The sequence below is a fragment of the Aestuariivita sp. genome, from assembly GCF_021404545.1.
In the GTDB taxonomy this organism is placed as follows: domain Bacteria; phylum Pseudomonadota; class Alphaproteobacteria; order Rhodobacterales; family Rhodobacteraceae; genus Aestuariivita.
Window position 1 is genome coordinate 1 of sequence record NZ_JAAWWD010000061.1, and the last position, 54847, is coordinate 54847.

61 protein-coding genes and 1 pseudogene (1 of these 62 cut by a window edge) are annotated in these 54847 nt (G+C 63.0%); 28 read left to right on the top strand and 34 right to left on the bottom strand.

Going from position 1 to position 54847, the window contains the following annotated elements; translation table 11 throughout:
- Positions 1–937: pseudogene (locus tag HEP69_RS18515) on the top strand (hypothetical protein); the annotation flags it as partial.
- Here HEP69_RS18515 and HEP69_RS18520 read toward each other — a convergent pair.
- From HEP69_RS18520 to HEP69_RS18530, 3 genes are all read right to left on the bottom strand, one after another.
- Positions 934–1083, bottom strand: a complete 150-nt coding sequence (locus HEP69_RS18520; protein ID WP_290559981.1) for a hypothetical protein — start codon at positions 1081–1083, stop codon at positions 934–936. The pseudogene HEP69_RS18515 and the gene HEP69_RS18520 overlap by 4 nt on opposite strands.
- 9 nt (positions 1084–1092) lie before the next feature.
- Positions 1093–2133 carry a flagellar motor protein MotB gene (locus tag HEP69_RS18525; RefSeq protein ID WP_290559982.1) on the bottom strand — a complete coding sequence of 347 codons (1041 nt, stop codon included), beginning with the start codon at positions 2131–2133 and terminating at the stop codon, positions 1093–1095.
- Positions 2134–2267: 134 nt separating this feature from the next.
- Positions 2268–2759, bottom strand: a complete 492-nt coding sequence (locus HEP69_RS18530) for a MucR family transcriptional regulator (protein ID WP_290559983.1) — start codon at positions 2757–2759, stop codon at positions 2268–2270.
- Between the two features lie 705 nt (positions 2760–3464).
- Here HEP69_RS18530 and HEP69_RS18535 point away from each other — a divergent pair.
- From HEP69_RS18535 to HEP69_RS18550, 4 genes are all read left to right on the top strand, one after another.
- Positions 3465–4163: a response regulator transcription factor gene (locus tag HEP69_RS18535; RefSeq protein WP_290559984.1), complete on the top strand. Its 699-nt coding sequence runs from the start codon at positions 3465–3467 to the stop codon at positions 4161–4163.
- A 424-nt stretch (positions 4164–4587) separates the two neighbouring features.
- Positions 4588–5028, top strand: a complete 441-nt coding sequence (locus HEP69_RS18540) for a hypothetical protein (protein WP_290559985.1) — start codon at positions 4588–4590, stop codon at positions 5026–5028.
- A 160-nt stretch (positions 5029–5188) separates the two neighbouring features.
- Entirely contained in the window at positions 5189–6751 is a 1563-nt protein-coding gene (locus HEP69_RS18545; protein ID WP_290559986.1) for a hypothetical protein, read from the top strand.
- Positions 6752–6764: 13 nt separating this feature from the next.
- Positions 6765–7430, top strand: coding sequence for a flagellar hook assembly protein FlgD (locus HEP69_RS18550; protein ID WP_290559987.1), 666 nt, complete (start codon positions 6765–6767; stop codon positions 7428–7430).
- A gap of 3 nt (positions 7431–7433) precedes the next feature.
- On the opposite strand, the gene HEP69_RS18555 is transcribed toward HEP69_RS18550, so the two are convergent.
- From HEP69_RS18555 to HEP69_RS18575, 5 genes are read right to left on the bottom strand one after another with little or no spacing between them, the layout of a single operon-like run.
- Complete coding sequence (locus HEP69_RS18555) at positions 7434–7892, bottom strand: hypothetical protein (protein WP_290559988.1); 459 nt, start codon at positions 7890–7892, stop codon at positions 7434–7436.
- An 11-nt stretch (positions 7893–7903) separates the two neighbouring features.
- Entirely contained in the window at positions 7904–8680 is a 777-nt protein-coding gene (gene flgH / locus HEP69_RS18560; RefSeq protein WP_290559989.1) for a flagellar basal body L-ring protein FlgH, read from the bottom strand.
- Positions 8677–9372 (bottom strand): flagellar basal body P-ring formation chaperone FlgA, encoded by a 696-nt coding sequence (flgA, locus tag HEP69_RS18565; RefSeq protein WP_290559990.1) that lies wholly within the window; start codon positions 9370–9372, stop codon positions 8677–8679. Before flgA ends, flgH begins: the two co-directional genes overlap by 4 nt.
- A 4-nt stretch (positions 9373–9376) precedes the next feature.
- Positions 9377–10162, bottom strand: coding sequence for a flagellar basal-body rod protein FlgG (gene flgG / locus HEP69_RS18570; RefSeq protein WP_290559991.1), 786 nt, complete (start codon positions 10160–10162; stop codon positions 9377–9379).
- Between the two features lie 27 nt (positions 10163–10189).
- Complete coding sequence (locus HEP69_RS18575) at positions 10190–10936, bottom strand: flagellar hook basal-body protein (protein ID WP_290559992.1); 747 nt, start codon at positions 10934–10936, stop codon at positions 10190–10192.
- Positions 10937–11089: 153 nt separating this feature from the next.
- On the opposite strand from HEP69_RS18575, the gene HEP69_RS18580 reads away from it, so the two are divergent.
- From HEP69_RS18580 to HEP69_RS18595, 4 genes are all read left to right on the top strand, one after another.
- Complete coding sequence (locus HEP69_RS18580; RefSeq protein ID WP_290559993.1) at positions 11090–12892, top strand: tetratricopeptide repeat protein; 1803 nt, start codon at positions 11090–11092, stop codon at positions 12890–12892.
- Between the two features lie 172 nt (positions 12893–13064).
- A complete protein-coding gene (flaF, locus tag HEP69_RS18585) occupies positions 13065–13460 on the top strand; it encodes a flagellar biosynthesis regulator FlaF (protein ID WP_290559994.1) in 396 nt (131 codons plus the stop codon).
- 3 nt (positions 13461–13463) lie between these two features.
- Positions 13464–13886: a flagellar biosynthesis repressor FlbT gene (locus HEP69_RS18590; protein ID WP_290559995.1), complete on the top strand. Its 423-nt coding sequence runs from the start codon at positions 13464–13466 to the stop codon at positions 13884–13886.
- A gap of 10 nt (positions 13887–13896) precedes the next feature.
- Positions 13897–14712 carry a DUF1217 domain-containing protein gene (locus tag HEP69_RS18595; protein ID WP_290559996.1) on the top strand — a complete coding sequence of 272 codons (816 nt, stop codon included), beginning with the start codon at positions 13897–13899 and terminating at the stop codon, positions 14710–14712.
- A 17-nt stretch (positions 14713–14729) separates the two neighbouring features.
- Here HEP69_RS18595 and HEP69_RS18600 read toward each other — a convergent pair whose 3' ends face one another.
- The 5 genes from HEP69_RS18600 to fliF form a co-directional block, all read right to left on the bottom strand.
- Complete coding sequence (locus HEP69_RS18600) at positions 14730–15752, bottom strand: flagellar motor switch protein FliG (RefSeq protein ID WP_290559997.1); 1023 nt, start codon at positions 15750–15752, stop codon at positions 14730–14732.
- 98 nt (positions 15753–15850) lie between these two features.
- The gene (fliP, locus tag HEP69_RS18605) at positions 15851–16663 is read right to left on the bottom strand and encodes a flagellar type III secretion system pore protein FliP (protein WP_290559998.1); all 813 of its coding nucleotides are present in this window, start codon (positions 16661–16663) and stop codon (positions 15851–15853) included.
- Positions 16664–16669: 6 nt separating this feature from the next.
- Complete coding sequence (locus HEP69_RS18610) at positions 16670–17047, bottom strand: FliM/FliN family flagellar motor switch protein (RefSeq protein ID WP_290559999.1); 378 nt, start codon at positions 17045–17047, stop codon at positions 16670–16672.
- On the bottom strand, positions 17047–17718 hold the full coding sequence (locus tag HEP69_RS18615; protein ID WP_290560000.1) for a FliH/SctL family protein: 672 nt from the start codon (positions 17716–17718) through the stop codon (positions 17047–17049). The genes HEP69_RS18610 and HEP69_RS18615 overlap by 1 nt, the downstream gene beginning before the upstream one ends.
- Entirely contained in the window at positions 17715–19415 is a 1701-nt protein-coding gene (gene fliF, locus HEP69_RS18620) for a flagellar basal-body MS-ring/collar protein FliF (RefSeq protein WP_290560001.1), read from the bottom strand. Before fliF ends, HEP69_RS18615 begins: the two co-directional genes overlap by 4 nt.
- A 138-nt stretch (positions 19416–19553) precedes the next feature.
- Between fliF and HEP69_RS18625 the strand changes: the two genes are divergently transcribed.
- The 4 genes from HEP69_RS18625 to HEP69_RS18640 are packed head-to-tail and all read left to right on the top strand — an operon-like array spanning position 19554 to position 22130.
- Positions 19554–20153: a flagellar basal body-associated FliL family protein gene (locus tag HEP69_RS18625; RefSeq protein ID WP_290560002.1), complete on the top strand. Its 600-nt coding sequence runs from the start codon at positions 19554–19556 to the stop codon at positions 20151–20153.
- Positions 20154–20161: 8 nt separating this feature from the next.
- On the top strand, positions 20162–21094 hold the full coding sequence (locus tag HEP69_RS18630; RefSeq protein ID WP_290560003.1) for a FliM/FliN family flagellar motor switch protein: 933 nt from the start codon (positions 20162–20164) through the stop codon (positions 21092–21094).
- A gap of 1 nt (position 21095) precedes the next feature.
- Positions 21096–21467: a flagellar motor switch protein gene (locus HEP69_RS18635; protein ID WP_290560004.1), complete on the top strand. Its 372-nt coding sequence runs from the start codon at positions 21096–21098 to the stop codon at positions 21465–21467.
- Between the two features lie 3 nt (positions 21468–21470).
- Positions 21471–22130, top strand: coding sequence for a hypothetical protein (locus HEP69_RS18640; RefSeq protein ID WP_290560005.1), 660 nt, complete (start codon positions 21471–21473; stop codon positions 22128–22130).
- Between the two features lie 6 nt (positions 22131–22136).
- Here HEP69_RS18640 and HEP69_RS18645 read toward each other — a convergent pair whose 3' ends face one another.
- From HEP69_RS18645 to HEP69_RS18680, 8 genes are read right to left on the bottom strand one after another with little or no spacing between them, the layout of a single operon-like run.
- Positions 22137–23270: a flagellar type III secretion system protein FlhB gene (locus HEP69_RS18645; RefSeq protein ID WP_290560006.1), complete on the bottom strand. Its 1134-nt coding sequence runs from the start codon at positions 23268–23270 to the stop codon at positions 22137–22139.
- 6 nt (positions 23271–23276) lie between these two features.
- Positions 23277–24032 carry a flagellar biosynthetic protein FliR gene (locus HEP69_RS18650; RefSeq protein WP_290560007.1) on the bottom strand — a complete coding sequence of 252 codons (756 nt, stop codon included), beginning with the start codon at positions 24030–24032 and terminating at the stop codon, positions 23277–23279.
- A 3-nt stretch (positions 24033–24035) separates the two neighbouring features.
- A complete protein-coding gene (flhA, locus tag HEP69_RS18655; RefSeq protein WP_290560008.1) occupies positions 24036–26129 on the bottom strand; it encodes a flagellar biosynthesis protein FlhA in 2094 nt (697 codons plus the stop codon).
- Positions 26130–26133: 4 nt separating this feature from the next.
- Positions 26134–26895 (bottom strand): lytic transglycosylase domain-containing protein, encoded by a 762-nt coding sequence (locus HEP69_RS18660; RefSeq protein ID WP_290560009.1) that lies wholly within the window; start codon positions 26893–26895, stop codon positions 26134–26136.
- Positions 26895–27164, bottom strand: a complete 270-nt coding sequence (locus tag HEP69_RS18665) for a flagellar biosynthetic protein FliQ (RefSeq protein WP_290560010.1) — start codon at positions 27162–27164, stop codon at positions 26895–26897. The genes HEP69_RS18660 and HEP69_RS18665 overlap by 1 nt, the downstream gene beginning before the upstream one ends.
- 36 nt (positions 27165–27200) lie before the next feature.
- Positions 27201–27518: a flagellar hook-basal body complex protein FliE gene (locus tag HEP69_RS18670; protein WP_290560011.1), complete on the bottom strand. Its 318-nt coding sequence runs from the start codon at positions 27516–27518 to the stop codon at positions 27201–27203.
- 6 nt (positions 27519–27524) lie between these two features.
- Positions 27525–27938: a flagellar basal body rod protein FlgC gene (gene flgC, locus HEP69_RS18675; RefSeq protein ID WP_290560012.1), complete on the bottom strand. Its 414-nt coding sequence runs from the start codon at positions 27936–27938 to the stop codon at positions 27525–27527.
- Between the two features lie 12 nt (positions 27939–27950).
- The gene (locus HEP69_RS18680) at positions 27951–28304 is read right to left on the bottom strand and encodes a flagellar basal body protein (RefSeq protein WP_290560013.1); all 354 of its coding nucleotides are present in this window, start codon (positions 28302–28304) and stop codon (positions 27951–27953) included.
- A 70-nt stretch (positions 28305–28374) separates the two neighbouring features.
- On the opposite strand from HEP69_RS18680, the gene HEP69_RS18685 reads away from it, so the two are divergent.
- On the top strand, positions 28375–29739 hold the full coding sequence (locus HEP69_RS18685) for a FliI/YscN family ATPase (protein WP_290560014.1): 1365 nt from the start codon (positions 28375–28377) through the stop codon (positions 29737–29739).
- Positions 29740–29820: 81 nt separating this feature from the next.
- Here the strand turns inward: HEP69_RS18685 and HEP69_RS18690 are convergent, their stop codons facing one another.
- The 4 genes from HEP69_RS18690 to HEP69_RS18705 all read right to left on the bottom strand — a co-directional run bounded on the left by HEP69_RS18690 (position 29821) and on the right by HEP69_RS18705 (position 32704).
- Complete coding sequence (locus HEP69_RS18690) at positions 29821–30642, bottom strand: flagellin (RefSeq protein ID WP_290560015.1); 822 nt, start codon at positions 30640–30642, stop codon at positions 29821–29823.
- 135 nt (positions 30643–30777) lie between these two features.
- Positions 30778–31266 (bottom strand): flagellar biosynthesis protein FlgI, encoded by a 489-nt coding sequence (locus HEP69_RS18695; protein ID WP_290560016.1) that lies wholly within the window; start codon positions 31264–31266, stop codon positions 30778–30780.
- Positions 31263–31571 carry a rod-binding protein gene (locus HEP69_RS18700; RefSeq protein WP_290560017.1) on the bottom strand — a complete coding sequence of 103 codons (309 nt, stop codon included), beginning with the start codon at positions 31569–31571 and terminating at the stop codon, positions 31263–31265. The genes HEP69_RS18695 and HEP69_RS18700 overlap by 4 nt, the downstream gene beginning before the upstream one ends.
- Positions 31571–32704 (bottom strand): flagellar basal body P-ring protein FlgI, encoded by a 1134-nt coding sequence (locus HEP69_RS18705; RefSeq protein WP_290560018.1) that lies wholly within the window; start codon positions 32702–32704, stop codon positions 31571–31573. The genes HEP69_RS18700 and HEP69_RS18705 overlap by 1 nt, the downstream gene beginning before the upstream one ends.
- 164 nt (positions 32705–32868) lie before the next feature.
- Between HEP69_RS18705 and HEP69_RS18710 the strand changes: the two genes are divergently transcribed.
- Positions 32869–33618 (top strand): response regulator transcription factor, encoded by a 750-nt coding sequence (locus tag HEP69_RS18710; RefSeq protein WP_290560019.1) that lies wholly within the window; start codon positions 32869–32871, stop codon positions 33616–33618.
- 9 nt (positions 33619–33627) lie between these two features.
- Here HEP69_RS18710 and HEP69_RS18715 read toward each other — a convergent pair whose 3' ends face one another.
- From HEP69_RS18715 to HEP69_RS18725, 3 genes are read right to left on the bottom strand one after another with little or no spacing between them, the layout of a single operon-like run.
- Positions 33628–34707, bottom strand: a complete 1080-nt coding sequence (locus tag HEP69_RS18715) for a flagellin (RefSeq protein WP_290560020.1) — start codon at positions 34705–34707, stop codon at positions 33628–33630.
- 10 nt (positions 34708–34717) lie between these two features.
- Complete coding sequence (gene flgK, locus HEP69_RS18720; protein ID WP_290560021.1) at positions 34718–36136, bottom strand: flagellar hook-associated protein FlgK; 1419 nt, start codon at positions 36134–36136, stop codon at positions 34718–34720.
- A gap of 29 nt (positions 36137–36165) precedes the next feature.
- Positions 36166–37464 carry a flagellar hook-basal body complex protein gene (locus tag HEP69_RS18725; protein WP_290560022.1) on the bottom strand — a complete coding sequence of 433 codons (1299 nt, stop codon included), beginning with the start codon at positions 37462–37464 and terminating at the stop codon, positions 36166–36168.
- Between the two features lie 630 nt (positions 37465–38094).
- Between HEP69_RS18725 and HEP69_RS18730 the strand changes: the two genes are divergently transcribed.
- On the top strand, positions 38095–38934 hold the full coding sequence (locus HEP69_RS18730; protein ID WP_290560023.1) for a CAP domain-containing protein: 840 nt from the start codon (positions 38095–38097) through the stop codon (positions 38932–38934).
- A gap of 192 nt (positions 38935–39126) precedes the next feature.
- Here the strand turns inward: HEP69_RS18730 and HEP69_RS18735 are convergent, their stop codons facing one another.
- A complete protein-coding gene (locus HEP69_RS18735; RefSeq protein WP_290560024.1) occupies positions 39127–39747 on the bottom strand; it encodes an XRE family transcriptional regulator in 621 nt (206 codons plus the stop codon).
- A gap of 109 nt (positions 39748–39856) precedes the next feature.
- On the opposite strand from HEP69_RS18735, the gene HEP69_RS18740 reads away from it, so the two are divergent.
- The 6 genes from HEP69_RS18740 to HEP69_RS18765 are packed head-to-tail and all read left to right on the top strand — an operon-like array spanning position 39857 to position 46175.
- On the top strand, positions 39857–41011 hold the full coding sequence (locus HEP69_RS18740; RefSeq protein ID WP_290560025.1) for an FAD-binding oxidoreductase: 1155 nt from the start codon (positions 39857–39859) through the stop codon (positions 41009–41011).
- Positions 41008–42294 carry a TRAP transporter large permease gene (locus HEP69_RS18745; protein ID WP_290560026.1) on the top strand — a complete coding sequence of 429 codons (1287 nt, stop codon included), beginning with the start codon at positions 41008–41010 and terminating at the stop codon, positions 42292–42294. Before HEP69_RS18740 ends, HEP69_RS18745 begins: the two co-directional genes overlap by 4 nt.
- A gap of 44 nt (positions 42295–42338) precedes the next feature.
- Positions 42339–43319 (top strand): TRAP transporter substrate-binding protein, encoded by a 981-nt coding sequence (locus HEP69_RS18750; RefSeq protein ID WP_290560027.1) that lies wholly within the window; start codon positions 42339–42341, stop codon positions 43317–43319.
- Between the two features lie 4 nt (positions 43320–43323).
- Complete coding sequence (locus HEP69_RS18755; protein ID WP_290560028.1) at positions 43324–43869, top strand: TRAP transporter small permease subunit; 546 nt, start codon at positions 43324–43326, stop codon at positions 43867–43869.
- A 3-nt stretch (positions 43870–43872) separates the two neighbouring features.
- On the top strand, positions 43873–45327 hold the full coding sequence (locus HEP69_RS18760) for a M81 family metallopeptidase (RefSeq protein ID WP_290560029.1): 1455 nt from the start codon (positions 43873–43875) through the stop codon (positions 45325–45327).
- The gene (locus HEP69_RS18765) at positions 45324–46175 is read left to right on the top strand and encodes an alpha/beta hydrolase (protein ID WP_290560030.1); all 852 of its coding nucleotides are present in this window, start codon (positions 45324–45326) and stop codon (positions 46173–46175) included. The genes HEP69_RS18760 and HEP69_RS18765 overlap by 4 nt, the downstream gene beginning before the upstream one ends.
- On the opposite strand, the gene HEP69_RS18770 is transcribed toward HEP69_RS18765, so the two are convergent.
- Positions 46176–46637, bottom strand: coding sequence for a catalase (locus HEP69_RS18770; protein ID WP_290560031.1), 462 nt, complete (start codon positions 46635–46637; stop codon positions 46176–46178).
- A 126-nt stretch (positions 46638–46763) separates the two neighbouring features.
- Between HEP69_RS18770 and HEP69_RS18775 the strand changes: the two genes are divergently transcribed.
- From HEP69_RS18775 to HEP69_RS18800, 6 genes are all read left to right on the top strand, one after another.
- Positions 46764–47252, top strand: a complete 489-nt coding sequence (locus tag HEP69_RS18775; RefSeq protein WP_290560032.1) for a MarR family transcriptional regulator — start codon at positions 46764–46766, stop codon at positions 47250–47252.
- A gap of 475 nt (positions 47253–47727) precedes the next feature.
- Positions 47728–47934 (top strand): hypothetical protein, encoded by a 207-nt coding sequence (locus HEP69_RS18780; protein ID WP_290560033.1) that lies wholly within the window; start codon positions 47728–47730, stop codon positions 47932–47934.
- Position 47935: 1 nt separating this feature from the next.
- On the top strand, positions 47936–48580 hold the full coding sequence (locus tag HEP69_RS18785) for a MotA/TolQ/ExbB proton channel family protein (RefSeq protein WP_290560034.1): 645 nt from the start codon (positions 47936–47938) through the stop codon (positions 48578–48580).
- Positions 48580–48957 (top strand): biopolymer transporter ExbD, encoded by a 378-nt coding sequence (locus tag HEP69_RS18790; protein WP_290560035.1) that lies wholly within the window; start codon positions 48580–48582, stop codon positions 48955–48957. The genes HEP69_RS18785 and HEP69_RS18790 overlap by 1 nt, the downstream gene beginning before the upstream one ends.
- Before the next feature lie 4 nt (positions 48958–48961).
- Positions 48962–49342, top strand: a complete 381-nt coding sequence (locus tag HEP69_RS18795) for a biopolymer transporter ExbD (protein ID WP_290560036.1) — start codon at positions 48962–48964, stop codon at positions 49340–49342.
- Positions 49339–50151, top strand: coding sequence for a TonB family protein (locus HEP69_RS18800; RefSeq protein WP_290560037.1), 813 nt, complete (start codon positions 49339–49341; stop codon positions 50149–50151). Before HEP69_RS18795 ends, HEP69_RS18800 begins: the two co-directional genes overlap by 4 nt.
- 860 nt (positions 50152–51011) lie before the next feature.
- Here HEP69_RS18800 and HEP69_RS18805 read toward each other — a convergent pair.
- From HEP69_RS18805 to HEP69_RS18820, 4 genes are all read right to left on the bottom strand, one after another.
- Positions 51012–51614: an SMC-Scp complex subunit ScpB gene (locus tag HEP69_RS18805; protein ID WP_290560038.1), complete on the bottom strand. Its 603-nt coding sequence runs from the start codon at positions 51612–51614 to the stop codon at positions 51012–51014.
- A complete protein-coding gene (locus tag HEP69_RS18810) occupies positions 51611–52573 on the bottom strand; it encodes a DUF1403 family protein (RefSeq protein WP_290560039.1) in 963 nt (320 codons plus the stop codon). Before HEP69_RS18810 ends, HEP69_RS18805 begins: the two co-directional genes overlap by 4 nt.
- A gap of 238 nt (positions 52574–52811) precedes the next feature.
- Entirely contained in the window at positions 52812–54122 is a 1311-nt protein-coding gene (locus HEP69_RS18815; RefSeq protein ID WP_290560040.1) for a cyclopropane-fatty-acyl-phospholipid synthase family protein, read from the bottom strand.
- 56 nt (positions 54123–54178) lie between these two features.
- Positions 54179–54847 carry the 3' end of an FAD-dependent oxidoreductase gene (locus HEP69_RS18820; protein ID WP_290560041.1) on the bottom strand. The gene runs 669 nt beyond the window's last position, so only the last 669 of its 1338 coding nucleotides appear in the window; its start codon lies beyond the right edge, outside the window — the gene reads right to left on this strand; it ends in the stop codon at positions 54179–54181.

The window sequence follows — 54847 nt, forward strand, 5'->3', positions numbered from 1 at the left end:
TGGCGGGCAAGATGCCAACAATGCACAGCGTACTATCCCGCCCCCTCCCGGATCAGACCCCCTTTTGGCGCTGGTGCGCAATTCGCCTGAAATCGTCGAGGAAGCAGCGGATTATTCGGTCAATTATAGCTTTGCGCTGGAAGAAGGGCTGGATCCGGTGCGGTTTTTGCAGAGCCCCGAGGAGCTCATCGACATCCCGGCCAGGCGCAAAAGACCGGTTGAGGTGGCGTCGAAGCCTGCGCCACCTCAACCGGTGGTCACGCCCCGCGAGGCGCCAAAGCGGGATGCGGGCAAGGTTGCGTTGCCCCGGTTCATGCAGGTCGATCTCGCGCCGCGGCCCGGTCCCGGATTCCAGTCGGTTGAGGAAATCCGCGTTTCGGACGCAGCACCGCAGCACTGTGTCATTCATCCGGCGCGCGATGGCTGGGTATCCATCGATCTGCCGGGCTGTATCGGCGGCCAGGTGGTGGTCAGCAATCCGGGGTGTATTTTTGTCCGGGATGACCGTCGGATGATCGCCATTCACAGCGATCTGATCGCGGGCCAGCCCAGGCCGTTGCCGGGGCGGATCGTGGTCGGGCTGAAATACCTGCCCGCGGGGCTGCACGATATCCTGTCGGGCAATGTAGGTGAGGCGCGGCTGAGTTTCGAGCATGGGTTCTTGTTCGTTACGTTGAAATCCGCGCCCCGCGAGGAGGGTGCGCCCAAGCCCGCTGCGAAACCGGTGGCGGGGCGCGGGTTGTTCGGGCGGCTGAGTACGCCCTGGCGGATGTGGGCTGCGGGGATTGCGACGGTTTTTGCCCTTTTCATGGTGGGGATGCAGTTCGGAGCGGCCCCGGTGGGCACGAGTGGTGAGGCCACCGGGGCAATCGACTGGAGCCAGTTTCAGACCGGGTCGCTGGACCCGGCACCGACACGCCCTGCGCAGAGCGGTTAACGCAATACGCTGCGCAGAGTTTCCATTGTGCGGTCATCCAGCACGGTCACGTCGGTGCCCTGATCCAGCCGCTGGTCCTGCATGTCGGGCTGCAGGGCCGGTGGGGTCGCGCTGTCCGGCATGGGGCCCTGGGCGGGGTTCGGCATGTCGGAATACTACAACAGCAGGGTGATGCGGCGGTTCGACGGATCGTCGGGCCGTTCGGCGACAAGCGGATCGGTATAGGCCTTGCCCGTCACGCTGAGAAGGCGGGCCCGCGCGACGCCGGCATTCAGCAAGGTGCGGCGGGTGGCGTTGGCGCGGTCGGTGGAAAGATCCCAGTTGTCGTAATTCGCCCGGCCCGCGAAGGGGACGGAATCGGTGTGGCCGGTGATCACCATGCGGTTGGGCAATTGCGCGAGGGACTGGCCCAGCTTACCCATCAGAGCCTGGGTCGCGTTGAGCATCTCGGCGCTGCCGCTGGCGAACATCGGTTTGCCTTCCTGGTCGATGACCTGGATACGCAGACCCTGCGGCGTGCGTTCAAAGACCACGTTCTGCATCAGCGGGCGCAGGTCGGGATTGCTCTGCATGGCTTGACGCAGCTCGGTCTGGAGCGCTTCAAAACGCGCGTCATCCGCCTTGTGGCTGTCTTCGGCGGTGCCGCCGGTCTGGGCGCCATGGGTCGCGCTTGCGTGTTTGGTGTCGGTGCTGTCGGCCGCGTCCGCAGCGGTTCCGGCCCCGGCGCGCAGGCCTGATTTGTCGCGGTTGACCGCGGCGTCAAAAGCTTCGGCCGCGCCGCCACTGGCGGGGTTCGCGAAGGCGCCCTGGGTCGCGCCGACGGTGTTGTCCTGATTTTCCGACGTGGGGGTGACGTCGCGCACTTCCCATTTGGCGATGACGGTCTGGTCTTCCTTGCCCAACTCGGATCCGCGGGCCAGGATCGCCCCGTTCGAGGCGGTCAGCGTGCCGGGCGGACCCAGCGATGCGCCGTCCAGCACACCCATGCCGCCGGGTTGGGTGGCATCGGTAAAATACTCGGCAATGCCGCGCAATTTCTGCTCGTCTGACGAGGACAGGATCCACAATAGCAGAAAAAACGCCATCATGGCTGTCATGAAGTCGGCATAAGCGACTTTCCATGCACCGCCATGGTGTCCATGATCGTCATCGTCCACGACCCGTTTGATAATGGTCGTCCGCGCTTTTCCAGCCATTCTGCCTGCCTCATCCGTGCCGGTTTTCCGGTCTTGTGTCGGTGAGCATAGCCCTCCCGACGCGGATAAGTAGTGGTCGCCAACCTTGGTTAGGGCGGGACGATATTGGGGCTAAATTGTGGAAATCCAAAGTTTTAGCTGTTTGCGCGGTCGGTCACGTCCCGGCTGTGCTTGCCCAGACCCGAGTTGCGGGCATAATCGGCCTTGCGCGCGGAATAGGCAGGCGCGACCAGCGGCATATCCTGAGGCAGAGAGAACTTGGCGCGATACTCATCCTCGGTCAGTTGATGTTCGGCCTTGAGATGTCGTTTGAGCATGGTAAATCCGCGCCCGCAGCACAGGCAGAACACTTTGTCCTGCTGCACGGCCTTGTCGAGCGGGACCGCAGGGGTCGCCGCGGCGGTGAACGGGCTGACCTCGGAGGCCTGCGCGGGCTGGGTTCGGGCGCCGAGCTGCGCGGTGGAGAACGCCCGGGCCAGCCCATCGACCAGTTCCAGTATCTCGGCGACGGTCGAGGTTTCCTTGGCTGCAAAGGCGCTGGCAACCTGGGCGATGGCCGAGGTTTTGGCGTCTCTGCCGCTGCTGGGCATATGTTTGCCAAAATCAGTCAGGTTGTTTTCAACCATACCATGTCCTGCTCTATTCTTTGCTAAAACACCGGAAGAATAATATTTATCAATCCTTAGGTTTCGCAATGCGGAAGAGTCAAGCGAACTGCCTGTTCTAACCTTGCAATGGTGGTTCTTTGCTTATCAACCGGCAAGAACATCCCGCCTGCCCATGGGTCACGCGGTCAGTTATAGAGACATCGGCGTGACCCGTGCGGGCGCCGGCCTTCGGAAGTGTCATCGGGAGGGGCGGTTGTCGTTTTGGTGTCTCTGATGGTTTTGTCCGCTTCGGCGAGGATGTGGGTCAGGGTATCTTCGTCTTTCAACAAGAGGGTGAGAAGGCGCAAGCGTTCGGCCGCGTCCTTGGCGGCGCGCCGACTGACCTTGGGATCCCTTAGGTTTGCCAAATTCTCAACTCCTGTTCTTGAGAGGCTGGTCGCGCATTCTGCGCTTTGGAAAGAACATAGTGCGGGGGTAGTTAAGGTTTTGCCAAAAACCATCACAAGAATAGGAATTATTTGGTGAATATTTGGTTAACGATTGGGGGCCGTGGCGTCATGCTTTGATTCTGGCCTGTCAAGACTTGCGAGCTTTGGCCGTTTGGTGTGATCATGCTTCGTATTGGAACAGAATCCGGCACTATGACCGGAACTTGAATAACAGGCTGGAGGGTCCGGGGGGGCGACGCCACCGCATCACGACAGCACCGACTGGGACTCGAACATGGCCAACAGCTCGCCGCACCCCGCGTCGGTTGGCGTTTTCCTTGCGGAAAACGATCTGACCGCGCGCCTGTCTTTGACGCATTTCTTTTCCGTCGTCTTTGGATGCGAAACGCGGGCCGTGTCCGATCTGTGTGAGGCGGCCCGTCTCCTGCCGTCGGTGTCGGCCCCGGACATGGTGGTGCTGGGCCTGCGCAAACCGGATGGACCCGCCTTTGAGGTGATCCGCGCCGCGATAGCCCTGGACCCAAAGCCGTTTGTTCTGGCCCTGATGGATGAGGCCGGGTCGGACGCTGCGGTGTCCCTGTTCGAGGCCGGTGCCGACGAGGTGGTGCACCAGCCGTTCTCGCTCAAGGAGTTGGCCTATCGTCTGCGATCCCGGCTTGGAAAACTGTTCACGCTGGATGCGGGCCGGATCGGAACTCTGGAGCTTGCGGCCGATATCGTGGACCGGGCGGAACTGACCGATATCGAAGCACAGGTGGTGCGCGTTCTGATGGGGCATGAAGGCCAGATCGTGTCACGGGACGCGCTGAGCCTGGCGATCGACAGAGCGCCCTGGACCTATGGTGATCGCAAATTCGACGTCCATGTGGCCCGGATCAGAAAGAAACTGGAAACCGCCTATGGCAATGCCCTGACGGTGCAGACCATTCGCGCGGCAGGATATCAACTGACCCTGACGCATCCAACGGCTTGACCGGCGCGCCGGTGAGTCGACGGACCTTGCGTCAATGGCATGGCACCCCTTCGGGCGCCTCACCGGAATAGGCCCTAAACAGGCGAAACAGGGTCTGGTTTTCGAAAGTCCTTCACAGGTCAAGTGCTTAATTGTAAAATCGCGTTTACGATGCCAGCGCGCACTGAATGCTGTGGTTAGAGACTAAATATAGTCTTTTTTCGCTGAACGTCTCCAACATATCGGTTCCGTTCTTGGGAAAATCAAAGGCTTAGCGTGCATCCGGGCGCGGCCGCCGGGAGGCACGGGCGTCGTCGGTTTCGCAGACAGCCTGCCATGCAGGGATCTGTGGGCGGTGCTGGATTTACAATGCCAGTGTTCAACCAATTGGCGAAATCGCCTATCTTCGGGGAACAAGAACCGAAACTGTGTGGGGGCACGGATGATGATGGGAACTGACTTGCTGGCCTGTATTTGGTCAGGCGCTGTCGAGCCGCGCGAAGAGGACGAAAGATCGCCGCTGGCGACATTGCTCGATGGTATTCTGACGGTTCCGACAGTGTCTTTGGTGGCGCATGCCGGTTTGAGCGGGCCGGTGGCCTTTGCCGACAGTGTCGAGCTGTTGCCGGGTATCCAGCTGGGCGATGTTCTGGCAGAGGAACTGGGGTTCGACGTGCCGGTCAATTCGGTGATCCTGCTGGAGCCTGCGGCATTGGCGGATGCCACCGAGGTCAGTGCCACAGAGCTTGGTCGTGACCTGGGCCGGGTGCTGACCTCGGTCGCCGAAGCGGCGGTTGCGCAGGATGAAAGCGTGGCGGAGCCTGTGACGCTGTCGGACCGGTCGCAAGATCTGGCGGTGGCGGACGTGGCGCCATTGGCCTCGTGATCCTTGAAACGCCAAGACCAGAACGACGCTTATCTTTGTTAACCTGCGTTTAATCAAATAGTTCTTCCATGAACGCCCGATTGATGGTCTTTTTCAACCGAACGGGGGCGCGCGCGATCGGGCGCGGCCCAGGGACTCCCGGTTAGGGTGGAGCATCCAGATGAGTGAGGCAGCCAATGTGTCAGACGCCCGGTCGCGTGCGACCGAGCTGCTGTCGGGTCTGCGTACGGCACGGTCGCAGAGCGGATCCGAGAGCCGTGGCTTTTGGCCCAACGCGCCCAGCATGACGGCGCCGGCGCTGGGGGAACCGGCGCGTGTCCCGACCCCGGCGAACGCACGGCAAGCGCAGGCTCTCAACACCTTGCAGATGCGGTTGCAAACGCTGGAAACCGTGCTTTTGAACAGTGCCGAGTTTGCCGATCCGACCGGGACTGTCGAGACGGTTGGCCAGGCGGTGGCCAGCGCTCTGGCCGGGTTCGAGCAGGCGACAGGTGCCGGTTTGGTGAGCGCGCTGGAGGAGCGGTACTCGGTGGATCCATCGGTTTGGGGTCAGGGTGTCGAGGCCCCTCTGGACGGCATCGCGCCGACCGGCGGCGCGGTCGAGGCTCTGCTTGGCCTGATCCATCGGGCGCAAGGTGTGGCGCAGACCCTTCTGACCGCCGCCGTGCCGGACGGGGTGGAGCGGACCTCCCCAGGGCCTGGCCAGATGGCGATGGCGCCCGGGCCGGATCGGCTGAGCGTGCCCACGCCAAACAGCCCGGCGGCCGATCCGGCGATGCCGGGCGCGTTGGCGCAGACCTTGCCCGGGGCCGGGGCGGCCACGCCGGGTGCCGCGATGCAACAACAGATCGCCGTGCCGGGTGTCACCCCGATGGCGGGTGCGCCGGAGGCCGGATTTCACGGGCTGACGCGGGGACGGGACCATGCCCTTGCCCCGTCGGCGGGGGCGCAAGGAACCCAATCACCGGGCGACACAAGAACTGGGCCGCGCGTTTCGGCGGCCGAGATTGGGGTGCGGGCGGTTATCGCGGCTCCCAAGGTGCCCGGGCAGAGGGCGGTCGACGCGCGCCCGGTGCAGCCTGATCTTGAATTTGCCCGCGTCGCAGAGCCGTCTGCGGCAGCGCCGGCAAAGGCCGAGATCCTCTCGCAGGCGCTAACCCTTACGGCGGCGATTGCGTCCTTGGGCCAGCCGACCGTTCGGGAGGCGAGTGCGCGCCGATCGGTCGAGGCGCCCCGGTTTGCCGCGCTTTTGCCTGTTGCGGAGGCTGCGAACGGGGCAAGTGGCGGCGCCCGGACCGCCGAGGCCGTGCCTGGGACGCCAACACAATCGCGGTTCGCCGAGGCAATCGCCGCACAGATCCGCAATGCGCGGGTTGGCGACGGATTGACCCGGGTCGAGCTGAGCCCCCGCGGTCTGGGCGGAATCGACATTGAGGTGAGCAGCGACCGGGACGGCGCGTTGACTGTCGTGATCCGGGCCGAGAACAGCACGGTCCTGAGTGCGCTGCGCGAGATGCGCGAACCGCTGGCCGATATGCTGGCCATGGGCAATGGCGGCGCGCTGAGTTTTGAGGATAAACCGGCCGGGCAGGGTGGGGACCACACTGGCGGATTGACGGATTCGCAAGGCGAAACCTCGGCCGGTGAGACCACGGTCGCCGCGGGTCCAAGCGGGCAGGCCGCCCCGCTTATCGATGGCAGGCAATTGGATATCATGACGTGATCGGAGCGTAGATATGGACATCGCAGCAACAAACCAGACTGCGGCCACGGCTTCGTCCAGTGGCACGGCTGCGCAGAACCAGCTTGAGGAGAACTACACGACGTTTCTGCAATTGCTGACGGCACAGATCAGCAATCAGGATCCGTTGGAGCCGATGGACAGCTCGACATTCGTGACCCAATTGGCCCAGCTGACGCAGGTAGAGCAGACGGCGCAGACCAATGTCAGTCTGGCGAGCCTGTCGGCCAAACTGGATTCGATGGCCCTGATCTCGGGCGCGAACCTGGTCGGGCAGGAGGGGAATTTCCCCTCCGGCAAGATCATTCTGGAGGCGGATGGGGGCACGATGACCTACCGGGTCGGGGCCACGGCCACTGAGGTGAAGGCCGAGATCTATGACCCCACAGGCCAGTTGGTCCGCACCATTGAAAACCTGCCCGGCGAGATCGGAACCGAGCATGATCTGGAATGGGACGGGCTGACCGACACCAAGGATGCGGCGCTGACGGGCGTCTATACGATCAAGCTGACCGCGGCCACGGCGGATGGGGATGCGGTGCAGACCGCCCTCTTCCGAGATGCCGAAATTCAGGAGGTGAACCTGGCCGGGGGTCAGCTGATCTATCTGATGGCGGGAGATGAATACGTGGCGTCCGGTAACATCCGGTCGGTCCGCTGACGCTCAGCGGTCGACGCGTGAGGTGGCCATATCGGTGATCCGCGCGGATCGCACCATCGGGTAACTGTGATAGAGCTTGCGTGCCAGGGTCAGTGCCAGCGCGTCCGGGTCCAGTTCGGCCTGGTCGGTCTCCTCTACCCAGAGGGTCGTTTCAACCATGTTCGACAGATGCCGCATCGCGTCTTCGCGCATCCGGCTGCGGCTGAGCCCGCCATTCATGCGCTCGAAATTCGCCGATCCGGCAATATAGACATCCATGTTGAACCGGATGTTGAAAAACCGCGACGGTTTGATCACCTGCACGGTGAACCGGCCCAATGGCAGCTTGTAGAGCGTTTCGTTGGTTGCGGTCGAAAGGATGGTGTCGTCGTCTGCTGCCGGGGGCGAGAGATATGTGCCGACGGCATAGCCTGTGGCGCCCATCGCGCCTGCAAGTCCCAGCAAAAGAAGGAGGATTTTCACCACGTCGGGTCCTAATAGGGCAGGATCACCTCAAGCGCGTCCTGACCGTAACGCGGCTGCTGCACCGCTGAAATCTGTCCGCGTCCGCCATAGGCCACGCGCGCTTCGGCGATCTGGTCATAGGAGATCGTGTTGCGCAACGAGATATCGACCGGGCGCACGACACCCGCGATGCGCAATTCGCGCAGTTCGGAGTTCACCTTGATCTCCTGCCGCCCGGCGATCACGAGATTGTCGTTGGGCAGGGTTTCGATAATGGTGGCGGCCACGCGCAGGCTGATCTTTTCGTTGCGCCGGATGGAGCCTTCGCCGGATGTGCCCGAGCTGGAGCCCAGATCGACGATGTCGCCCGCGGGCAGGTCGTTTTCGGAAATGCCGGGCAGGATGCGGTCGATCTTGCCGCCATAGCCGAAAAATGTCGGGCTGCCAGCGGTTTGGGTCGCGCTGCGGCTGCGTTCGGATTCGTTGGACAAATCGGCTTCGTCCTCGATCTCGATGATCACGGTGAGGATATCGCCCACACGCTCGGCCCGGCTGTCGCCGAAAAAGCTGCGGGTGCTGGTGCTCCAGAGGCTGGAGGCTTCGGCGCGTTGCGGACGGACATAGGGCTCCGGCTCGGGCATCGGGATCGAGATCCTGGCCACTTCGGGTACCGATTGCCCGTCGATCACGAGCGGGCTGGTCTGGGGATTGCGGATGTCCTGGAGCCGGGAACATCCCGTGGCCAGAACGGCCAGGACGACCAGCGTCGCGGCGCGTGCGCCCTGGGAAAACCTGTTTGGGGTCAATTTCGTGCCTCCACGATGCCGTCGCCACGGGCGATGCCGATGATGGTCTTGTTGCTGGACAGGTTCACCACCCGCACCTCCTGGCCCAGATGGGCGTCGCTGATCGCCTTGCCGGTGGTGATCAGTTGCAATGCGCCGTGCCGAAGCTCGATCTTGACCTCGTCGCCGCGCGCGATCACGATCGGCGGGATCACCGATTGCAGCTGGACCGGGCGCCCCTGGGCGATCAGGCGTTTGACCTGCTTGCCGATCAAATCCCGCGGCTCCAGCACCGCGAACGCGTGCACCCGTTGCCAGGGCAGTTCGGTGATCTCGATGTCTTCGGCGGTGATGATCTCGTCCGGCAACAGCCGCCGTCTGGTCACCGGGACCGGCATTTTCAGGATGGCCAGGCCCGAGATACGGCGCAGCCCGCCCTCCTGAGTGACCAGATTGGCGATGAACTGGCCGGTCTGATGGTCGATCCAAAACTCGCGGATCATCACGCCCTGGGTGGGGGCGTCGCCGGGCATCATCACCTCGAACCGTCCTGTTGCGGGCATTTCGACACCCAGATCCAGAACCGCCCGCTCGGCCACCAGATCGGCCACGGCCGTCGCGCGCGCCGTATCTGCAAACCCGATCATCAAGAGCGCGGCACAGAGCAGGGCGATGCCGTGCGGGACGAAAGACCGGAGGGGCAGCAGGATCATGACATCACCGGATCTGGTTGGCGGTCGACAGCATCTGGTCGGCGGTTTCGATGGCCTTGGAATTCATCTCATAGGCGCGCTGCGCCGATATCAGATCGGTGATCTGCTGGATGATGTTCACGTTGGAGTTCTCAAGATACCCCTGCCGGATCACGGCCACGCCGTCCTCTCCGGGCAGGATGGAGGTGGGATCGCCCGAGGCGCCGGTCTGCTCCAGCAGGTTGCTTCCGATGGGTTTCAGCCCGGCCTGGTTGACAAAGGTCGCAAGGGTGAGCTGGCCCAGTTCGGTCGGATCGGCGTCATTGGCAAGATAGGCCATCACGACCCCTTCCTGATTGATGGCGATCTCGCGGGTGTCGGCGGGCACCACGATGCCGGGGTCGATTTCATAACCGTCCAGCGTCACGATCTGGCCTTCGGCATTCAGCTGGAAGTTGCCGTCGCGGGTATAGGCCTGGCTGCCGTCGGGCCGGTTGACGACAAAGAACCCGTCGCCATCCAGCGCCAGGTTCAGCGGGTTCGAGGTTTCCAGCAGCCCGCCCTGGCTGTTGAGCCGAACCAGCCCGGTGCTGTGGACGCCCAGCCCCACATTCATGCCGACCGGCCGGGTGGTCCCGTCGGTCGAGGTCAGCGCGCCTTCCTGCGCCTTTGACTGATAGATCAGGTCCTGAAATGCCGCGCGCCCGCTTTTGAAACCGGTGGTGTTGGCATTGGCGATGTTGTTGGCGATCACATCGACATTGGTCTGCTGTGCTGCCATGCCGGTGGCCGCTATTCCCAGTGCTTTCATTCCGCCTCTCCCAAATTCGGTTTCTGCCTAGACGCTGCGCGAGATCCTCTGGATCGCGGTCTGCGTCAGTTGATCTGTTTCCTCAAGCACCCGCACGGCGCGCTCATAGGCGCGCTGGATGTCCATCATGCGGGTGACCTCAAGCGTGGATTGCACGTTGCTTTGTTCGACAAAGCCCTGAACGACAGCCGACGCATCGGACCGTTCCGGGCGGCCCCCGGCGCCCGGGGGCAGGATGTAAAGCCCGCCGCCGATCGCGCTGAGCGCGTTCGGGGTCTCAATCGCAAAGGTGCCGATCTGACCCAGCACGCCCCCATCGGTGTCGGTGATCGTTCCATCGCGCGCGATGGTAAAGGTTGCGCCGATATCGGGCGGCAGGGTGATCGCCCTGCCATCGGCATCCAGGATCGCGGCCCCGGTGGTGGTTGTCAGCTCACCCTCGGACGAGATCACCAGGCGCCCGTCGCGGCCAAAGGCTTCGGTGCCATCGGGGGCTTGGTAGGCAAACCAGTCGGGGCCCGAAAGGGCGACATCGAACGGGCTGTCGGTCTTGACCATCGCGCCCTGTGTCAGGTCGAGATAGTTCCCCTTGTCCTGCACGAAACTGATGGAACTGCCCAGCGACGAGTCCGTGGGGAGGGTCAGGGAATCCAGCAAGGGGCGGCTGGCCTTGAACCCCGAGGTCGACATGTTCGCGATATTGTGCGCAGTCGAATTCAGGCTGCGCTCCAGGACGGTGGCCAGCGAAAGCGAGACATGATTTGCACTGCTCATGAAACCGTCCTGTTCTTGCAAGAGATCGGCGGGTACTTGGTTCCTGATCGTATATTGCAAGATTAATGTCGAGTATTATAAGTATAGAGGCAAGTAAAAATAGGTTAAAGCAAAGTAAGCGTGTTGTTGCGTCGGCGGATCATAGAACAGGCGATGGCCATTCTTGTCCTGATCGGGACGAGCCTACCGACCGGCCTGCATGCCCAGGCGGCATCGGTGGAGCCGGTTACGCAGAACCCGGCGTGGCTGGACCTGGATGACGGCGCGGCGGACGGGATCACGCTTTTGCCGGCGATGGATTTGCGGCGCTGGCCCGACAACGCGTTTTTCGAGGCGATGGTCAGCCGCGTGAATGCGCTGAGCGAAGCGCATGCGGAGGAACATGGCGCGGTTCTGCTGGATCTGGCGGAGCTTTATCTGAGCCAGATGCTGACGGTCGAAGCCGAAAGCTTTGTCAGGGCCGCCGGAGAGACCGCCTGGGCAAGCTCACCGCGCCATGCCGCGCTGCGTGATGCGGTGAACCTGCTGCAAGGACAGCCGGTCGCGGCAATCGCGACCTCGCCGCTGACCGACCCGATCCGCCCCGACCGGGGGCTGTGGCTGAGCCTGAATGGAATTGCCATCGGCGACGGTGCGAAACTGGACAACCACCTGCAAGAGGGGCTGGTGGGACTGACGTTTCAGAGCGGCCCGGTGGCGCGTGCCCTTTTGCCGTTGGTCGCCGAGGCCGCGATCAGCCTGCGCAACCTGCCCCTGTCCGAGACGGCGCTGGCCTTGATCGGAACGGTGCCGGATCTGGTGGACACGCCCAGCACGTTTTTCCTGCAAGGGCGTCATGATGAAAACCTCGGCAACGTCAAATCCGCGCTTGAGGCCTATTTCGAGGCATCCCGCGGCTGGGATCGCTATGCCGCGCGCGCGCGGATCGCCTTGGCCGATCTGGCGATGAGAGATGGCAGTTCCGGTGCGCTTTTGGCGGCGCGCGATGTCTTGTCGGCCGGGGCGGGATCGTGGCGCGGCGACGAGATCGAGATCACCGTGCTGGAGCGGCAGGCGCAGGTGAACGGGCTGCTGGGCGAGTCGATCACCGCGCTCAAGGCGTATGGGCGCATTCTGACCCGGTTCCCAAATTCGCCGCAAGCCGCCGCCGCCAAGGATGTGGTCGGCGGCCATCTCGACGTGGTCTATCGCAGGGGGGCGGCGGGTGAGATCGCCCTGGCCAACTGGTTCGAGGTGCATCAGTTCTTGTTGCCGGCCTATCGTTTTCTGCCGCGCTTTGTGGATTACAACGAAATGCTGGCCGATGCGGTGTTCAAGATGGGCGGGACCTATCTTGCCATATCCGAATATCAGCAAACCCTGAGCATCTATGAGGCGCTTGACGATGTGACCGGGGCCAAGATCGAGCCCGCGCGGGTGGATGCGGTTCGCAAGAAGCTTGCCCTGGCCCTGGCTCGGGCGGGCCTGTGGGGGCAGGCGCTGGACAGCCTGGACGAGATTACCTCGACCGGCGATCCGGTGCTCCGTGACGGGATCAACAAATTGCGGGTGCAGGTTCTGTCCGAGCTGGGCGATACTGACGGGTTGTTGCGGACATTCGTGGCCACCCCGGATGCCGAGAGCCTGCGCCGCTGGGGGCAGGCGTTGTTCGTCAGTCAGGATTGGGCGAATGCGATGGTGCAATACCAGCGCCTGTTGTCGGATTATCCCGATCAGTTCCGTCTGGGCGATGCCTCCTATCTGTTGATCGCGGCGCATCGGGTGGGCGATGAAGAGACCGCGCGAGAGGTTGCCCAGTCGTTTCCCCAGCTGACGACGTCTGAAGGGATTGCCGGGTTGGCCAACAGCCTGTTGGAGCCGCCCGAACCGCTGTTGCCGTTACGGCAGGACGCGGCATCGGGCCGGTTGGAGCGGGTCGACGAGACGATTGACCTGATCGAAGACTCAGGCCTGTAACGCCGCGCGTATTCTTGTAGCACTTTCAAATAGATGCATCCGCGCAACAGAGTTTCACAAAGACTCGGGGATCCGGTTTTTGACCCCAAAGGACTGAAAACGTAAATTTTCCCTTAACCGCACTAAGAATAGTCTGCGGACCAGAGCAGGTATAAGAATAAGCGGAACATCCATGGGCATTAATGCGTATCGGCAGACAATTGCCAAAACCGAAGCCCCGCGCCAGATCGAGCGGCGGCTGTTGTCCGAGGCCACCTCACTGCTGTTGCAGCATACCGATTTCGATGCTCTGGAGACCAAGGAAGAAAAGCTGGCCGCGTTGAGCGGGGGTGTGCGCGACGCGATCTGGAAGAACGAGCAGATCTGGCTGGCTTTCAAATTCGACCTGGCCGAACAGGAGAACGGGCTGCCGCCGCAGGTGCGCGCCTCGCTGATTTCCCTGGCGCTGTGGGTCGAGAAACACTCGGTCGGTGTTTTGCGCGGCACCCAAAAGATCAAACCGCTGATCGATATCAACCGCAGCATCATTCGCGGCCTGAGCGGAGATGCGAGCGAGGAGGGGGAGTGAGAAATGGGGCTGAAGCTGACCCTGAAACCGAATGAAAAGCTCATCATCAACGGCTGTGTCATTCAGAATGCGGATCGCCGTCAGACCCTGACGATCGAGAACCGGGCCGATGTGATCCGGGGGATCGATCTGCTGGATGAGAGCGAGGCCGCGACCCCGACCAAAGAGGTCTATTTCTTTGTCCAGTCCGCCATGTTGCGCCCGGAAATCCGTGATGACATCACCCCGGAGATCCAGCAGCGCCTGGGCCGGTTGGTGCCGGTTTTCAATGTCGAGATCGGAGGCCATCTGATTGAGGCGGCAAACCATGTTTCGGCGCGAAACTATTACAATGCGCTGCGCGCGATCAAACCCGTCATTGCCTATGAGGAGGAGCTGTTGAAGCTTTTCGGGGACAAGGACGGGTCTGTCGTGGCCGCGGAATAGAGGGCGCGCGATGTTGTTGAATATCTCGGGTCTGAGCAGTCAGTTGGGGCTGCGCCTGACCGACGACACCCAGGCGAGGCAGCTTGAGCAATTGCGCCAGCAGCCGGAAAACCAGCGGGCCATGGCCGCTTTTCAAGAGGAGATCGGGTCGATCACATCGCCCAAGGAGCTGGTGGATAACTATCAGGTCTACAGTTTCGTGATGCGCGCCTTTGATCTGGAGGATCAGATCTTTGGCCGCGGGATGATGCGCAAGGTTCTGGAGAGCGATCCGTCGGATGAAACCGCGCTGGTCAACCGGTTGACCGATCCCCGCTTTCGGGAGTTGCACGACGCGCTGGGGTTCACCGCGACGGGGGCCTCGAAACCCGATTTCAACGATCCGGCCTGGCAGCAAGGCATTGTCGATCGGTATTACGACCAGGCATTCGTGAACAATACGGATGAACAGAACCCGACCGTCGGGACGGTCTTGAAACTGCGCCGGGACGCGCCGGAGCTGAACAACTGGTTCGAGGTGATGAAGGATCCCGATCTGTCGGAGTTCTTTCGCACGACGCTGGGTCTGCCGACAGAGATGGCGGTGATCGACCTGGACCGGCAAAAGGACATCTTCGAGAGCAAGTTTGATCTGCGCACGATCAACGATCCGGAGGTGCAGGAGGAGATGATCAACCGATATCTTGCCCTGTCGGACATTCAGAACCCCAACACCAGTGTCAGCAATCCGGTGCTGTCGGTTCTTCAAGGATCAAGCGGGCTGGGTGTTATCATCTCGTTGAGTGTGCTGCAGGTGAGTTTTTCGGCCTCATCGCTCTATCGCTGAGATCCGGGCGGTGCTGCCTAGACCATGTCTTCTTCATCTTCGGGGTCATCCAGCGTGATGTCACCGTCGCGCGCCAGTCGCAACGCGGCTTCGACCAGGTCGGATTGCGCCTGCTTGGCGTCGCGGGATTTGACCGGGCCGAGGGCTGTCATTTCTTCCTGAAGCATGTCGCGCGACCGCGATGGCAGGGAGTTGAGGAAATGGTCCCGCACCTCCTTGCGGGCGCCGCGCAGGGCAAAAGGCAGCGTGGTACCGGATACCTCGCGCATCACCTTGGAGAGCTGTGTGGGGTCGAGCCGCACAAGATCGTCGAACACGAACATCTTTTGTTTGATGGCGCGCAACCGGTCGGGCGTTTTCTTCTCCAGCGCGCGGGCGATATCCTCGAACATGTCGCGGTCGAGCTTGTTGAAGACCGAAACCAGTTTCTTTTCCGTGACGGCTTCGGCGTCCTGGCCGACTTTTGACAGGACTTCGCGGCGCAGGCTTTCTTCCAGCGTGCGCACCGATTCCTTGGGCAATTCTTCCATCGTCAGGATCCGCTCGACGATCTGCACGCTGCGTTGGCGCCCCAGAAGCGGCAGAACCTTGGCGGTGGCGTTGGGGTCGAGCCGTGAGAGGATCACGGCGACGGTCTGGTCGCGTTCCTTGCGCAGGAACTGGGTCAGCACCTTTTCATCGAGCTTCGACAGATCGTCCCAAAGATCGCCCGTGGCGCTGTCCTGAATTTCGGCGAGGATCTCCTCGACCCGGTCTTCGGGCAGGAACGATCCCAGAAGCGAGCGTGCGGTGCGCACCGACCCGATGATCCCGCCATAATCGCTGAGTTTGACGCCGAACTCGTCCATCACTTCCTCGACCAGTTCGGACTGCACCTCGCCCATGGTCGAGATGGCGCGGGTGATCTTGCGAATTTCGCTTTCTTCGAGCTGCTGCATCAGGGTGCCGCCGCGCTCTTCTCCCAGGCACAAAAACAGGATCGCCGACTTTTCTGCGCCGGTGAAGCGACGGATGCGCGGGAGCGGGACGAAATGCGTCATCTGTGCCTGTACATTTGCCGACTCGCGGCTTTTTCTTTGTTAAACCATGAATAGCCCGGTTTATTCATGCTGATCAAGATAAACCCGCCACGGGCCGCTCATAACGGGGTAAAGACCGCGTAACTCTCCATGAGAGAGCCTGCCAGCATGTACCAGCCATCGATCAGGACGAAGAAGATGATCTTGAACGGCAAAGAGACGATGACCGGCGGCAGCATGATCATGCCCGCGCTCATCAGAACGGAGGCCACGATCAGGTCGATCGCGATGAATGGCAGGTAGAGCAGAAAGCCGATGGTGAAGGCACGGCGAAGCTCCGAAATCATAAACGCCGGGATCAGCTCGCGCCAGCCGATTTCAGAGGTGTCCTCGGGCAGGACATCCGGGTCGTCGTCGCCGGCCATTTCGCGAAACAGCGCCAGATCCTTTTCGCGCACATTGGCAAGCATGAAGTTGCGGAACGGCTCGCCGATCCGGCTGACGGCCTGTTCCTCGGTTATGGTGTTCTCCAACAGCGGCTGGAGCCCGCCCTCCCACGCGTCGTCAAAGACCGGCTGCATCACGAAAAGCGTCATGAAGAGCGCCATCGCGTTCAGCACGATATTGGGCGGGGTCTGGTTCAGCCCCAGCGCCGAGCGCAGCAGCGAAAAGACAATCACAAAGCGGGTGAAGGATGTGGCCATCACCAGCAGGCCCGGTGCGATGCTGAGCACCGTGATCAGGGCAAAAAGCTGGATCAGACGGCCAGAGAGGCTGGCCCCTTCGTCGCTGCCCGGTTCGGTGTCGCCGAACCGGGAGGCGAGATCGCGCACCAGCCCGCCGATATCGGCCTCCTGCGCCATAACGCCGGAGGTGGCCGAGAGCGCGAGTAGCCCGGCCAGAGGCAGCAGAATGGGGGCGCGGCGGAGCATACGGGATCAGTCGGCGGGGGCGAAGTCTTTGACGATTTCCCGCAGCGCCACGCCGATCATGTCGCCCTCGACCTTGACCAGATCGCCGCGCGCGACCAAACGGTCGTTGATCATGATATCGACCGGGTCGCCGACCTTGCGGTCCAGCTCGATCACCGACCCGCGTGTCAGCTTGAGAAGATCGGCCACCGGCATCTTGTTGTGACCCAGCACCACCCGCACGTTCAGTTTCACATTCAGCAAGGCGTCAACATTGCGGCCTTGGGGTTTGTCCCCTTCCGCGGCCTGCTGGGCCTCGTTCAGCAGCGCCTCTTCGGCGGCTCTGGCCTGCTCGGCGGTGGGGCCTGCGGGCTGTTCGGTGTCCGGTGTGTCGGTCTGGGACATTAGGGCATGTTCTCCAATTGCGATCTCAGCTCAATGATGGCCTCGCGCAGGGTTTCCAGCGCCTCGACCCCGGCCAGGGCCGGATCGTAGGTCATGAACCCGTTGCGCCATTCGATCCGGATGGTGCCGTCATCGACCTGCGGGTCGGCGACAGTCTCGTATTGGGTGGTGGTGGTGTCGAGCTGAGCCACCAGCGCAGCGATGCGGTGGCTGAGCGCATCTTTCAGCTCGGGCGGGACGCGGATCACGACCTGACCGGTGCCCGACACCATGCGCAGCCCGGCGCGGATGCGGGCCAGCAACAGATCGGCCATATGCGCCTCGAAGAGATCGGGCAGGAGACGTTCGCCGATCCCCATGATCAATTCCGCGACCTCCAGCTCAACCTCGGTGCGCAGGTGCCGGTCGCGACGGTCGAGATCGGCCAGACCCGCCGACAGCACGGCCAATGCCTCGTCGCTGCGGGCCTCGCGGCTGGCGCGTTCCTCGGCCAGGGCCTTGTTGGCGCCGGCGATCTGGCCGTCTTCGAACCCTTCGTTGCGGGCCTGGTCTGCCATCAACCGCGCCTCGGCGAGGGTCATGGTCGGCTCGGGCATGCGGTCGGGGTCGGGGCCGTCGAAGGATCCATCTTCGGTGTCATAGTCAAAATTGCGGGCGAAGATGCTGGTCATGCCTCGGCCTCCTGCGCAAGCCATGAGCGCAGAACCCGCAACACCTCGTCGGGCCGGTCATCGGCGGCGTCGCGGATGGCGTCGACCCGGGCCTTGGTCAGGCGGCCCCTGATGCCCATCGTTTCGATATATTCATGCGGTCCCAGATCGGCATCAGGGTCAAAGACGCTGGTCACACCGGGCATGTCGCGCGACACCGGGCGTTGCCGCGCCTGCGGCGGATCGGGCAGCGCGGGAACCTGCTGCGGCTCGGGCTCGGGCGATGCCTCGGTCAGCTCCATCGGCGGCGGGTCGAGAGCGGCGGGCGCGAGCTCCTCCGGCTCCTCTTTAAGCTGCCGCAGGAGCGGGCGCACCCCCAGGATCAGGATCAGCGCCACGACGATCAATCCCAAGAGACCGCGCAGGATCGGCACGATGTTCTGGGTGATCCGGTCGCCAAGCGACAGGGCGATCGGCTCGCCCATTTCCATCGAGTAATCCATAAAGCGAAGGCTGGCGACCGACACGGTATCGCCGCGACCCTGGTTGAACCCCACGGCGGTGCGCACCAGTTCGGTGAGCTGCGCAAGCTCTTCGGGGGTGCGGTCGGAAAAGCTGACGCCGCCGTCCTCTACGCTGTAGATCCCGTTGACCAGCACCGCGACCGAGATACGCTCGATCTCGCCGGCTTCGCGCACGATCTCGCGGCGGGTGCTGCCGATCTCGTATTCGACGGTCTCGCCGGAGTTTTCCTGACTGGAGCGCGCGTTATCCGCAGCCCCGTCCTGCAGCGCGGCGGGGATGTTGTTTTCGACGCCGACATTGCCGCCGGTGTCGGTCTCGTCCCGGCGTTCCGACCGGCTTTCGGTGGAGCGGACGATCTGCTGCTCGGGGTCGAAGATTTCCTCGATCACGACCTCGCGGGCGGTGGTGAGATCGACATTCACCCGGACCCGCGCATTGCCCGCGCCGACCCGGGCCGAGAGGATTTCCTCGACCTGGCGGGCCAGACGATCCTCGATGGCGGTGCGGGCGGCCTGCAGGGGGCGTTCGGTATCCGTGCCGCCGCCGCTGTCGCCCAGGATCGTTTCCCCCTTGGCCGAGAGCACGGTGACATGTTCGGGGCTGAGCTCGGGCACGGACGAGGCGATCAGCGCGCGGATCGCCACGGCCTGGTTGCGTTCGATGGCGCTGCCGATGGCGGCGCGCACGATGACCGAGGCGCGCGGCTCCGGCTTGGTGCGGGCAAAGGGTTCACGTTCGGGCAGGACCAGGTGGACCCGCGCGCTTTGCACACCGTCCAGCGTCTGGATCGAGCGGCCCAGCTCCCCCTCCATCGCGCGCAGTCGGTTGACGCGCTGCATGAACGAATTCATCGCCATCGCGTTGCGGTCGTCAAAAAGCTCCCAGCCCGGCTCGCCTTCGACCGGCATGCCAATCTCGGCGACCACCATGCGCGCCCGGGCCAGATCGGTGCGCGGGACCGAAACCTCGGTACGGTCCGCTGACATCTGTGCATCGAACCCGGCATTGGCCAGGGCCATCTGGATGGCGCTCGCGGAATTGGCCGACAGGTTCATATAGAGCGGCGCACGGTCTGGGCTGGAAATCACGGCGAGGCCCAGCACCAGCGAGCCGATGATACCGAAGGCCACGCCGCCCAGGATCATCAGGCGGCGCTGTCCCAAAGAGAGCAGGTTGTCGATCAGTTGTTGCACGGGGTTTTGGTATCCATGTCTTTGCTATCCAAAGTTTAGTACTTTGGGGTAAAAGAAATCAAGCAAATATCCTTAGCTATACTTGATCACCAAGGAAAAAATCGTAATAGTTCTTCAAGAACAGATCAGGATAGCGGAATGGCGAAAAAGCCTGCCAAAAGGAGGCCGGAGAGCGGCCCGGAGGACACCGATGCGGCGGTGGCGGGCAAGGTCCGCTCGGCGCGCGGACTTCTGATGGCGGCGCTTGTGCTGGCGGCGGGGTCGCTGGGGGGCGGCTTTTTCCTGGCGCGGATGGCTTACGTATCGGACGCGGCGGGGTTCGAGCCGGATTACGTCGAGGCCGGCGGCAGCGGTGAGGCCGGGGCGGAGGCGCCAGACGAAGGGGGCGAAGACGACAGCGCGGATGAGACCGTGGGGCTGGACGGTCTGCTGGAGTTTGAGGACATCATGACCGACATCACCAGCTATGACCAACAAGGCAGCACGGCGCGGTCGTTCCTCAAGCTGAGCCTGATCCTGGTTTATCGCCCGGAGCCAGGCGCGCGGGAGCTGGTAGAGGAACGCCAACCCTTTATGCGGGACCTGTTCACAACATATGCGCGCAGTCTGACAGAGCCCGAAGTGCGCGGCGCGGCGGGGCTGTTGACGGTCAAGGCGGAATTGCTCAAGCGGGCGCGGGCGGCCACGGGCAACAACCTGCCGCAGGATGTGCTAATCAAAGATCTGATTGTGCAATAGGGGATGAGATGAGCGCAGCGACACCACATGATGGCCCCGGCGGCCAGGTCGCGGATCTGATCGACGAGATCATCCGCATGTCGGATTTCAGTTTCGAACGTCTTCCGATGCTGGATATCATTGGCGCGCGGATGGCCGATTTTCTGCCCATCGCCTTGACGGATCTGACACGCAGCGTTTGCGAGGCGTCGCTCAACACCCTCGATTATGTGCCGCTGGGACAGGCGATTGCGGATTTCCCCGACCGGGTGCTGATCGGTGTCGCCTCGTCGCAGGTGCTGGAGGGTAATTTCCTTGTGGTGATGGATGCGCCGCTGGTGTTGTCCACGCTCGAAACCTCGCTGGGGGGCGAGCCGAGCGACGCCAAGGTCGATGGCCAGGCCGAATTCACCGCGATCGAGCGCGGCTTTGGCCTGCAACTGGCGCGGCTAATCCTGGGGGAGCTGCGGCAATCGTTTTCCGTGATCGGGGACATCGTGCCCGAGGTCGACAGTCTGGAAACCGATGGCGAGGCCGCCATCGTCGCCCAGCAGGCCAGCCTGTGTGTGCGGATGGATCTGGCCTTGCAGGTGGGCAATCAGGTCTGCCGCCTTCAGGTGATCTTTCCCTATGACACGCTTGAGCCGATCCGGCCGCGACTGGGCAAGGTCTATTTCGGGGAGCGCGGCGACGAGGTCAGCCCGTGGCGCGACGTGCTGACCCGCCAGATCGAAAGCGCGACCGTCGAGCTGGAAGTCGTGCTGAGCGAGATGGACATGCCGATGCGCCAGATCATGGCCCTCAAACCCGGCGACCGGATCGGGTTTCCGGTGGGCGAGGATCACGAATGCACGGTCATCTGCTCGGGCTCGCCGATTTTTCATTGTGTGACCGGCACGCGCAGTAACGGCGTGGCGGCCATCCGCATCACCGAAACCATCGACCTAGAGGAGGACGCCTGACATGGCTGCTATGATCACGGATGCCGTCATTATCATCATGCTGATTGGTGGGATCACCTTTGCCCAGATCGTCAATCAGCGGGTCAAGCGCCTGATGGCGCTGTTGCACGAGCTGGAACCGGCGGTGCAGCAATTCTCGCAAGCCGTGGACAAGTCCGAAGCCTCGGTCGTGCAGATGCAGCGCAGCCTGTCCCAGGGTCTGGCGGCCGAGCCCCAGGTGCGGACAGGCGCGCATGATCTGCCCGACGAGCAGCCGCTTTTTTCCTCGCGCCGGGTAACGGATGTGCGGGACATGGGCGTTCGGGTGATCCGTGACAAGCAGGATCTGGTGCGCCGGTTCTTCGACGCCACCCGCAGTGAAGGGAAAGCCTGAGCCATGATCCGCAATGTCACCGGAAAGCTTTTGATCAGCGGCTTTGCCGTTGCGCTCTTTGCCAAGGCGGCGACGTCGTTTCCGTCCGGCCCGGTGCCGCGCGACCCGCCCTTGCCGACCGGCAGCGATCTGTTCGTGCTGGTCGCCGACGAGGAGGAGAGCCCCATCGTCGATCCCGGTGAGATCCCGTCCAGCGCCCTGCTGGGTGCGGGCGAGGCGTTCCCCAATTGCGAGGTGCCCGAGCGGGTGCTGCAATCGCTGCATGAGGAGCGCGCGCTGCTGGATGCGCAAAAGAAGGCGCTGGCGGATCGCGAATCCGAAGTGGCGCTGGCGCGTGAAAAGCTCGATATCGAGAAAGCCGCGCTGACCGAGCTGCAAGCCTCGATCCAGGAGCTGTTGGGCAAGATCGAGGCGCAGCAGACCGAAGATCTGGACCGCCTGATCGCGCTTTATCAGAATATGAAACCGGCCGAGGCCGCGATGATCATGAACGATCTGGATATCGAGGTGATGATCATGGTTCTGGGCAAGATGTCGCCGCGGGTGGCGGCGCCGATCCTGGCCCGGATGTCGCCGGTGCGGGCGCGGGCCGTGTCCAAGATCATCCTGGAACGGTCCAAACTGCCGGGCGATCAGCGGCTGGACGGGGTGCGGTTCAACTGATCCGCATCAGCGCGGATCGGTCATCAGCATGGAATTGGCCGGCAGGGTGCCTTTGAGGTTGCTTTCGAGATCCAGGACAAAGCCGATGATCTCGGCCAGCACCGCCCAATGCTCCACGGGCACCGTGCCATCCACTTCGATCACCTCATAGAGCGCGCGGGTCAGCGGCACATTCTCGACCATGGGGACATCGTTCTCAAAGGCGATTTCCCGGATCCGCCGCGCCATGTAATCGGCGCCCTTGGCCACGCAGACCGGCGCCGCGTCACTGCCACGGTCATATTTCAGCGCAATGGCCAGCCGTGTCGGGTTGGTCAGGATGACCGTGGCCATTGGTACGGCGGTGGCCATCGCCGTGGCCGAGCGTTGGCGCCGGAGCTGTGCGCGTTTGGCCCGGATCTCGGGCGAGCCTTCCAACTCCTTGTGCTCGTCCTTGACCTCCTTGTGCGACATACGGTTCTTGCGGATCCAGTCAAAGCGTTTCCAGATGATGTCGAAGATCGTGATTGGCACCAGCAGCGCCGCGACCACCAGCAGCAGTTTCACAGCCGCTTCGGCCAGATAGCCCGGCAGCTTTTCCGGCAGAAAGCCCGGCCCGGTCCACATGTCGCTGACGGCCTCGTAGGTGGCCCATATGGCCAGGGCGCCGACCGCCAGAACCTTGAGCAGGCTCTTGAGGAACTCGACCAGGGAATCCGCTGAAAAGAGCCGTTTGAGACCCGACAGCGGAGAGATATTCGAGGCTTTGGGCTTGATCCGGTCCAGCGCGATGACCGTTTCGCCGCGGATCACGACACCCATGGCGGCCCCGCCCAGCAGCAGCAGGAAGATCGGCGCCAGCGCGACGGCCACGGCGATCATGAAATGGCTGAATACCGCGTCGAGCTGGGCCAGCCCGGCCGCCCCTTCGCCCACCACGATGCGGCCCGACATGTCAAAAAGCTGGGCAAAGGCCTCGACCAGAGGGGCGGTCTGGGCGGGCAGGGCGAAAAGGCCGATCAGGGTCAGCGCCACCACCACCATCAGATTGCCGGTCTCACGCGAGGCGGGCGTGTCGCCCTTGTTGCGCGCATCGTTCAGCTTCTTCTCGGTGGGCTCCAGCGTCTTGTTGGAGCGGTCGGTATCGTCGTTTTGCGCCATCGCCGGTCAGAACTGAAAATCGCCCAGCCAATTGGCCAGGTCATTGAGAAAGAACTCCATCATCGCCGGGGTGGCGACCAGAAGGATGAAAAAGCCCACCGCGATCAGCATTGGCGCGCCGACCAGAAACACCGGCAGTTGCGGCATCATCCGGTTGGCCAGCCCAAGCCCGAGGTTCAAGACCACGCTCATCACGAAAAAGGGTGCGGCGATGGCTGTGCCGATATAGATCGAATGCTGGGCCGCGCGCACCGCCTGGCTGGCCAGATCGTCGAGCATCACCATGCCGAACGGAAACGCGGTATAGCTGTAAAGCAGCGCCTGAAGGATCAGATGATGGGTGTCGGTGACAAAGATCAGGGTGATCGTCGCGATCAGCAGGAGCGAGGCGACAAGCGTCGCCCCTTCGAACGATCCCAGCGACGGACCGAACGCATTGGCCAGGCCCGAAACCTGCCCGATCTGAAATCCCGCGAACTCCATCGCGGCCAGCAGGATGCGGGCGACCAACCCGATCCAGAGCCCGATGGTCACCTCTGCCCCCAGCATCCAGGCCACGTCTGTCGGATTGCCGGGAAAGACGGTCGGCACCGGGGTTGCGGGGTAGAGGGCGGCACAGATGACCAGCGCCAGCATCAGGCGCGGCCGCATCGGCACCTGTGTCTCGCCAAAGCCCGGCATAAAGACAAGGGCCGATCCGATGCGCGCCACGACCAGCAGATAGCCAAAGATCAGACCGGCCGCGGCGGCGTCGAAATCCACCGCTCAGCCCCCCACGGTGGCCACGGTGCGCAGCATGGATTTGCGGTGCACCTGGCTGTGGGACAGGACCGGTGTGGTGGGGCTGACCCGTTCAAGGACCGAGCGCACATAGGGTCGCACCGCGGGCGCCACCAGAAGCGCGGGCCATTCGTCGCTGGCTGAAAAGGTCTGGATCTCGCGTCGCGCGGCCAGCACGAACTCCTGGACCCGCTGCGGCGACATGATGAAGTTATCCTCGCCGTTCTGATGCGACACGGCGGCGTTCATCTCGCGATCCCATTCCTCGCTGAGCGTGATGACCGAGATATAGCCCTTTGGATCGGTGAGCGACCGGCAGATCTGTTGCGACAGGCGCATGCGCACATGTTCGACCACGGCTTGGACGTTCTGCGTGGTGGCCGAGGCCTCTGCCACGGCTTCGATAATCCGGGGCAGGTTGCGGATTGACACCCGTTCGGCCAGCAGCGCCTGCAACACATGCTGCAACAGAACACCGGGGGTCTTGTTGGGGATTTCGCTCAGCAGGTTCTGGTATTCCTTGCCCTGGCTCTGGATCAGCTCCTGCGTGGCGCCATAGGTCAACAGGTCTGGCATATGCTCTTTGATGACTTCGGTGATATGGGTGACGATCACGCTTTCAGGATCGACCACGTTGAGGCCTTGCATCTCGGCCTCCGCCGCGCGGGTCTCGTCGACCCAGACGGCGTCCAGGCCAAAGGTCGGCTCGCGCAGCCGTTCGCCGGGAATGTCGAAATCGGGTGACGGCAGGATGACCATCATCAGGCCCGGGCGGACCTCTCCGCGCGAGGTTTCCACGCCATGGAGCGAGATCGTATAGGTGTGGGCGGGCAGTTCCGCCGCATCCTTGATCCGAACCGGCGGCATGATAAAGCCGTACTCTCCGGTAAAGAGCGTGCGCAGGCTTTTGACCTTGCCGGGCAATGCGGCGTCCATCGACGTGATCAGCGGCACCAGCCCGTTGCCCATGCTCAGCCGGATGTCGTCGAGGCGCATCGCCTCGGCCACCGGATCGACCGGCTCCTCGGCCTTTGGCGCGTTTTCGGCGGCGGTGTCCGCGGCCTCCTGCTTGGCGGCTTCGGACCGCATCTTGAGCCCCAGAGCGGTGAGCCCGGCGGCCAGCACCGCAAACACCATGAAGGGAAAACCGGGCAGAAGGCCGACCAGAAGGCACAGCACCGCTGCCATGAACAGCGCTTTGGGAAAACCGGAGAGCTGGGCCAGGACGGCCTCGTTTGCGGCACCTTTCGAGCTGCCCTTGGTGACCAGCAGCCCGGCGGCCAGCGACACGATCAGGGCGGGGATCTGGGTGACCAGCCCGTCGCCGATGGTCAGCACGGTGTAGTTGTTGGCCGCCTCGCCCAAAGACAGGTCATGCGACGCGATCCCGATCAGGATGCCGCCGGTGATATTGATCAGTGTGATGATCAGCCCGGCAATCGCATCACCGCGCACGAATTTCGACGCCCCGTCCATAGAGCCGTAGAACGCGCTTTCCTCTTCCAGCACCTTGCGGCGGTCGCGCGCCTGTTCGTCATTGATGATCCCGGCATTCAGATCGGCATCGATCGCCATCTGCTTGCCCGGCATCGCATCGAGAGAGAACCGCGCCGCGACCTCGGCGATCCGGGTGGAGCCTTTGGTGATCACGATGAAATTGATGATGACCAGGATCGCGAAGATCACGATTCCGATGATGAAATCGCCCGACACGATGAAATTGGCGAACCCCTGGATCACATTGCCCGCCGCGTCCGGCCCGGTGTGACCTTCGCTGAGGATCAGGCGGGTGGATGACACGTTGAGCGCCAGCCGCAGCATGGTCACGACCAGCAATATCGTCGGGAAGGAGTTGAACTCCAGCGGCGACGGGATCCACAGCGCGACCATCAGGATCAGCACCGCCAGCGACAGCGAGATCGCCAGACCGAAATCCAGCAGGATCGGGGGCAGGGGGATGAACAGCGTCGCGAGGATCACCACGACGCCAAGGGCAAAGGCCACGTCCCGATTGGCCATGCCAAAGCGTGCCAGGCTGAACGAGCCTGTGCCGGAGGGGGTGACGTCGTTGCTGCTCATGATCTCAGAAGGCCTCCTGGAAAGCGGGCAGAACCGGAGAGAGAGGGTGGCGCGAATAGATCGAGAACGCGGATTCCGCATCCGCCGCATCGCCCCACAGGACGGGGGGTGCGGGCAGCGTCTGGGTCTGCGCCTCGGCCAGACGGGGGCCGGAGCCGCGCGCCAGGGCCGAGATGCGCGCGAACTCGGCATTGGCGACGGCGTGATTGCGTTTGAGCGCGGCAAGATAGCGGCGGCGATGGTCGTCGGTGCGGGAATGATAGGCGCCAGCGGCGCGCCACCATGTCCCCTCGCTGTGCTTGAGGTCGGTCAGGAACCGGGCCGCGTAATCGGCATTCGCCACCGGGTCGAAAGCCTGCTCCAGCGAGGCAAACGCGCCCTGATGCCAGCGCAGGTTGATCTGCATGCAGCCCACATCGATGGACCGCATTCCCTGGGCCAACTGGGTCCGGACCCAGCCGATGGCCTGGGCGCGGGACTTAAAGAATATCCCCTTGCCTTCGGCATTCACCGCCCAGGGCCAGACGGTGATATCGCCATCGACCTGCCGCCCGGCCTCCTGAATGCCGATGGCCAGCAGCAGGTTGTCGGGGATATCGTAGCGTGCCTGCGCATCCAGGATCGCGGCAAGGCAGCCGGTGTGTCCGACCGGCGCCGCCGGAACCGTCGGGCGGGACGGCGTATAGAACCCAGACCACAGATCGGCCTGCGCGGGCAGGGTCGCGGTCAAGAGTGCCGCCGTGAGGGCGAAGGGCATCGCGCGCATCAGATCCCCCCGCTGACGATCAGGTCAAAGATCTGCGCCGACAGTTCGCGGAGCACGCCATAGGTGAAGGGCAGCGTCACCCCCAACACCACGAAGATGACCACGATCTTTGGCACGAAGGTCAGCGTCATCTCCTGGATCTGGGTCAATGCCTGAAAGAACGAAATCAGCAGCCCAACCACCAGCGAGCTGATCAGAACCGGGGCCGAGCCCCACAGGATCGCGCCGATCATATCCCTCAGAATGTCCAGAATACTGGTGCTGTCCACGTCGCGCCCTTTGTCATCCCCCCGGTGGGGCCTTGCTCAGATCTGCATCCGGATGATCTCACGGTAGGCCTCGACCATCTTGTCGCGCAGCGCGACCGAGACCCGGACGGTGCTGTCCATGGCCATCGTCGCCTCGACCACGGCCTGCATATTGGCCTGACCCGCCAGCCCGGCAGAGGCGACCTGATCGCCGGTGCGCACGGTCTGCACCGCCTGCTGCGCCGCATCCTCGACCATGGCACCAAAGCTTTGACCCAGGCTTTGCGTGTCGGTGGTGACGGATTGCACCTCGCGCGCCTTGCCATAGGCGGCCTGGATCGTGGCGCTGGAGGGGGTGACGGGGATATCGGTCATCTTAGCCTACTTCAGAAGATCAATCAGCGCCCGGCGCATTTCCCGCGCATTGTTGAGCATGGTGAGGTTCGCCTCATAGCTGCGCGAGGCCTCCCGCAGGTTGCTCATCTCCAAAAGCGGGTTGACGTTGGGATATTTGACAAAACCGTCCTCGTCCGCGGCCGGGTGCGAAGGCTCATAGCGGATGTCGAAATTGGTACTGTCCCGCGACACCTCGCCGATCTGGACGATCGCGGCTTCGGTCTTGGGGTCGATGCCGGTCTCGAACGACAGGGTCTTGCGCTGATAGGGGTCTTCGCCGGGCCGGGTGCCGGTGGAAAAGGCGTTGGCCACGTTTTCGGCCACGGTGCGCATCCGTTCCCCTTGCGCGCGCAACCCGCTGGAGGCGGTGGCGGTGACGGCTCTGAGCGGGTCATCCATCGGCGTTCTCCGTTAACGGCTGGTCACGACGGTGATCATCATCTCATGCGCCTTGCGGTAGAGATTGGTGGCCACGCGGTATTGCCCGCTGGCGGAAGAGGCTTCCAAGAGCTGCTCCTCTACCACGACATTGTTGCCTGACAGCCCGGTGTTCCAGGTGGTCTGAGACTGTTCGACCCGCGCCGACGGCAGGCTGGCGGTCTTCTGGGCCCGTTCGAGATAGCTTTCAAAGCTCTCGACCTCGCGCGCGCGGTATCCCGCAACATCGGCATTGGCGATGTTCTCGGAGATCGTGCGCTGGCGGTCGGACACCCATTGCAGCCGCTTCGAGGCAAGATCGAACAAGTTCACTTTATCAAGGTTCATCATGAACTCCTAAGGTCTTGCTTAAAGTATAGCAAAGAGTAAAAGGATTAATAGGGGGTTTATTCTTTGCATGGAAACATTTTCAACGCTCACCCACAAGATTTCAAAGGTTTCGGCCACCGTCATAGCAGGGCAGGTGCGCGGTATCGTCGGGCTGACCCTGACCGTTGCCGGGCTGGAACGCGCGGCCGTCATCGGCCAGCGATGCAGGGTGATCGGGCGCCATGGCGTGGTCGAAAGCGAGGTGGTGGGCGCCGGGGCGGAGGGTTTGCGCCTGCTGCCATTCGGCAAATGGGAGGGCGTGGCGGTCGGTGATCGGGTGGAACTGGTTTTGAACGACGCAGGTATCCACCCCGATGACAGCTGGATCGGGACGGTTGTCGACGCGCTGGGGCGGCCATTGTCGCGCGCGCCCCGGTTCTCGCGGGGGCGGCGCACGCCAACCTCCTCCAGGCCGCCCCCCGCCTTTGAGCGTCGGCGCGTGGGCGAGAAGCTGGAAACGCAGATCAAATGCGTCGATGTCTTTACGCCGATTTGTCAGGGTCAGCGGATGGGCATCTTTGCCGGGTCGGGGGTGGGCAAATCCACCCTGATGGCGATGCTGGCGCGCAACACCAATGCCGATGTGATCGTGATGGGCCTGATCGGGGAAAGGGGCCGCGAGGTGCGCGAGTTCATCCAGGAAGACCTGGGCGAGACCGGGCTGGCCCGGTCGGTCGTTGTCGTCTCTACCGGGGACGAGCCGCCTCTGCTGCGCCGTCAGGCCGCCTGGACCGCGATGAGCGTGGCCGAGCATTTTCGCGCGACCGGGCGGCAGGTGCTGCTATTGCTCGACAGTGTCACACGCTTTGCCATGGCGCAGCGGGAGATCGGGCTGGCCATCGGTGAGCCGCCGACCACGCGGGGCTATCCGCCGACGGTCTTTTCAGAGCTGCCGCAATTGCTGGAACGCGCCGGGCCCGGGCGGGACGGTGAGGGCGACATCACCGGCATCTTCACCGTGCTGGTGGACGGCGACGACCTGAACGAACCGATTGCGGATGCGGTGCGCGGCATTGTCGATGGACATCTCGTGCTGGACCGGCAGGTGGCCGAGCGCAACCGCTATCCGGCGATCAACGTGCAGCGGTCGATCTCGCGGATGCTGCCTGGCTGCCATGACGCGGATCAGCAGGCGATCCTGGGCGCGGCGCGACGGGCGATGGCGCGGTATAGCGATATGGAGGAGCTGATCCGCGTGGGCGCCTACAAACCCGGATCGGACCCCGAAACCGATCACGCGATCCGCTTTTTCGAGGAGGCCGACCCCTATCTGTCGCAAAATCGGGGCGATCAGATCCCGGCGGCGCAAAGCTTTGCCGAGCTTTATCGGATGTTGCTGAATGCCGGGATCGATGTGCCTTTGCCCGGTGCGCCCGCAAGCGATGCGGCCTAAAAGAAAAGCCGACCGACCCGCGCGGCGGGACGACCGGCCTGACCAAGGGGGACATGGATCATGCCCCCCAACTCGTTATCCTTAGCGGAAGAGGCTCAGGATATTCTGAGGGGACTGGTTGGCAATCGAGAGCGACTGCACGGCCAGCTGTTGCTGAACCTGGAAGGCCTGAAGCCGCGCGGCCTCTTCTTCCATATCCGCATCGACCATCGCGCCAACACCGGAATCGAGCGTGTCGATCAGGCTGTCGAGGAACTGTTGTTGCCCTTCGATGGTCTGCTCGGCCACACCCAGATCGGTTGCCGCGGTCACGGCGGCCGCGTATTGCCCTTCGGCCGTGGCCAGATCTGCGGCGATGTCCGTCGACGTGGTCAGGTCAATCGCGTCCAGTGCGGTGACGATTGCCCCAAGGTCCACCTCGTTGAACGACACCGTGGTTGTCGCAAAGCTGCCCGAGGCGCGGCTGATCCCGGTCACGACCGTTACCGGATCGGTGGAGTCGATCAGGTTCGACCCATTGAAGGTCGATTGCGAGATTGCTGCGTTCATCCGGTCGATGAAACCGTCCAGTTCGTTCTGAACGTCGTTCAGATCCAGGCCTGAGCCTTGGGCAAACGCAACGCGCTCGGAGAACTGATCGGCCAGATCGGCCACGGTTTCCGCGCCAAGACGGCCTGTCGCGATCGAGTTCTTGGTGGTGGTCAGGCCCTCGTTGATGGCCTGAAACATGCCGCTGTCGCCTTTCATCGTCATCGAAATGGCGAAATAGGCGGCATTATCCTTGCCCGAGCTGATTTTCAGACCGCTAGAAACGCGGTTTTGGGTTTCGGTCAGACCACGGTTGACGTCGTTCAGCGTGGCCAGTGCGACCATCGCGGAACTGTTTGTGAGAATGGATGACATTTAATGCGTTCCTCATGCCTCAACTTTTTTGTTTTGCAGTCTTCTGACTGAGGGTGACGATGCACCAAATCGGACAATAGGGTAAGCAAGGTTAAAAGAAGGTAAAAACAATACGGCAAGTTTAAGGCGGATTGTTCAGATTTCCTGGTCCAAACGCACCTGCGCCTTGCCCGATTTCGAGAGCTTTTCACCGCTCTTGCCGTAAAGACCATCGAGACTGGTGCGGTTGATCGCTTTTTCGATCTCGCGCGCGATGGTGGCGGCGACACCGGCCATGCGGCTCAATAGCTCGCTATCCTCTTCCAGCGCGGCTTTGAACGCGGTGAGTTTCTCCGGCAACCCGCAGTCCTTGGCCATGGCATGGGTCAGGAAGGGTTCGACAATCGGAGCGCGCAGTTCCAGCCATTTCAGGGTCTCGGCCTTTTGCGCATAAAACCCGCCGACAGCATCAAGCTGACCGCGCCCGATCGCGGCGATCTCCTCGCGGATGAGGGCGGTCGCCGCGTCGAGTTTTTCGGCATAGGCGTCCAGATGCGCGCGATCTTCATCGGTCAGAACCTGGGTGCCCAGATCCCGGTGCCGCGCCTGCATCCGCGCGCCCAGCCGCAATGCACGCTTGGTCATCCCGCCCCCTTATCTGCCTGGCTCTTGTAGGCATTCATCATCTGGTGAACATTCTCAGCGATGCCCAGACCGCCATTCTCGGCCAGGTTTTCGGCCAGCGACTGCGACAGGACTGACCGCCACATCTCGGCGGCGTGGTTGCCCATGGTCGCGCCCATATCGACGGTCTTCATCATCTCGTCGACCATCTGGCCGAGAAAGACCACCTCAAAGGCCTTGGCGGCATCCCGCTCGGCCCCGGTCTTGGAGGATGCCCCGCCCCCGGCGGGGTCAAGCGGGATGGAGATGGGCGGAAGGGATGTCATCAGATGATCTCCAGATGGGCATGAAGGGCGCCTGCCGCCTTGATCGCCTGGAGGATCGAGATTGTCTGGCGTGCGGTGACACCGATGGCATTGAGCCCGTTGACCAGATCCTGAAGGCTCACATCGCCCTGGAGGATGGTGAACCCGCCCTGACGCTCCTGCACTTCGATCTCGGTTTCAGGCACGACCACCGTGGTGCCGCCGATGCTGAAGGGTTCGGGCTGGCTGACCGAGAAATTCTCCTGCACGATGACCGTCAGACCGCCCTGACTGACCGCGACCTGGCCAATGCGTACATTGGCGCCGATCACGATGGTGCCCGAGCGGTCGTCGACCACCACGCGGGCGATCCCGTCCGGAGTGACCGGCTGGTTTTCGATGGCGGCGACGGTCTTGACCAGATCGCTTTTGTCGCCGACATAAACCTCGACCGTACCGGGGTCTTTGACCTGGGCCGAGCGGGGGCCCAGGACCGCATCGACAGCGGCCCCGATCCGCGAGGCTGTGGTGAAGTCCGGTTCGTGCAGCGCAATGCGAAAACTGTTGAGCTGGGCCAGCTCGAAATCAATCTCCCGCTCGACGATGGCACCGCTGTCGATCCGCGCGGTGGTGGGAACCCCATCGACAATCGATGCGGCGTTGCCCTGGGCCAGAAACCCCGAGGCTACGATCGGCCCCTGGGCGACGGCGTAGATCTCTCCATCCGCGGCGGTCAGCGGTGTGACCAAAAGGGTGCCGCCGCGCAGATTTGTGGCGTCGCCCAAGGACGACACCGTGACGTCGATCCGCGATCCCCGCCGGGCAAAGGGGGGCAGGTTCGCGGTGACCATGACGGCGGCGGTGTTGCTGGTATTAAGCTGGGTGCTTTCCAGGTTGGCCACGCCCAGCCGTTCCAGCATCCCCGCGATCGCCTCGCGGGTGAAGGGGCTGGCATTGAGCCCGTCGCCGGTGCCCTGAAGGCCCACGACCAGCCCATAGCCGATCAGATGATTGTCGCGCACCCCTTCAAAGCTGGCGATATCCTTGATGCGCACCTGTGCGTCCGCAGGCTGTACCAACACCGCGACCGCAAGCAACCCCAGTAGAAGAGCAGATCTGAGCCCGTCAAGCGGCAGGGTATACACCGAATTCATCTCCTCAGAGCGTCTATTGCAGAGGACAATAAGTGGTTAATACTTGCAAAGTCCATAGATTTACAAAGATAGTATCAATTTTTTAACCTTTTTATTGTTGTCTATTAATTTAATGCTTGCTACCCATCAATGGCAGGCAAGAACAAAGAGAGGCGGAGGTGTCGATGCGCGCCTATGTTTACGAACCACGGCAGAAGCGGCGGGCATCTCTGGCATCCGAGCTGGAAGGCGTTGATATCAAGCCGCATTTCGTGGACGAGGATTTCTTTGGCGAAGGCCGGGAGCAATTGGCGCAGCAGGTCGAAAGCTCGGACGCGATCCTTTTGGGAGAGGGCGAAAACACTCAGTCTCTGATCCGAGCGGTGCGGCGCGCGGGGCTTGATAGCCCGCTGATCGTATTGCGCGACTTCCGCAATGCCCGCGACACCTCGGCCGCGCTGGATCAGGGGGCGGACGATGTGATCGTACAGCCCATTCGCGGAGCTGAGCTATTGTCGCGGATCAACTCGATCATCCGGCGGGCGCATGGCCACGCGGCTGAATCCGTCGTGGTCGGTGAGATGGTGGCCTATTTCGATGGGCGCGATCCGATGGTGTCGGGCTCGAACATCAAACTGTCCAAGCGCGAACACACCATTTTTCTGCACCTTGCGCTGAACTCAAACAAGGTGGTGTCAAAGAACGCGATCTATGATGCGGTCTATGGGGCAAGCTTGGACCAGCCGTTCGACAAGGTGATCGACGTCTATATCTGCAAGCTGCGCAAGAAGATCGCCGCCGCCGCCAAAAGCGGGTTTCAATATATCGAGACCGTGCATGGCCGGGGATACCGGCTGGGCGCGCCCGAGGGGTACGACATTGCCCAGGATGGCGAGCAGCCCCCCTATCAGAACGTCTATGCCAAGGCGCAGTAGCGCGTTGCGTCAGAGGTAGTTGAGCAATGACAGCGATGTCAGCTGCGAGGTGATCTCATAGCTGGCGCGCAATTGCGCATCCAGCGTGGCGAACCGTGTCGCGGCCTCGTAGGGGTCGACGCTCTCCAGCTCGGAAATCTGCGTCGTTTGCACCATCGACAAGGACTCAAGGCGTTTTTGGGCGGTTTCGACCGTTTGCTGCCGGAACCCGATCTCGGCTGACATGTTCAGCGCGGCCTGCGATCCGTTGCCCAGTGTCTCAGCGATCTGATCCATCCAGGCGACATAGGTATCGGGGTCTGCGATCTCGCTTGCGTCGACCGCCGCCAGCATCGCAAGCCCTTTCAGGATATCGCGAAACGGTGCGTCATTGGCCTGCACCCCGTATTCCAGCTCAAGCCCGGGCTCGATCCGCCCGCTGATCCGGTGCGAAGGATCGCCATTGGCATCCAGAGCGGGGGTGCCGTTGTAAAAGGTCGCCTCGAAATTGGTGGCCGTATCGGTCGCGGTCGACGCAAAGACCGCGTCCAGTTCGGCGATCATCGCCTCTGCCTCGGCGATACTGCCGGGCGGGGCGGTCAGGATCCCCGAGATGACGCTTTCGGGCGAGAGGCCGGTATCGGGATTGACGTCTGCATATTGCGTCAGCGGCGGGGCGCCCGTCCGTGTGCCGCCAAACAGCGCCTCGCCATTGAAGCTGACATTGAGCTGGGCAATCGTGATTTCCAGCGCATTGCGGGCCTGCATCTGCAAGGTCTCGGCCCCGGCCAGCGGGCTGGAGGCGTTGGCCAGCACGTTCTGGAGCACGCCCGTCACCTGTTCACGCACGGAATCGACCGCATCGAGTTGCGACTGGAGCTTGCCCTCCAACAGCGTGTTGGTGACCATATAGGCCTGGGTGTCGGCCTCGCGCGTGCGCAGCGTAAGGGCCGCCGCCGCGGCAGGACCCAGATCGCCGTAGATGTCGGATTTGCGGCCGGTCGATGCCTCGTTGCCGGCTTTTTGCATCTCGACGGTGGTGCGCGCGATGAAATCGCGGTTGAGCTGCATGAACTGCATGGTCGAAAGGCGGCCGATACTCACGCTCATGGAGGACCCCTCATAAATCCGTAATCAGGATGTCGATCATCCCCAGAACCGTCGTCAGCACCCGCGAATTCGCGGCATAGCTTTGCTGGATCATCTGAAGATCTTGCATTTCCTCGTCGATATTGACGCCCTCATAGCCCAGACGCGACGCTTCGACGACATCCGCCGCGGATTGGGCGGCCAGCAGATCCGCTTCGGCCCGGGCGCGGCTGGTGCTTTGCGCGGTCACGATCTGGGCCCCGAAATCCGCAATCGAGATATCGCGGTTCACGCCGGTCGCGGCATCGGCGTTCAGCGGCGCCTGGAGCGCGTCGATAAAGGCCTGAACCTGGCGGCTGTCACCGGCTTCGCCCTGCGCGGGTGCGCCAAGCCCGTCGCGGATGCGCCAGACCTCGCCGCCGGCGGATTGACGGACAACATCGTTGACGGTGATCCGTGCCGCGAGGTTATCGAGGTTTGCGGGATCGAACGCATTCCCGCCATCGGTAAACAGGCCAGGCTGTCCCGGAGCGAGCGAGGCGTCCGCGCTTTCAAAGGCCTGGATCAGGCCGCGGGCATATTCGTCGAGCTGGAGCTGAAACTGGGGCAGGGTGTCCCGCTTGAGTTGTAAAAGACCCGCGAGGCTGCCCTGTTCGATGCCGCGAATGCCCGGCTCATTGGGCGTGATCGCCTGCTGACCGGCCAGAAGGCTGCCGTCGGCGGCGTTGAAGCTGACATCCTGGACCAATGTACGCTCCAGCAGGGCCGCGCCGCCAGTGGTGTAGATGTTGATTGCCCCGTCGGCATTGGCATAGACCCGGATATCCACGATCCCGGCCACCTTGTCGATCAGTTGATCCATCTGATCGCCGAACTGCGCCGCCTCGACCGTGCCCCGGCCCACCTGGCCCAATCGCTGGTTCAGGGCCGACAGATCGTAGAGCGCCTGGTTCAGCTCGGACACCTCATAACGGATTTCCATATCCACATCGCTGCGAATATCGGCCAACGTCTGGCTGGCGCCTTGCAGCGATCGGGTGAGATCCTCGGCGGCCAGGATCGCGCCGATCTGCGCCTCCGACGAGGATGGCGTATTGACCAGGGTCGTCAGGCTTGTGTTGAAGACCGAGAATTTCTCGGCCGGGGAGACGCCATCGCCGGGCTGTCCCAGATAGGTGGTGTAGTTGTTCAGCGCCTCGTAGATCGCCTGATGCCGGGCCACGCTGCCGACCTCTTGCCGTGACATGCGCGTCAGCGCCGCGTCGACCTCGCGCCGGATCTCACCGATGACCGGGCCCCCTTGGGCGGCATTGCCGGTGACCGTGATCGCCCGGCGCCGCGCATAGCCCTCGGTCGTGGAGTTGGCGACATTCTCGGCCGTCACGCGCGACAGGGTCTGCGTTGTCCGCAAACCCGTGCTTGCCGCATTCAGGGCACTGGTCAAGCTCATGATGTCCTCTCCGTCACATCAAGCCGGGGTTATCGCTTGAGCCGGGTTGTCTCCTCCATGATCTCATCGGCTGTGGTCACGACGGTCGCATTCGTCGAATAAGCCCGCTGAACCTGGATCAGGTCGGTCAGCTCTTCGGCGATATCTACATTCGACGCCTCAAGCGCCCCGCCGACCACTGTCCCGGCAGAGCCGGACCCGGGGGCCTGGGCCTGGAACTCACCGCTTGCGACAGACAGGATATAGGCATTGCCGCTGCTTTCGATCAGGCCGTAGGGGTTCTCGACCACCGACAGGGGGATCTCATAAAGCGGCCTGCGGTTGCCATTGGTGAACACACCATAAAGCACGCCGCTCTCGATCTCGGTGCGGGCCAGGGTGCCGGTGCTGGACCCGTTCTTGTCAAAGGACTGGGAGAAATCGCCGGTAAACTGGCTGATGCCGTCAAAGGTGTTGGGCCCGCCGATCGAGACGTCGATGGTTTGTGTGGTGCCGTCGCTTTCGATAGTCAGCGTCGCCGTCCCGGTTGCGGTGTCAAAGGCAAAGCCCGAGGGAGCCGTGGCCAAGGATGTGACATCGCCATAGCTTGCAGGCGATCCCGCAAGGGCCCCGGTGTCGTTGAAGTTGACGGTGACGGACCCCAGGTCGTTGCTTTGCCCGTCGCGCAGGGTCAGTTGCCAGATGTTCGAGTCGGCGGTGGGCTGCCAGGAGAACTCAACCCGTTGCGACGCCCCCAGTGCGGTGAAGTATTCCGTCGAGGAGACGAACGGCGATCCCGGTGTCGTCCCCCCGGATTCCTGCGCAGGCAGATTGCCGAAAACGGAGATGGCTGTTGTCGGTGTCGCCGAGAGGCTGACATTGGCGATGTTCACGGTCTCCATCTGACCAAACGTGCTGCGGTCCACGCCGGGCAGGCTGCCGTCTGTGCCATAGCGGTACCCCGCCAAGTAATATCCTGCCGCGTTCACGAGGTTGCCGTCGGCATCCGGCAGGAACGATCCCGCGCGGGTCAACAGGTAGTTTGACTCCCGCGTGTCGTTCGGGTTGAGCGATACGTTGAAAAAGCCGTTGCCGCTGATGGCCATGTCGTAAGTGGCCCCGGTCGAGATCAGATCGCCGGTGTTGTTCATGTCGATCAGATCTTCGGCGCGAACCGTCAGAACCCCCGTTTGACCTGCCGCCGATGCGGTGTTTGTCACCATCATCGAGAACCCGCGACGGTACCCCACCGTATTTGCGTTGGCGATGTTCTCGGAAATGGCACCCACCGCTTTCGAGTTTGCCTGAAGCCCGCTGACCCCGGTCTGAAACGCACTGGAAATGCTCATTTAAGTGACCCTCTCTGCCCGATCATGCTCGTTTGCCAGAACTTAAGCGGTGTGGGTTTAAAAGAAGATTAAGCTTTAGGTAATCCTTTCTAAAATCTGCATTTTTCTGCCGCTGAGAAAGATAGAGAATGCTAATCTTGTCTTCCGACTATCCTTGTAAGAATCACAAAACCCACTTTTCCAAAGAATAAATTGATCTTTTATCCTTTATTTGTTCTTTAATCATCGTAATTGCGTCTCTCGGTGAACATCGAAACGTCCTTTAACCTTTGTTTAACGATTCATTCCAGTTTTTGGCGGATCAAGAACATTTCGAAGGCGAAACCGACCCTGTGCCGCGCTGAACATGGCGGGTGATAACCGTCAGCGCGATCCGACATCAGGGTTCGGTCGCGGGGTGTCGTTGCGGTTCGCAAGAAACCGGGCGTCCATCCTGACCGGCTGTCACAGAGATTGACGGCGGTTCACATAATCCAAGCAGAAAAACTCTCAGCGAAGTTTCGCGGTGTGGTCGGTGTTTTTCCGGCAGGTGTCGGCTGGTTTGAAAGCGCCATTTTGCCAGGGATTGCGCGCGTGGCCGTTGGCGCACTGTGTGGGCGGTCCTACACACAGGCAATGAAAGGAAGACCTATGTCACTTGCAAGCGCAGCGGAACGGCAGATGCTTGAACTGATCAATCAGGAAAGGGCGGATGCGGGGCTGAACCCGCTCAGACTGAACACATTGCTCAACGAGGCCAGCGAAGATCACAGCGCCTGGATGGTCGACACCGACACCTTCTCTCATACCGGGCAGGGGGGATCCTCTGCGACCGAGCGTATGCAGGCCGCCGACTATCCGTTCGAAGGGACCTGGGCATCGGGTGAGAATATCGCCTGGCAGTCAGAGCGTGGGGCGGATGGGATCGCCGACGATGTCATAGACCTGCACCAGGGATTGATGGAGAGCCCGGGCCATCGCGCCAACATTCTCAACCCCGATTTTACCGAGATCGGGATCGGGATCGAACAGGGCGACATGGACGGGTTCGACGGGGTTGTCGTGACGCAGAATTTCGCGCGGACCGATGGCGACACCTCGGCGTTTCTGGAGACCGGCTCGGCCCCGGCGCCAGAACCCACGCCGACCCCCACGCCCGAGCCTGACCGGATGCCGGATCCGGTCCCTGAGCCACAGCCGACACCCGCGCCAACGCCTGAGCCGGACATCGTTGGGTGGTCCGACCACGGTGCCGATCTCTTCGATTTCTTCAGGAGCCCGGACGTGATCACCGAATTTGCCGCGTACGAGGACATCGTATTCCTGCACCCGTCCTTGTTCCAAGGCGATCACAGTATCAACGATGCCCCCGCCGATCAGGCCGGCTCCGAGGCAGGCAGAACGGTTGCCGATTTCGGTGATGGCACTGCGCTGACGTGGGATTACGTCCCGGATCAGGCCGAGATCGACTTTTTCTCGTATTTTTGCTGATCCATCGCGGCGGGTTTGTGACAGGAGCGCGGCTGACAGGTTGGCTGCATTAGCAATTGCGTTTCCAGATTACAGCCGGTCGATGCAGATCTCTGATCCCCTGTTGCGGCAGGGGATCGGCATGGCTGATCTGCCGCATGAGAGAGTTTCGCATCACAGGGGCCAAAGCGGCAACCGACCGCTGCGGTCGGGTCAGTCGCGATGCGATGGGACGTCACGTGGCCCGGGATCGACGTTCTCGCAGACCACAAGGATGCGCGCGTCCCGATCGCCGCCCGAGGCATAGAGATGTCCGATCATACTGTCGAAATAGACGCTGTCCCCCTGGCCCAGCCGGACCGGATCGCGGCCTTGGAGGTGGACAGTTACCTCGCCTTCCAGCACGATCAGGAACTCCTGCCCGCCATGCTGCACGAATTCGTCAAACTGATGCAACTCGCGTGCTTTCAGCGTGCCCATCATCGGTCGCATGGATTTGTGCCAAAGGTCGGTAAAAAGCATCTCGTAGACGTAGTTCTCGGTCTCTTGTCTTTTGAACTCGCCCTTTCGGGCCACGGCAAAGCTGCCTGCTGCAAAGCCCTCGCCGCTGTCCGAGAAAAACGCGGACATGTCGCAGCCCAGACCGCGTGCTAGCTGAGACAGCCGGTCATAGGTCAGCGCGATCACACCGCGCTCGGCCTTGGAAATTGTGGAGATGGCAAGGCCCGATCGCTCAGACAGGTCTTCCAGCGTCCACTTGCGGTCGCTGCGCAGGCGTCGGACCCGGTGGCCGAACGCGATGCGCTGGGTCTCTTGCGATAGGTCTTTGTCCATTCTGGAATGATAGGCGCTTCGCGGTCCCGTTCAAGTTGCATTTTTCCGATTGGAAAAACGCCCTTTTCCTATCGGAAAACCGTGATAGCCTTTCGATGGGGAGGCGATCATGAGTCGCGGCACACAAGACAACAGATCCGCACAACCGGCGTTCGATTGCATCGTGATCGGCGCGGGGATCGCCGGGGCGTCGGTGGCGGCAGAGCTTGCCGCCGGGATGCGGGTTGCGTTGGTCGAACGCGAAAGTCAGCCCGGGTATCACACGACGGGCCGCTCGGCGGCGCTGTTCACGGCGGCCTATGGCCCGCCGGTCATCCGTGCGCTGACCCGTGCGTCGGCGGCGTTCTTTGCAGGGCCGCCCGGCAGCCGTCTGACTGCGCCCCTGCTGCGCGAACGCGGGGTCCTCTTTGTTGCGCGCGCCGATCAGACCCGGTCCCTTGCCGCATTGCAGGACGAGCTGGGCGATGTCGTCACCCCGCTGGACGCGGCCGGTGTGGGGCGCACCGCGCCGCTCCTGCGCAAGGGCTTTGCGGTTGCGGGGCTTTTCGATGCACGGGCGAGCGATATCGACGTTCACGCGTTGCATCAGCACTACCTGCGCGCTTTCAAATCCGCTGGGGGTGTCCTGATCACGCGGGCCGAGGTGACAGGCATGGAGCACAGCGCGAGATGGACGGTTCGGACAAGCGCGGGAGCGTTGACCGCGCCCGTCGTCGTGAACGCGGCAGGGGCCTGGGCGGATGAGATCGCGCGGCTGGCCGGGATCGCCCCCCGGGGGCTGGTGCCGAAGCGGCGCACCGCGCTGATCGTGGCCCCACCGCCCGGGGCCGTGCCCGACGATTGGCCGATGGTGGTTGATGCGGACGAGGAGTTCTATCTCAAGCCCGATGCGGGCAAGCTGCTTATCTCGCCGGCCGATGCGGACCCGTCACCCCCTTGCGATGCCCAACCGGAGGAATTGCAGGTGGCGCTTTGCATTGACCGGATCGAGCGGGCCTTTGACCTGAATGTGCGCAGGATCGACAGCAAATGGGCCGGGCTGCGCAGCTTTCTTCCCGGCGGTTGCCCGTTGGCGGCCTATGACGCCGAAGCGCCGGGGTTCTTTTGGCTGGCGGGTCAGGGCGGCTATGGCATCCAGACCGCCCCATCCCTGGCACGGGCCGCTGCGTCCTTAATACAGGGTCAGCCCCTGCCAGAGGATATCGTCCGGCATGGTGTCAGCGTCGCCGCCCTTGCCGGCACCACGCTGGGGGTGCTTGCATGATCGCATTTGTTCCGGTTGTCGCGCTGGTGTTGCTGCTGTCCGGGCTGGCCTTGGCCTATGTCATCGGTGGAGCGGCGGTTCTGGCATTCATCGCCACCGACAACAGCCGCTACCTTGCGATCCTGCCGCAGCAGATCTTTTCAAAGATCGACGTCTTTGCGCTGATGGCGATGCCACTGTTCATTCTGGCGGGTGAATTGATGAACCGGGGCGGCATCACGGCGGCGTTGATCAACCTGTCGATGGCGCTGGTGGGGCGGCTCAAAGGGGGCTTGGGGCATGTCAATGTTCTGACCAGCGTGTTCTTTGCCGGCATCTCTGGATCTGCGGTCGCGGATTCGGCCGCGCTGTCGAACACACTGGTGCCCCAGATGACGCGCCGGGGCTATTCGCTGACCTATGCGAGCGCCATCACGGCGGCCTCGTCGATCATCGGGCCCATTGTGCCGCCGTCGATCATCCTGATCTTTTACGGCGCGCTTATGCAAACATCGGTGACCGCGCTGTTTCTGGCGGGCATTGTGCCCGGGCTGCTGCTGGCGACCGCGCTGATCGCGCTGAACGCGTTTTATGCCTGGCGCGAGGATCATCCCAATGTCGCCCGGCCCGACATGCCGCCATTGCTGCCGACGCTCGTCCGCTCGATCCCCGCGCTGTCGCTGCCGATCATCATTCTGGGCGGGATCGTGCTGGGCTGGATGACCCCGACTGAGGCCGCCGCCGTCGCCGTGGTCGTCGCGCTGTTTGCCGGGTGGTTCTATGAAGGGTTGACGGCCAGTGCCATCCTGGAGGGGTTGCAGCGCACCGCAATGCTGTCGGGGTCGATCTTTATCATCATCTGCGCCGTTTCGGCGCTTGGCCATCTGGGCGCGCTCGAACGTCTCCCCGAGGCCATCTCAGCGCTGGTCACGTCGCTCGGCCTTGGTCCACTGGGCTATATGATCTTGCTCAACGTGATCTTTATCATCGCGGGCATGATTCTGGATATCCCCGTGGCACTTGCTCTGCTGGTGCCGCTGCTGGCGCCGGTCGCGCTGGCGCAGGGGGCGGATCCTGTGCATCTGGGGATCGTGCTCAGCTTTAATCTGTGTATCGGCCTGATCTCCCCGCCGCTGGGCGGGTGCCTGTTGGTGGTCTCGGCCGTGACCGGGGTGAACTATTGGACGCTTGCGCGGGCGATCGTGCCGTTCGTGCTGTTGCAGATTGCCGTGCTGGCACTGCTGATCGCCTATCCGCAGATCAGCCTCGCATTGCCGCAGGCCTTTGGACTGGCGGGGGGATAGCCACGCCGGATGACAAGAGCAAGACCAATACCGAGGACACTGACATGACGACACGCACATTCCTGACATCGACACTTGTCGCCGCCGCCTTTGCGCTGACCGCGCATGCCGCCGCTGCCGAGGTCAAGATCGCCCTGGACAGCCCGCCCGATCTTGACGGGTCGGGCAGCTATGTCTGGGCGCATACCTTCGCCGAACATCTTAAATCTAACGGTATGGAGGCAGAGACCTATCAGCGCGGAGCCCTGGGCGGTGATGACGAGCTTTTCGATCAAGTCAGTCAGGGCTTGCTTGAGGTTTCGATGTCACCGCTCAACATCGTCGGATCCATCGACAAGACAATCTATGGTCTGCGCCTGCCCTATTTCTTTAAGGACATGGAGGAAGTGGACCGCGCGCTTTATGATGGCGGGATGCTGGAAAAGATCAACGCGGCCACCACGCCCGAAGGCGTGCGGGTGCTGGGGGTCAACACCGTCGGTCAGGCCTCGGGGATCTTCAACACCAAAAAGCCGGTAACATCGGTTGCGGATATGGCCGGGCTGCGGATGCGGGCGCTGGATGAAAGCCAGATCGAGCTTTATGAGGCGTGGGGCGCCAATGGCACTATCGTCAGCTGGGCCGAAGTGCCCAATGCGCTGCAAACAGGTGTTGCCGATGGATATCTCAACCCCAATTTCGTGCCGCTGCTGTTCGGCCATACCGATTTCATCAAGCATTTCACCGATGCGGGCGTGTCGCCATCGCTGCGGATCACGATTGCCTCGGAAGACTGGTATCAGGGGCTGAGCGATGCCGACCGCCAGATCGTCGATGACGCGGTGGATGCGGCGAATGCGGCGAACCGCGCGTGGCTGGGCACTCAGAAGGCGGTGAACCAAAAGCTTGAGGCCGCCGGGGTCGAGATTGTCACACTGGATGAAGCGGCGCGGCAGGCGTTCCGCGACGCTTCTGCGCCCGCCTATGACAGCGGTTTGCTCACGCCCGAGCAGATCGCCGAATGGGACGCGGCCAAGAGCAACTGAGCCGATGCGCGCGATTGCCCTTGCCATCGACCGGGTGTCAGCCTCTGTCAACGCCATCGCCCTGTGGGGTGCTGTGCTGGCTGTGGTGGCGATGGTCGGGGCCGCCGGATGGCAGGTGATTGCGCGCTATATCCTGGATGCGCCGCCGATCTGGACCGAGGAAGCAGCCCGCCGCGCGATGGTGTGGGCGGGTATGCTGGGGGCGTCCTGCGCGTTCCGCGCCGCCGCGGATCCAACGCTGTTCCCGGCGATGCGTGCGTTGCCGGGCCGGATCGGTGCCACGCTTGCGGTGGTACGGGCGGCGGGGGTGCTGATCTTTGCGGCGCCCGTGCTGTGGTATTCGGTCTTTGACGGTCGCATGAACCCCGCGCGCGGCTTTCTGGGGCGCAGCATGAACCGTTCGGCCGAGATGCTGGATGTGCCGATGATCTGGTTCACCAGCGCGGTGCCGCTGGCCTTTGCCATCATCGTGCTGCACGCCCTGGCCCTGACCCTGATGCGGCTGACCGCCGATCCCGAGTCTGTCACCCCTCCTGTCACCAAGGTTTGATCCATGAAACTTTTTATCGCCGGTCTCAGCACCGAAACGAACTCCTTTTCACCGCTGCCCACCGGCATGATCTCGTTTCAGGAAGGGTCGATCCATCATGGCGACGCGACCCGGGACGCGGTGCAATACTGGACCGGACCGCTTCATATCTGGCGCGATCGCGCCGAGGCCAATGGCTGGGCGGTGGTCGAGTCGCTTTCCGCCCATGCCCAGCCCGCCGGGCCGACCGTGCGCGCGGTCTATGAGGGGTTTCGTGACGAGATCGTCAAGGATCTGAGGGCGGCAGGCGGAGCCGATGTGATCCTGCTTGCCCTGCACGGCGCGATGATCGCGGAGGGTTATGACGATTGCGAGGGCGATCTGATTGCCGCGTGCCGCAGGATTGCCCCCGATGCGGTGATCGGCGGGCTGCTCGATCCGCATTGCCACCTGACCGAGCTGATGCTGGAGGCCGCAACGCTGCTGGTCGCCTTCAAGGAGTATCCTCATGTGGATATCGAGGACCGCGCCCGCGATCTCTTTGCGCTTGCCGCCGATGCGGCTCTGGGGCTCACGCGCCCGGTGATGCGCGACTGGGACTGCCGGATGATCCTTGCCATGCCGACCCCGGCTGGTCCGATGCGCGGTTTCGTCGATGCGATGTCGGCGCGGGAGCGGCGGGAGGGTGTGCTGTCTCTGTCCATCGCGCATGGGTTTCCCTGGGGCGACCATCCCCGCGCCGGCGCCCGCGCGCTGGCGATCTGCGACGGCGACGCCGATCAGGCCGCCGCCGAGGCCGCGCGGCTGGGCCGGGCGCTTTACGATCTGCGCCACGAGTTGAATGTTTCCATTCCCGGCATCGCCGCCGCGCTGGACCAGGCAGAGGCCGAGCCGCGCGGTCCGGTCGTGCTGGCCGATATGTCCGACAATGCGGGGGGTGGCGCGCCGGCCGACGCGACCTTCCTGCTGCGCGCCATGATCGACCGGGGCATCACCAGCGCTGCGATGGGTCTGTTTTACGATCCGGGTGCGGTGCGCATCTGCCGCGAAGCGGGGGAGGGGGCCACGCTTGACTTGCGGCTGGGCGGCAAACACGGGCCCATGTCGGGTGATCCGCTTGACCTGACCGTCACGGTTCGCAGATGCGCTTCTGGTCTGACCCAGCGCTTTGGCACCTTGCCCGCGCCGATGGGCGAGGCCGTGTGGATCACCACCGCCCAGGGGATCGACATCGTGATCAATGACATCCGCACCCAGACCTTTCACCCCGAAGCCTTTACCCAGCTTGGCATCGACCTTGCCACCCGCCGCTATGTTTGCGTGAAATCGTCGAACCATTATCAGGCCGGGTTCAACCCGATTGCGGCACGGGTGATCCCGGTGGCGACCCCCGGCGCGATCACGCCCGATTTCGCCAACATTCCCTTTACGCGCCGCGCGCGCGACTATTACCCTGCCGTCGAGGACCCCTTGTCATGACCAATGCGCTGATTGCCGATCGCGACCGCTTTGCCGCCGCGCATCCCGAGCGGCGTCTCCGGTTCGGTGACCGCGACTGGGGCTATGTCGATATCGGCGCGGGGCCGGTCCTGCTTTTGATCCCCGGCACGCTGGGCCGCTGCGATATCTTTTGGCAACAGATCGAAGCGCTGTCGGGCCGCGTGCGGGTGATCTCCACCAGCTATCCTGCGTCGGGTGGGGTGGCCGACTGGGCCGGGGATATCGTGCGGCTGCTGGACCACCTCGACATCGCCCGCGCCACGGTGCTCGGCTCGTCTCTGGGCGGCTATCTGGCCCAATACATTGCCGGTGCGGCGCCAGAACGGGTGGATCGCCTGATTGCAGCCAATACGCTGGCCTCGGCACGCGGGCTGGATCAGCGCCCGCCCTATTCCCTGGATCTGGAGACCGCGCCGATTGCGGATCTGCGGGGCGGGTTCGGCGGCGGGCTTGAGGCGTGGCGCGGGGCACATCCCGAACAAGGCGATCTGGTCGATCTGCTGCTGATGGAGGTCGGCGGCCGTATCCCCGAAGCCGAGCTGCGCAGCCGCCTGTCGGCGCTCAAGACCGCGCCGGATCTGCCAGCCCCGGAGATCCCACGCGAGAAGATCTTTACCGTCGAGGCGGAGGACGATCCGCTGATCCCCGGTCCGATGCGGGAGGCGGTTCGCGCGCGTCTGACCCCGTTCGTCAGCTACCGGTTCCTGACCGGCGGGCATTTTCCCTATGTCGCGCGGCCCGATTCCTATACCGCGATGCTTGAGCAGATCATGGAGTTGGACGTCACCGGCCCGGACTGGGGTCAGACCACCGAGCGCGCGCTGTGATCATTTAGGCTTCGCAGGAGCCATGTAGCGCTGGTGTGGCAGCGTGTTCGGGTTGGCCGCGTTGAACGCTTTGACCCGTTCGGGGTTGGGGCCGCCCAAGACCGGATCGGGCTGACGCGCGGCCAGGAACGCCCTGAACTGCTCGGCTGAGTTTGCGAAGAAAACCGGCGCCGAGATCATGTCCAATCCCCATGATCCATCGCCGTCCCCGATCCTCAGCCCGATGCCGCGCACCGTCGGGCTTTTGTCGCTGATGCCAGGTTTGCCGCCGCCGACTGAAAACCGGGCTTTGACCGTTTGTCTGTTGTGCAGCAGCGGCACCTTGATGTCACCAGGTGTATCTGTCGGAATGAAAACCCCCTTTACCCCCAGGCCCTTGGCATGCGACGCGCGGTAGCCTTCGTGCCGCCCAAAGATGGTGTTGAGGGCATCAATCAATGATTCAGCGTGATCGGTTTTCATCCTAATCTCCATGGCGTGCTCTAAAGAACCGGGAACGATTATATCGTGGACGATTTCTCGACTAGCTTGACCTCGACCCTGGAGTCAAGCAAATATATCGCGCACGATATAAATAGAGGAGGTGCCATGCCGAGAGAGATTGATCGGGTCCGGGTTCAGGATATGTTTTGTCACGCCGTCTACAGTGCGACGCATGTCATCAATCAGACATACGCGCCGTTGCTCAAACCTCTGGGGCTGACCTATCCGCAATATATTACGCTGCTGATCCTGGAGGAGGAGGATGGGTTGACCGTCGGCCAGGTCTCCGACCGGCTCAAGATGGCGACGAGCACCGTGACCCCTTTGCTCAAGCGGCTTGAAGGACTGGGGCACCTGGAAAGGCGCAGGCAAAAGGACGACGAAAGAAAGGTTCTGGTGTTTCTGACCGCGTCGGGACGAACCCTTCTGAGAAAGGCGCCTGCACTTACGGAATGCATGATCGGAAACACGATGCTGCCCGAAGACGATCTCGGGCATCTGGTCAGCCTGTTGCGCAGGCTCTCGCAAAACCTTGAAGCAGGCGCGCCGCACGGTAAGCCGACGCCCGCCGTCCCCGGTCGCCGGACCCGGTAAGACCCGCATGGCCGCATCAGACGGATATGTTGAGAGAGGCAAGCGGGCGCGACACCCCAGGCCAGGGACCAACAAGACCGGCAATGGTAAAGTCGGGAAGAGTGCCGAAAAACACGGTTTCCGCGGATTGAAGCGCGGATGTCAGACCAGAGACTGACGACACATGCCTCCAGCCGCGGCAAGGCATTCCACCAAGGGCGTGCCTGTCTTGGGCGCGCGGCGCTGGGACACTGCCCTGAGCGTGCGCTGGGTGAGGTCGGTCTCTGGGCGATGTGTTGCGCGGATCATCAATCCTGGTGTCGTCTTCCAGCGGCCTCAGGTCGTTAGGGGCAAGAGCAGTCCTTTTGCGCCGCGCTAGGGTCACCCATGGGCATTGGCGGATCGGGGACTTGCAAATGCGGGACGGCTAGGGTCTTTGGCCCATATGCGACGCATGGAAAGGACATGCCTGCCTTGCGGGGGAAGGACGCAACAGATGCTGGAACGTGATCAGGTGTTGACCCGGGGGATCGCCGATACCGCCATGGGGTGTTTCGGCACGATTGACCCGCTCCGGCATCGTTGCCAAGAGGTGGCGCCGATCCATGGCCTGCGGGTTCAGGTGGTGCCCAAATGGGCGGGGCGGATCAACGCCCTGACCGAAGCCCGCAGTATCGCTGACCTTGACACGCCGGGGCCGTAGGATGAACCAAACTCTTTCGTCGATGCAAGACGTGTTGAACACAGGCGGTCCTGCGCTTTGGGCCATTGCCGCGTTGTCGGTGATCACGCTGGCCCTGATCCTGTGGAAGCTTTGGAGGATCCTGTCGGCCGGTGTGTGGTCAACCGGGCAGGCCGAAGCCCGTATCGCCGCGGCCGAACAGGGCGGCGGCGTGGTCTTGCAGACGGCGGGGCGAAACCTGCATACGCGATTCGTGGCCGGGGTCATCCGCGCGCTTGATCTGCCGGAGGAGGTGGCCCAGGATGAGGTCACACGGCTGGCACACCGCGAACTGGGGCGGCTCAGAACCGGGCTCAGACCGCTTGAATTGATCGTGACGATTGCGCCGCTGATCGGCCTCTTGGGCACCGTTCTGGGAATGATTGAGGCGTTTCAGGCGCTTGAGACAAGCGGCGGCCGGGCTGATCCGGCGGTCCTGGCCGGTGGGATTTGGGAGGCGCTTTTGACCACGGCGGCGGGCATGGCGGTGGCGATTCCGGCGGCGATCGCGCTGAGCTGGTTCGAGAGTATCGCCGACCGCGCTCAGGCCGAGATGGAGGACGCGGCGACGCGCCTCTTTGTCGCCCGCAAGCTGGCCCTTGGCGTGGATCACGGCGGGGCCGGGTGATGTTCCAGTTCGCCCCGCCCCGGCGCAGCCGCCGTCCCAGCCTGACACCGATGATCGACGTGGTGTTCCTGCTTTTGGTGTTTTTCATGCTGGCGTCGCAATTCGGGCGCGATGCCGCGCTGCCGCTGACCATCGGCGCGCCCGGCCTGGCCTATGACGGCCCGCCCCGGCTGGTGCAGATCGGTACGGACAGCGTGTCTCTGAACGGTGCTCCCCTTGCCGAAGACGCGCTGGCCGCCGCGCTGGTGCCGCTCACTGCGTCGCGGGATGATATCGTCGTGCTGCGGGCGGATGACACCGCGTCGTTGCAGCGTCTGATCGATATCGCCGAGCTGTTGCGCGCGGCCGGTTTTGCTCAGATCGCAATTGTGGAGTAGGCCCGTGCGATTTGCTTCCCCCCGCAAGCCGCGCCCGTCAGAGGCCATCGTGCCGATGATCAACATCGTCTTTCTGTTGCTGATCTTTTTCATGATGACGGCACGGATCGCGCCGCCACCCCCCTTTGACTTGACGTTGCCCGATACAGACCGCGAGACCGATCTGGAGGAGACGGCGACGCTCTATGTCTCGGCCGAGGGGCTGGCGGGGTTCGGAGGGGTTACCGGCGATGCCGCCTGGGCGCGGCTGGCCGCCGCCCCGGTCTCCGGTTCACTGACCGTGCGGGCCGACGCGGCACTGCCCGCCAAGGAGCTTGCCTCGATCCTGACCCGCCTGGCGCAGGCCGGGATCGAAGCGGTGGAGCTTGCGGTGGCCGCGCCATGAACCAGGCGGTAGAGTTCAGCCTGTTTCTGGGTCTCGCTGTTGCCGCGCATCTGATGCTGGTGCCCCAGACCCGGGATGGGTCGGTGCCGTCCGAGGGTGGTGGCGGTGACGGGTCGGTCGTCTTGATGCCCAGCACGCCGACTTTGTCCCAACTGGTGGCAGAGTGGACCCGCCCGCCGGACGTTGCCCAGGACGTGGCGATGTCCGTGCCGGACCGGCCCGCGCGGGATCTTGCCCGTCCGCAACCGATCTCACCTCCCGCGTTGGCGCCACGGATGCTGACGCCTGTCCTGCCCGCGCCCGAGCGGCAGGCGACCGCGCTGCCCAGGGTCGATCCGACCCCGCCTGCTCCGCCGCGCGCCGCCTCCGATCCGACCCCGCGACCTCAGACCCGGCCAGAGCGCGCGGCCCCGCAGCCGACCTCTGCGTCGCGGTCACAGGCGCGAGAAACGGCGGCAGGTCAGGGGCGGCGGCAAAGCGCCGGCAGCACGCAGACCGCGGCGGACCCTTCGACCAGTGTGGCGACGCAGACGGCGGCATTGTCGCAATGGGGCGCGCGGATCCGCGGCTCTATCGAGCGGCGCAAGCGGTATCCTTCGGGCACGCGCGCCAACGGAACGGTCACGTTGGCGATTGCGGTGCAGAGCGCGGGGCGCGTGTCGTCGGTGGCGGTTGCACGATCGTCCGGGCATGCGGCGCTTGACCGCGCGGCCCTCACCGCGGTTCAGCGCGCGCGGATCCCGGCAGCGCCCAGCGGTGTGGCCCCGGGGATCCACAGTTTCGTGCTGCGTGTGTCTTTCGCGCGCTAGACGAGGTGCGGAACCGCAAAGGGGGCCACTCTGCCCTCACTTCGTGGAACTGGCCGTCAGCGGCGCCGTGACCGGAAACCTGACCGGAGCCGCGCATGACGAAATCTCATCCACGGCAAAGAAGTCTCGTTTGTCTCACGGATCAAACTCTGGCCACCCTGGGGCATCCGTCAAGCACGCCCACCGATGCGACCACCATCATGCGGCGTTTTCGCCGACACTGGTGACCGAGCGGCATTCGGGCGTGGTGGTCGTTTGGGGGTTACCGCCTTCGCGGTCGCCCAGGGGCGGAGCCATCCGTTGAATTCGCTTCTGCCTGCACAACAGGGCGCATCGGACCTGTTGGTTGGGCGGAACGCAACGGCCTTCATGCTGGGGCTGGGCCTTTCGGTTTTGGCGGTGCCGGCGTTTCAGGACGGATGCGCGCCGGACAGATCATCGTTGCCGGGTTGCTTGGCACGGCTATGGTTCTGTCCGCAGTTGTCATTTTCGATGCGATAACTGCGTGGTTCATCCAGCGATTTGCGCTGATATCCAGGCGGGCAAAAATACAACCCGATCAGTTCGCGCCGTCCGATCTGCCGCGAATTGCACGCGCCGCGCCGCGTCTTGTGTGTGTGTCGCGGTCACGTATGCGGGTATGTTTGTGGCGTGGCTGTTCTTGGGCATCCTTCTCGATCTCAGGGACCGATGGTCGGTCGCCGTGGCATGTCTGTTCACAACAGCTCTCTCCTCTGCGGCTCGGCTGATGACCCCGGCGCCCATTGGCGCCGTCGGTGCCTGCATCTCAACCGGACCCGGCTGGGCCGCCTTTGCAGGTTGGCGGTACCGGAATGACCGGGGGGCGCTTGGCCGGATGCTCAGTCGTCGCTCTGCGCGCCCAGTTCCGGCAATTCCCGCAGGCTGCCCAGATCGAAGGTGGCAAGAAAAGCGTCGGTCGTCACAAAGGTCTGCGGCGCACCGGGTCGGGGGGATCGCGGGCCTGTCGTGATCAGTTCCTTGAACCGCAGCCGCGCCAACAGATCGCGACTGACCCCCTGCCCGAAAATGGCGGCAAGGCCCGCCCGGTCGATTGGCTGATGGTAGGCAACAGCACAGAGCACGGCCATCTCCATCTCGGTAAAGGAATGTGAACCCGCTCCGCGATCGGTGGCCGCCGCAATCGCGTCGGCATAGTGCGGTTTCGTCCGAAACATCCAACCGCCCGCAACGGCGACCAACTCATAGGGTCGGCCCGTCAGTTCGGCCTGGATGTCGTCGATCAGCATCTCAATCGATGCCCCCTGCCCCGCCAGCTCCACCAGATCGTCGTGACCCATCGGCGTGGCGCTGGCAAAGAGCACGGCCTCGATACGTCCCATCCAGGTCCGCCACCGCAATTCAGGCGGAAGATCCGCCAACTCCCGATCCAGGATCGCGCGCTCCCCCGGCTGAGAACCTCCGCTCTTGCGTGCTTGGCTCATGACGCGATCCCGTAAAGCCGAAAGGTTGATCGACCGGTAAGCTCCCGGGCGACACCCAGTTCGACCAGACGGTCGCAAAGACGGCGCGCCGACCGGTCGGTCATTGCAATGTTGGTGCCCCGGATGCGCGGCGACAGCATCGAGGATGGCGCCACCGCATCCTCCGACAAAAACAGCTCTACCGCTGCGCCGGATCCTTTTGCGCGCAGCTTTGGCGTGATCGCCCGCAGGGCGGATGCGCGACGCGACAAATCCCTGGCCAGGCCAACCGCGTCGTGAACGGCACTCAGAACATGGCCCTGTGCCAGGATACCGGCGCCCTCGGCCCCGGTCACAAGGTCTCGCAGAGCTGCCTTGGTCAGCCGCCGTGCCGTCAGCGGCAGCAGCGTTTTCCATCGCAGCGCGCGCGCAAGAACGATGTCCGAGGCCAGGCACGCCAGCCGCTCGGCCCGGCTGTCTTGGGTCAGAACGGCGTGCAGGGCCCAGGCGCATCCCGCAAGCGGCCCATGCGTGTCGGCACGCGCGTTGGCCAGATCCAGCAAGGGCGCATGGGTCGGCATCCCGTCTCCTCCGACAAGCGCATCCAGTTTGGACTGCCAATCAGGCCGGTCCAGACGCAACCGGCACACCCCCCGCCAGAACGCCAGCAGGTCACCATCGGGGCCACGCGCGTCTCCGGGCGGTGTAAGGTGGAACGCATCGCGGATGTCGGCTTCACGCGCCAGTCGGCCCTCCAGTTTCGAGGTGGCCGTCGCAGCGCTGAGCGCCGCACGGTGTCCAAGCAGTGCCAGCGGCACGCCTTGCGCCGGGTCGTTGATCAACGTGTCCAGCACGGTCAGTGCGACGCCGGACCGGAAGGCCACTTCGGATGCGGATTTCGCCGGCGCCGCTGTCACCCAGGGCGGCAGCTTTGGCAAGCTCAAGGACTTGGCGGGCAAGGGTGCGAATGGATCTGTCATGGTCAGGAGTGTTGTGGATCGCGGCGCTTTTGTCCATCATCTGTGCGCAAAACCGCCCTGTGCGCGCCTCTCGGATGGAGCCCAACAACCGCTGCCGGGCCATGGCAGCCAACACCATGTGCCTTGGTCCCTGGGCGCCGCTGTGGGCGCGGTTATCCCGGACAGGTTTGTCATGGATGCGATCCTGTGCACCTTTTTTCTGAGGTGGGGTTGGGCGGTGAGCCGCACCGCCAGCGGCCTATCGCGGCTTGCCGGGACCGCGTTCGTACACCACGTGGCGCACATCGATATTGCCCGCCGTGAACCCGGCCTCGCAATAATGCAGGTAATAGCGCCACAGTCGCTGGAAACGATCATCGAACCCCATCGGCGCGATGATGTCCCATTTTGCCAAGAAAGCCTCGCGCCACGCGCGCAGGGTGCGCGCATAGTCACGTCCGAAAACCCGTTCCTCCACCAGATCCAGACCGACAGCCGTGCCAAGGTCGCGCAGATGCGTGGGGGTCGGCAGCATGCCACCGGGAAAAACGCATTGCTGAATAAAGTCCGTGCCGCGCCGATAGGGCTCAAAATACTGCTCCTGGATGGTGATCGCCTGAAGCCCGGCCCGGCCGCCGGGCTTGAGCCGCCGGTTCAGCATCTCAAAATAGCCGGGCCAGAACGCCTCGCCGACGGCCTCGAACATCTCGATCGACACGATCCGGTCGAACGTGCCAGTCTCGTCCCGGTAGTCCTGGAACACGATCTCGACCTGATCGCTCAGGCCCTGACGCTCCATCCGCGCCGTGGCATAGTCCACTTGCTCCTGACTGATGGTGAGACCGCGCACATGGGCCCCGCGCTCTGTTGCCAGATACTCTGCAAAGCCGCCCCAGCCACAGCCGATCTCCAGCACTGTGTCGCCCGCAGCGATCCCTGTTGCATCCGCAAGCGCGTGGTATTTGGCCCGCTGCGCGCTTTCGAGATCGGGCGCGCCGGTCTGATAGAGCGCCGAGGAATAGGTCATCGACGGATCCAGCCACACCTCGTAAAAGGAGTTGCCCAGATCGTAATGCGCCGCGATATTGCGCTGTGCCTGGAATTTGGTGTTGCGGTTCAGCCAGTGCCTGACCCGCAGGACCAAACGGGCGATGGGATTGCTGTCGATCCTGTCGTGGATGATCTGCGCGTTATGACAAAACAGCTCCAGAAACCGGGTGACATCGGTCGACGACCAGTGGCCGTCGAGAAAGCCGTCCGCAACGCCGATATCGCCGTTGCGAATAACGCCGCCGATAAAGTCATAGGAGTGGATCTGAATATCCGCGATGGGGTCTTTGGTCTTGCCCTCGATCCGAAACCGCTCGCCACTGGGCAGCGAAATCGCCAGCGTGCCGTGTTCCAGGCCAATCACAAACCCCAGCATCCGGCGGACAGCGCGCGGTAACGGTCGGGTCAACCCGGAAAAATTCTTTTTTGTCAGATGGGTGTAGTCGGTCAGCGGCACTGTTTGCGGGTTTTGACCGGGCCTGTCTGGCAGGTCGGTATCTGCCGTTGTCTCACTGCTCATGCCCATGTGCTCCTCAGCTGTCTGTCCGGTTGGTTCGGGGTCGTCTTTCAGGCGCTTCAACGGGCCATGCTGCATGCTTGGGCGACCGGTCGATGCTGCTCGACCACGGGGTCTGATGCGGACACACGCCAGGGCACACCGGCGCCGAAGGCTTGGGCGGCCTCCAATCCGGATCGCAATCCGTCTTCGTGAAAGCCATAGCCCGTCCAGGCCCCGGCAAACCAGATCCGGCCTGTCCCCTGAACGTCAGGCAGCCGTTTTCTGGCCTCCAGCGCTGCGGCATCGAACTGAGGATGATCGTATACTGTGCGCAAAAACACCTTGTCTGGGTCCGGGGGGCTGGCGGGGTTGAGGGTGATGAACAGTGGAGTGGCCTTGTCGATGTTTTGCAGCTTGTTCATCCAGTAAGACACAGACACGCCGACACGTGTCTTTGCCGAGCGACCCGAAGAGATATAGTTCCAGGCGGCCCAGACCTTTTTGCGTTTGGGCATCAGGGCCTCATCGCGGTGCAGATAGACATCGTTCGGCCGGTATCTGATATCGGCCAGAATGGATCCTTCGGCATCGGAGGCATCGCCCAACATCCCCAGCGTTTGATCGGAATGCGCCGCCATAATGGCATAGTCGAACCGCCGCGTCTCACCCGTGGCGTCTGTCACCTGCACGGCGTCGGCGACCCGCCGGACCTGCGTCACTTGTCGGCCCAGCAGCATACGATCACC

Coding starts and splice junctions, on each gene's coding strand:
- HEP69_RS18520 (WP_290559981.1), bottom strand. CDS start 1,083: ATGCCGAACCCCGCCCAGGGCCCCATGCCGGACAGCGCGACCCCACCG.
- HEP69_RS18525 (WP_290559982.1), bottom strand. CDS start 2,133: ATGGCTGGAAAAGCGCGGACGACCATTATCAAACGGGTCGTGGACGAT.
- HEP69_RS18530 (WP_290559983.1), bottom strand. CDS start 2,759: ATGGTTGAAAACAACCTGACTGATTTTGGCAAACATATGCCCAGCAGC.
- HEP69_RS18535 (WP_290559984.1), top strand. CDS start 3,465: ATGGCCAACAGCTCGCCGCACCCCGCGTCGGTTGGCGTTTTCCTTGCG.
- HEP69_RS18540 (WP_290559985.1), top strand. CDS start 4,588: ATGATGGGAACTGACTTGCTGGCCTGTATTTGGTCAGGCGCTGTCGAG.
- HEP69_RS18545 (WP_290559986.1), top strand. CDS start 5,189: ATGAGTGAGGCAGCCAATGTGTCAGACGCCCGGTCGCGTGCGACCGAG.
- HEP69_RS18550 (WP_290559987.1), top strand. CDS start 6,765: ATGGACATCGCAGCAACAAACCAGACTGCGGCCACGGCTTCGTCCAGT.
- flgA (WP_290559990.1), bottom strand. CDS start 9,372: ATGATCCTGCTGCCCCTCCGGTCTTTCGTCCCGCACGGCATCGCCCTG.
- flgG (WP_290559991.1), bottom strand. CDS start 10,162: ATGAAAGCACTGGGAATAGCGGCCACCGGCATGGCAGCACAGCAGACC.
- HEP69_RS18575 (WP_290559992.1), bottom strand. CDS start 10,936: ATGAGCAGTGCAAATCATGTCTCGCTTTCGCTGGCCACCGTCCTGGAG.
- HEP69_RS18580 (WP_290559993.1), top strand. CDS start 11,090: ATGGCCATTCTTGTCCTGATCGGGACGAGCCTACCGACCGGCCTGCAT.
- flaF (WP_290559994.1), top strand. CDS start 13,065: ATGGGCATTAATGCGTATCGGCAGACAATTGCCAAAACCGAAGCCCCG.
- HEP69_RS18590 (WP_290559995.1), top strand. CDS start 13,464: ATGGGGCTGAAGCTGACCCTGAAACCGAATGAAAAGCTCATCATCAAC.
- HEP69_RS18595 (WP_290559996.1), top strand. CDS start 13,897: ATGTTGTTGAATATCTCGGGTCTGAGCAGTCAGTTGGGGCTGCGCCTG.
- HEP69_RS18600 (WP_290559997.1), bottom strand. CDS start 15,752: ATGACGCATTTCGTCCCGCTCCCGCGCATCCGTCGCTTCACCGGCGCA.
- fliP (WP_290559998.1), bottom strand. CDS start 16,663: ATGCTCCGCCGCGCCCCCATTCTGCTGCCTCTGGCCGGGCTACTCGCG.
- HEP69_RS18610 (WP_290559999.1), bottom strand. CDS start 17,047: ATGTCCCAGACCGACACACCGGACACCGAACAGCCCGCAGGCCCCACC.
- HEP69_RS18615 (WP_290560000.1), bottom strand. CDS start 17,718: ATGACCAGCATCTTCGCCCGCAATTTTGACTATGACACCGAAGATGGA.
- HEP69_RS18625 (WP_290560002.1), top strand. CDS start 19,554: ATGGCGAAAAAGCCTGCCAAAAGGAGGCCGGAGAGCGGCCCGGAGGAC.
- HEP69_RS18630 (WP_290560003.1), top strand. CDS start 20,162: ATGAGCGCAGCGACACCACATGATGGCCCCGGCGGCCAGGTCGCGGAT.
- HEP69_RS18635 (WP_290560004.1), top strand. CDS start 21,096: ATGGCTGCTATGATCACGGATGCCGTCATTATCATCATGCTGATTGGT.
- HEP69_RS18640 (WP_290560005.1), top strand. CDS start 21,471: ATGATCCGCAATGTCACCGGAAAGCTTTTGATCAGCGGCTTTGCCGTT.
- HEP69_RS18645 (WP_290560006.1), bottom strand. CDS start 23,270: ATGGCGCAAAACGACGATACCGACCGCTCCAACAAGACGCTGGAGCCC.
- flhA (WP_290560008.1), bottom strand. CDS start 26,129: ATGAGCAGCAACGACGTCACCCCCTCCGGCACAGGCTCGTTCAGCCTG.
- HEP69_RS18660 (WP_290560009.1), bottom strand. CDS start 26,895: ATGCGCGCGATGCCCTTCGCCCTCACGGCGGCACTCTTGACCGCGACC.
- HEP69_RS18670 (WP_290560011.1), bottom strand. CDS start 27,518: ATGACCGATATCCCCGTCACCCCCTCCAGCGCCACGATCCAGGCCGCC.
- flgC (WP_290560012.1), bottom strand. CDS start 27,938: ATGGATGACCCGCTCAGAGCCGTCACCGCCACCGCCTCCAGCGGGTTG.
- HEP69_RS18680 (WP_290560013.1), bottom strand. CDS start 28,304: ATGAACCTTGATAAAGTGAACTTGTTCGATCTTGCCTCGAAGCGGCTG.
- HEP69_RS18685 (WP_290560014.1), top strand. CDS start 28,375: ATGGAAACATTTTCAACGCTCACCCACAAGATTTCAAAGGTTTCGGCC.
- HEP69_RS18690 (WP_290560015.1), bottom strand. CDS start 30,642: ATGTCATCCATTCTCACAAACAGTTCCGCGATGGTCGCACTGGCCACG.
- HEP69_RS18695 (WP_290560016.1), bottom strand. CDS start 31,266: ATGACCAAGCGTGCATTGCGGCTGGGCGCGCGGATGCAGGCGCGGCAC.
- HEP69_RS18700 (WP_290560017.1), bottom strand. CDS start 31,571: ATGACATCCCTTCCGCCCATCTCCATCCCGCTTGACCCCGCCGGGGGC.
- HEP69_RS18705 (WP_290560018.1), bottom strand. CDS start 32,704: ATGAATTCGGTGTATACCCTGCCGCTTGACGGGCTCAGATCTGCTCTT.
- HEP69_RS18710 (WP_290560019.1), top strand. CDS start 32,869: ATGCGCGCCTATGTTTACGAACCACGGCAGAAGCGGCGGGCATCTCTG.
- HEP69_RS18715 (WP_290560020.1), bottom strand. CDS start 34,707: ATGAGCGTGAGTATCGGCCGCCTTTCGACCATGCAGTTCATGCAGCTC.
- flgK (WP_290560021.1), bottom strand. CDS start 36,136: ATGAGCTTGACCAGTGCCCTGAATGCGGCAAGCACGGGTTTGCGGACA.
- HEP69_RS18725 (WP_290560022.1), bottom strand. CDS start 37,464: ATGAGCATTTCCAGTGCGTTTCAGACCGGGGTCAGCGGGCTTCAGGCA.
- HEP69_RS18730 (WP_290560023.1), top strand. CDS start 38,095: ATGTCACTTGCAAGCGCAGCGGAACGGCAGATGCTTGAACTGATCAAT.
- HEP69_RS18735 (WP_290560024.1), bottom strand. CDS start 39,747: ATGGACAAAGACCTATCGCAAGAGACCCAGCGCATCGCGTTCGGCCAC.
- HEP69_RS18740 (WP_290560025.1), top strand. CDS start 39,857: ATGAGTCGCGGCACACAAGACAACAGATCCGCACAACCGGCGTTCGAT.
- HEP69_RS18745 (WP_290560026.1), top strand. CDS start 41,008: ATGATCGCATTTGTTCCGGTTGTCGCGCTGGTGTTGCTGCTGTCCGGG.
- HEP69_RS18750 (WP_290560027.1), top strand. CDS start 42,339: ATGACGACACGCACATTCCTGACATCGACACTTGTCGCCGCCGCCTTT.
- HEP69_RS18755 (WP_290560028.1), top strand. CDS start 43,324: ATGCGCGCGATTGCCCTTGCCATCGACCGGGTGTCAGCCTCTGTCAAC.
- HEP69_RS18760 (WP_290560029.1), top strand. CDS start 43,873: ATGAAACTTTTTATCGCCGGTCTCAGCACCGAAACGAACTCCTTTTCA.
- HEP69_RS18765 (WP_290560030.1), top strand. CDS start 45,324: ATGACCAATGCGCTGATTGCCGATCGCGACCGCTTTGCCGCCGCGCAT.
- HEP69_RS18770 (WP_290560031.1), bottom strand. CDS start 46,637: ATGAAAACCGATCACGCTGAATCATTGATTGATGCCCTCAACACCATC.
- HEP69_RS18775 (WP_290560032.1), top strand. CDS start 46,764: ATGCCGAGAGAGATTGATCGGGTCCGGGTTCAGGATATGTTTTGTCAC.
- HEP69_RS18780 (WP_290560033.1), top strand. CDS start 47,728: ATGCTGGAACGTGATCAGGTGTTGACCCGGGGGATCGCCGATACCGCC.
- HEP69_RS18785 (WP_290560034.1), top strand. CDS start 47,936: ATGAACCAAACTCTTTCGTCGATGCAAGACGTGTTGAACACAGGCGGT.
- HEP69_RS18790 (WP_290560035.1), top strand. CDS start 48,580: ATGTTCCAGTTCGCCCCGCCCCGGCGCAGCCGCCGTCCCAGCCTGACA.
- HEP69_RS18800 (WP_290560037.1), top strand. CDS start 49,339: ATGAACCAGGCGGTAGAGTTCAGCCTGTTTCTGGGTCTCGCTGTTGCC.
- HEP69_RS18805 (WP_290560038.1), bottom strand. CDS start 51,614: ATGAGCCAAGCACGCAAGAGCGGAGGTTCTCAGCCGGGGGAGCGCGCG.
- HEP69_RS18810 (WP_290560039.1), bottom strand. CDS start 52,573: ATGACAGATCCATTCGCACCCTTGCCCGCCAAGTCCTTGAGCTTGCCA.
- HEP69_RS18815 (WP_290560040.1), bottom strand. CDS start 54,122: ATGAGCAGTGAGACAACGGCAGATACCGACCTGCCAGACAGGCCCGGT.